Below are 57,671 nucleotides of genomic sequence, written 5' to 3' on the forward strand. Positions count from 1 at the left end.
CTCCGACCGCTCGGTTCGTAGCCGAGTACTCTATCCAGCTGAGCTATGGATGCATTGAGGGGTATAACTTTTATGGACTGACAGAAACCAACCTGAGGATGTTACGAAGAATGGTGCATCAAGAAGGATTAATCAGCTTGCGCTTCGCCCTGCGGGCCGTTGCTAACGCAACGTTATCCTCCTTAGTGAGACCTGAACGCTATTCACGTCATGAAACACTGAGGCACTAACCATATTGGAGAATATGGTGCATCCAGGAGGATTCGAACCTCCGACCGCTCGGTTCGTAGCCGAGTACTCTATCCAGCTGAGCTATGGATGCATCGAAAATGGCGGTGAGGGAGGGATTCGAACCCTCGATACAGCTTTTGACCGTATACTCCCTTAGCAGGGGAGCGCCTTCAGCCTCTCGGCCACCTCACCTTACGCTTTCTTTCGAACCGTGCTTCTGAACTTGTTTCTGCTCATCGGCACTGCGTGGCGCACATATTACTTTCCCGGACTTTTAAGTCAAACAATTTTTCCAAAACTTTTTTCAATTGCACAAATCGCACGCAATTGGAGCAAAATGACGGCAAAAAGGGTGAATTATCAACAATGAAAGAGGAGAGTGTCAGTAAAAATGCGAAGCAGGAAAGCAAAGGAAAGAAAGGTTTTTTTGCAGAAAGCGGTAGCGCCTCGCAGGAATGCGAGACGCTGAATCCGTTAAACGCTGGTTTGTTGCGTTTTTTCAGCCTGGATGCGCTGATAGATCTCTTCACGATGTACAGAGACCTCTTTTGGGGCGTTAACCCCTATACGAACCTGGTTACCCTTCACACCCAGTACCGTTACAGTTACCTCATCACCGATCATGAGGGTTTCACCAACTCGACGAGTTAGAATAAGCATTCTTTGCTCCTTGAAAGATTAAAAGAGTCGGGCTTGTACAGGCACCCGGCATTATCCATCATTTAACGCTGCACATTGGCTGTGAGAATGACACCAACGCGCATCGATGCGCCAATACATTCTGCTGATAGTTAGTTTAGCCGAAATACACTACATCAACCTGACTTTGTCATTTGCTGCTCTGGCACTGTATTAAAAAGCGCCGGAACCAGGGTTCTGACGCTTCAGACAATGCTTTATTCTATTTCATTACAGGCGGCTGTTAACCCAGCTCTCTACCCCTGCCAGCGCGCCTTTAAGCGCCTCAGCATCGTTACCACCCGCTTGCGCCATGTCAGGACGACCACCGCCCTTCCCGCCAACCTGCTGAGCCAGACCGGCAATCAGTTCACCCGCCTTAACACGGTCAGTCAGATCTTTGGTCACACCCGCAATCAGCGACACCTTACCGTCTGTTACGGTTGCCAGCACGATAATCGCAGACCCAAGCTGGTTTTTGAGATCATCAACCATGGTACGCAACATTTTGGGCTCGACATTGCTAAGCTCACTGACCAGCAGTTTCGCACCTTTAACATCGACAGCACTACTGCTCAGTGAAGCGCTCTCCTGCGCGGCCTGTTGATCGCGTAATTGCTGCAACTCTTTCTCCAATACGCGAACATGGTCGACCAGGCCACGTACCTTCTCGTTCAGGTTGCTGCTGTTCGCTTTAACCAGCTGCGCCAGATCGTGCAGCTGGCTGCTTTGCGCATTAACCTGAGCCAGCGCAGCTTCACCGGTAATCGCTTCAATACGACGAATACCCGCCGCTGTACCTGACTCAGCCTGAATGCGGAACAGACCGATATCACCGGTCCGTGCAGCGTGGGTTCCGCCGCACAGCTCAACAGAGAAATCGCCCATGGTCAGAACGCGTACGCGCTGATCATATTTCTCGCCAAACAAAGCCATCGCACCTTTAGACTTCGCCGCGTCGAGATCCATCACTTCCGTTTCCACCGGCAGGTTGCGGCGGATCTGTGCATTGACGATATCTTCGACCTGACGAATTTCCTGAGGTTTCATCGCTTCGAAATGCGAGAAATCGAAACGCAGATATTTGTCGTTAACCAGCGAGCCTTTCTGAGCCACATGCTCGCCCAGAACCTGACGCAATGCGGCATGCAATAAGTGGGTCGCAGAGTGGTTAAGGCGGATGCGCGCACGACGTGCTGCATCGACCTGCGCCTCAAGGCGATCACCAATACGTAACTGCCCTGCGGTCAGCTTACCGACATGACCGATTGCCTGACCATATTTTTGTGTGTCCTGAACGCTAAATTCAGCATTCTTCCCTTTCAGCAGACCGGTATCGCCAACCTGACCACCCGATTCGCCATAGAATGGGGTTTCATCCAGCACGATGACGGCATCCTGACCGGCGTTCACTTCATCCACCGCCTCGCCAGCAACGTAGAGTGCTTTGACTGTGGCCGCCAGATCGAGCTGGTCATAACCTTTGAACGAGGAAGCTGCGTCAATGCGAATCACATTGCTGTAGTCCGCGCCGAAGCCGCTCGCGTCACGTGCACGCTGGCGCTGCTGTTCCATCGCCTGCTCAAAGCCGGCTTCGTCGATTTTCAGATTACGTTCGCGGCAGACATCTGCCGTCAAATCAGCCGGGAAGCCAAAGGTATCATAGAGACGGAAGACGATTTCGCCGTCCAACGTATCGCCCTGCAGTTTTTCCAGCTCGTCATCCAGCAGCGCCAGGCCGCGTTCCAGCGTACGGGCAAACTGATCTTCTTCGCTTTTCAGTACCTGCTCAACCTGAGCCTGCTGACGCTGCAGGTCTTCACCTGCGGCACCCATGACCTCGATCAGCGGCGCAACCAGCTTGTAGAAGAACGCCTCTTTAGCGCCCAGCATGTTGCCATGACGTACGGCGCGACGAATGATGCGACGCAGCACATAGCCGCGGTTCTCATTCGATGGGATCACGCCATCTGCAATCAGGAATGCGCAGGAGCGAATATGATCAGCAATCACGCGCAGTGATTTGTTGCTGAGATCGGTCGCACCGGTCACTTTCGCAACGGCCTGAATCAGTTTCTGGAACAGGTCGATTTCATAGTTAGAGTTGACGTGCTGCAGAACGGCCGAGATACGCTCAAGACCCATTCCGGTATCAACCGACGGTTTTGGCAGCGGCAGCATGGTGCCATCTGCCTGACGGTTGAACTGCATGAAGACGATGTTCCAGATTTCGATGTAGCGATCGCCATCCTCTTCCGGGCTGCCCGGCGGGCCACCCCAGATGTGGTCGCCATGATCGTAGAAAATCTCGCTGCAGGGGCCACATGGACCGGTGTCGCCCATCTGCCAGAAGTTATCGGACGCGTAAGCGCTGCCTTTGTTATCGCCAATGCGAATGATGCGCTCACGCGGCACACCGATTTCATTTGCCCAGATATCGAAGGCTTCATCATCGGTTTCATAAACCGTCACCCACAGGCGCTCTTTTGGCAGGCTGAACCACTGTTCGCTCGTCAGCAGTTCCCAGGCAAAACCAATCGCCTCTCTCTTGAAGTAATCACCAAAGCTGAAGTTACCCAGCATTTCGAAGAAGGTGTGGTGACGGGCGGTGTAGCCGACGTTTTCAAGATCGTTGTGTTTACCCCCTGCGCGAACGCAGCGTTGCGAGGTGGTCGCACGGGTGTAGTCACGTTTGTCCTGACCGAGGAACACATCTTTAAACTGGTTCATCCCGGCGTTAGTAAACAACAACGTTGGATCGTTATTCGGTACGAGGGAGCTGCTGGTTACAACCTCATGTCCCTTGCTATGAAAAAAGTCGAGAAACGCCTGACGGATCTCAGCAGTGCTCTTGCTCATATATGTCCTGGAATCACGCTAACGAACGTCCCCTCTGATCGGCGCAGCCACTTTTTTGTGGTGCCTGACCAGAGGAACAAAAAGTGGGAATAAGATAAAATTTCTTCAGTGGGAAGTAAAATTACATCGGCCCTTAGTCATCAAAATTTCTGAAAACAGACTGGATATCCTCGCTTTTAAAGCCTTTAGATTGCAGATAACGCAGCACTTTCGCTTTCTCTTTCCATTCAGTGGGCAGTGGATGACCAAATTTTCTCTCCGCCATCTGTGCCGCTCTCGCCGCCCAGTCAACCTCCGTTTCCTCCATCGCAATGTCGATAGCCTCTCGGTCGATGCCTTTCTGAGCCAGCTCAAGGCGCACGCGCTGCGATCCCAGACCTTTGCGGCTTCGGCTCTGAATAAAGCGTTCGGTAAAACGCTCGTCGTTCAGCCAGCCACTTTCCTGACACCAGTCCAGTACCTGCTCCAGCAGCTCTTCGGGGATGATTTCGGGCTCTTTTTTCTGCGCCCAGGCGGCACGCTGAGCAGACTGCTGCAGCTTACGCGCCAGTTCGGCACGGCTATGATCGCGCTGACCCAGAATACGCATCGCCCGGTCAAGCAGGCGAGAGTAAGAGACGACGTTAGGTTGAGCCTTAGGCTGTGAGGATTCAGTCATACTGCGCACCTTGTACAAACAGAGAGGAGATTATGGCGACAGAACGGGACAGAGGAAAGGCGGGAAAGGAAACTGAGGGGGCAAAAACAGCGGGAGAGGCTTTTGCCTCTCCCGCAATCGTGATTAGAAATCTTCGTTCGCTTCGCTTTCGGCGTTTTCGTTGTCAGCGGATTTGTCCGCTGCCACACTTTCATCCGCGCCGTTAAGCAGCATCTCACGCAGCTTCATATCAATCTCGTTTGCCACGGCAGCATTCTCTTTCAGGAAGTTGCCCGCATTCGATTTACCCTGGCCAATCTTGTCGCCGTTGTAGCTGTACCACGCACCCGCTTTTTCGATCAGCTTGTGCTTGACGCCCAGGTCAACCAGCTCGCCGTAGGTGTTGATCCCTTCGCCATACATGATCTGGAACTCGGCCTGCTTGAATGGCGCAGCGATTTTGTTTTTCACCACTTTCACGCGGGTTTCACTGCCGACCACATTATCGCCCTCTTTAATCGCACCGATACGGCGGATATCAAGACGGACAGAGGCGTAGAACTTCAGCGCGTTACCACCGGTCGTGGTTTCCGGGTTACCGAACATCACACCAATTTTCATACGGATCTGGTTGATGAAGATCAGCAGGGTGTTTGACTGCTTCAGGTTACCCGCCAGCTTACGCATCGCCTGGCTCATCATACGTGCCGCAAGGCCCATGTGTGAGTCACCGATTTCACCTTCGATTTCCGCTTTCGGCGTCAGCGCGGCAACGGAGTCGACGATGATGACGTCAACGGCACCGGAACGCGCCAGAGCATCACAGATTTCCAGCGCCTGTTCACCGGTATCGGGCTGTGAGCAGAGCAGATTTTCGATATCCACGCCCAGCTTCTTGGCGTAGACCGGATCCAGCGCATGTTCCGCATCGATAAAGGCACAGGTTTTGCCCTTACGCTGTGCCGCCGCGATAACCTGCAGGGTCAGCGTGGTTTTACCGGAAGACTCGGGTCCGTAGATCTCAACGATACGCCCCATTGGCAGACCGCCTGCACCTAAAGCAATGTCCAGCGACAGCGAACCGGTCGAGATGGTTTCCACATCCATTGAGCGGTCTTCACCCAAGCGCATGATGGAACCTTTACCAAATTGTTTCTCAATCTGGCCCAGCGCGGCAGCTAAAGCCTTCTGTTTGTTTTCATCAATCGCCATTTCAACTCCTAATCAAGCCGGGTAAACACGCACTCAGGGTGCCTGCACTCTTTCTGTTGCCGACAATTATACTGTATAGTCATACAGTATCAAGTTTAATTTGTCAGAAATTCGCCATACAGTGTCTGCAGGGCCCATGCCACCGACTGGCGGCGGACGGCGTCACGATCGCCGCTAAAATGCTGCTGAAAAGTCAATACGTTATCCTGTGGCCCGGCAAAGCCAAACCACACCGTACCAACCGGTTTTTCTGCGCTGCCGCCATCCGGGCCGGCAATGCCGCTGACCGAGATAGCGTAGTCGGCCCGGGCGGCCTCGCGTGCTCCCAGCGCCATCTCGCGCACCACCACTTCACTGACCGCACCAGCCTGTTCCAGCGACGTCGCCTGAACGTTTACCAGCTGCTGTTTCGCCTCATTACTGTAGGTCACAAACCCGCGTTCGAACCAGGCAGAACTGCCGCTGATATCGGTAAATACCTTGGCAATCCATCCGCCCGTGCAGGATTCCGCACAGGTGACGGTGGCATTGCGCTGCTTCAGCTGCTCCCCTATCCGGGCGCTGAGCGCCTGCAATTGCTGATCGTCCATTGCATCTCTCCGTTTGGCTGTGGTTTGAAGGTGGTGCAGAAAGCGCGCTTTTTCAAGGTCATCCGCCACGATTGCGCTGATTTTGCGGCGAACTTTCCACCGCGCTTAGGTTTTTTTCACTGCAACCATGAAAAGACGCGGAAAGGCGAGCAGAACCTGCCCCGCCGCCTGAGCAGGATAGGCGGTGACGAGACGCTGATGATATTCAGCCAGAAAGGCGTTCTGCCCGGCCTCATCCAGGTTCGCCAGAAACGGCCTGAGACCAGTCGCCTGCAGCCAGCTGATAATCGCCTGCGCGTCGGCCATGATGTGATAATAGGTGGTGCGCCAGATATCGACCTCACAACCCGCCTGTGTCAGCAGATCGTAATACTCTCCGGTGGAAAGCAGCTGCGTGCGTTCAACGGCCTCGGCGTGAATCTGTGAGCGCCAGCGCGCTGATGCCGCCACCTCGCGCATCAGCCGATGCGACGGCTCCTGCAGATTATCCGGCATCTGCACGGCCAGCACGCCGCCGGGCGCCAGCTGAGCGACCAGATGAGGAAACAGCGTGGTGTGATTATCCAGCCATTGCAGCGAAGCGTTGGCGTAAATCACCTGCTGCGGGGCATCCGCCTGCCAGCTGCGGATGTCGGCCTGAACAAAGCGACACTGCGGCAGCCGCTCTCTGGCCTGCGCCAGCATCGTCGCTGAACTGTCGAGTCCGGTGATCTGTGCCAGCGGCCAGGCGTCAGTGAGCAGCTCCGTGCTGTTACCCGGCCCGCATCCCAGATCGGTCACCTGCTCAACCTGCTCCATGGTGATACGTGCCAGCAGCTCACGGGCCGGACGGGTTCGTTCCGCTTCAAATTTACGATACAGCACGGGATCCCACTCTTTCATCATCACCTCTCGCCAGGTTATCAGAGACATCTGCATAGTCAGACGGATGAAAAATGAAAAAGTGCAGACCTTTACCGAATATCGTGGTGTAACGGCACGGGACAGAGAGATGGGCGTCGCGCCGCAGGCGGGCTTTTAGCGGAGCGGGATAGCAGGCGTCAAAACGGAACTGAAAATAGCGGGCGCTTCCCTGCGCCCCCGATCTCAGTTCTTTTTCACAAACTCAGACTTGAGTTTCATCGGGCCAAAGCCGTCGATTTTGCAATCGATGTTGTGATCACCTTCAACCAGACGAATACTTTTCACTTTGGTGCCAATCTTCAGCGAAGAGGAGCTGCCCTTCACCTTGAGATCTTTAATCACCGTCACACTGTCGCCGTCTGCCAGCAGGTTGCCGTTGGCATCACGCACTTCCGGTATGGCGTTGCTGCTGTCGCCTTCTCCCTCAGTCCAGATATGGCCGCAGGAGGGGCAGTTAAAGTTATCGCCATCTTGCCAGGTGTAATCGGCGTGACAGGCTGGGCAGGCAGGTAAAGACATAACGACTCCGGAAATATCAGCGGCGCGGGGGCCTGAAAAAAGGACGTCATCATATAACCTTACAGTTAATAAGGACAGCCTTTATAACAGACCGCCCTGCCGTGCCTTGCTCACCGCCTCACCCAGTTGCCACACCGCCATCGCATAATGGGTGCTGTGGTTGTAGCGGGTGATCACGTAAAAGTTGGGTAAGCCGTACCAGTACTGATAGCTGGTGCCCAGATCGAGGCGCAGCAGGCTGACCTGATCGTTTCCATTCAGCGAACCCTGCGGCGACAGACCGGAGGCCGACAGCATGCTCACGCTGTAACGGGTTTTGAAGCCATCTTCCAGCATTGGCGCCTGGCCGCTGGCCGGAACCGCCACATTTTCGCCGCTGCGCCAGCCATGCTTCTGGAAGTAGTGCGCCACGCTGCCGATGGCGTCCACCGGATCCCACAGATTAGCATGGCCGTCACCGTTGAAATCAACCGCATAGTCATTGTAGGAAGACGGCATAAACTGACCGTAGCCCATCGCCCCGGCGAACGAACCTTTCAGCGCCAGCGGATCATCCTGCTCTTTACGCGACATCAGCAGGAAAGTTTCCAGTTCACTGCTGAAGTAGGCGGCGCGGCGCGGATAGTTAAACGATAAGGTCGCCAGCGCATCCAGAATGCGGGTTTTGCCCATTACGCGCCCCCAGCGGGTTTCCACGCCGATAATGCCGACAATAATTTCCGGCGGCACGCCGTAGACCTGCTGCGCACGCTGTAGTGCATCCTGATACTGATTCCAGAACGCCACGCCATTCTGCACGTTATCCGGCGTGATGAACTTGTTGCGATAGCGGATCCAGGCACCGTTAGGACCCGGCGCAGGCGTGTAGCTCGGCGCCTGACGATCCATCAGCCGCAGCACGTAGTCCAGCCGTTTTGCCTGACCGATGATGTTGTGCAACTGCTGACGATCAAAGTCATGCTTCTCCACCATCTTATCGATGAACTGTTCGGCTGCCGGATTACCGGCGAAGTCACCAAACATCGCCTGTCCGCTGTGCGCTGGCTGCAGTAAAAAACCGCCCTGCGGTGCAGGCAGCATTTTCTGCTGTGAAGGAACGTCAGGTTTGCTGCTGCAGGACGCCAGAAGCGGAATAAACGCAAGAAGGGCTAACTTGAAACGCATCGGTTATCCATAAACGAGGGGTGAATTCAGATGCGCTAATAGTAGACGTTCAGGGCCATGACATACAGGTCAGAATCTTAAAAAAACGTCAATGAAGCGGCCGGTTGCGATGGCCGCAGGGCACAATTTACCCCGCGGCCATGTTGCGTTCAGCGGCGGTTTCGCACCAGCTGATAGCGGCGGGTCAGATACTCAACCGGCGCGCTCCAGATGTGCACCAGCCGGCAGAACGGAAAGAGCAGGAACAGCGTCATTCCCAGCACCATGTGGATGCGATAGATCAGCGCCACCCCATCCAGATGCTGCGAAGCGCCAGCGTGAAACGTCACTACCGCCTGCGCCCAGCCCACCAGCTTCATCATTTCACTGCCGTCCGGATGCTGAGCGGAAAAAGGAATGGTCAGCAGGCCCAGCGTGGCCTGCGCGACCAGCAGCGTGATGATCAGAATGTCACCGACGCTGCTGGTGGCGCGCACCCGGGGATGAGTCAGCCGGCGCTTCAGCAGCAGCGCCCCCCCCGTCAGCGTCATCGCACCGAACAGGCCACCGGCGATCATCGCCAGCTTCTGCTTCACGTCGATCGGCAGAAAGGATTGATACATCCAGTGCGGCGTCAGCATCCCGACCACGTGACCAAAGAAAATACCGATGATGCCGATATGGAACAGATTGGAGGCGAGGCGCATCCCTTTCTTATCCAGCATCTGACTGGAACCGGCACGCCAGCTGTACTGCCCATAGTCATAGCGCAGCCAGCTTCCGACCAGGAAGACTGTTCCGGCGAGATAGGGGTAAATATCGAAGAAGAAGGTGTTGATAAAATTCATTCTGATTCTCCAGTGATACGCGCTGTAGCCGTGGCGATATCCAGATACTGCGGCGTGACTGCATCGGCAAAGCGACGCTGATGCATCGCCTGCTGCGCCGGGACGCAGCCCTGTTCGCCGAGAAATTTAATCTGCTCCTCTTCCCAGACGGCATCCAGCGCCGCCGGGGTATCGTCCCGAGCCTCCTGTGCCACCTGCGGTTTCAGCGCCACAGCATCAATCGCGCTACCGGAGAGCGCCAGCAACACCGCAAAAAGGTCGGCGTAAGGGCTCTGCCGCGCCTCCAGGCGGGCGGCCAGCAGCGCCAGGATCGGCACGATGTCATTCAGCCCCTGACACGCGGCCTCATCACTCTTACAGGCGAGATACTCAAGGTAGAGCGGCAGATAGTCGGGCAGCTCTTTGCTGTCCAGTTCCAGACCGTCGGCGCGATACTGCGCCAGCAGATCGACCATCGCCTGACCGCGATCGCGTGACTCTCCGTGCACATGTTCAAACAGCAGCAGCGAAGTGGCGCGGCCGCGATCGAACAGTTCGCCATAGTCCGCCTGCACATCAAGCAGAGGTCGGGCGCAGAGCTGCTGAATAAAGCCCGCCAGCCGTGCGCGCTGCGGCTCACTGAGTTCACAGGCGCTGTCCAGCGCCGCCGTCAGGTCGCGAGCGTGGGTGAAGAGCGCCTCGTCCGGGTAGTCGAGCAGGCGCGACACAATGCGCAGTGTGATCATGAGGCATCCTCCGGGCGCGTCGTTTTCTTACCGATGTCGATGGCATCGATACGGTGGCTGTTGAACAGGTTGAATTTCGTGTCGCTGCCGTGACAGCCATCACCAAAGCTGAAGCCGCAGCCCTTGCTTTCCGGGAAGGCTTCACCCGCCAGTTCGCGATGGCTGGAGGGCACCACAAAGCGATCTTCATAGTTTGCGATCGCCAGATAGCGGTACATCTCCTGCGCCTGCGCTTCGGTCAGGCCGACCTGCTCCAGTGCCCGGATATCCCGCTCGCCGTCCACGCTCTCTGCGCGCTTGTAGTGACGCATCGCCAGCATCCGCCTCAGCGCCATCAGCACCGGTGCAGTGTCACCGGCGGTCAGCAGATTCGCCAGATACTCAACCGGAATCCGCAGGCTCTCCACATCCGGCAGCACACCGGTATGCGCCAGTGCGCCGCCATCCGCCGCTGACTGAATCGGCGATAACGGCGGTACATACCAGACCATCGGCAGCGTGCGATATTCAGGATGAAGCGGCAGCGCCAGCTTCCACTCCATCGCCATTTTGTAGACCGGCGATCGCTGCGCCGCGTCGATGACGCTCTGTGCGATGCCCTCTTTCAGCGCCTGGGCGATCACCGCCGGATCGTTGGGATCAAGGAAAATATCCAGCTGGCTCTGATAAAGATCCTTTTCGTTTTCGACTGCCGCCGCGCGTTCAATCTGGTCAGCATCATAGAGCAGCACACCGAGATAACGGATCCGGCCGACACAGGTTTCCGAGCAGACAGTGGGCTGACCCGACTCAATACGCGGATAACAGAAAATACATTTTTCTGATTTGCCGCTTTTCCAGTTGAAGTAGATCTTCTTGTAAGGACAGCCGGTCAGACACATCCGCCAGCCGCGACATTTATCCTGGTCGATCAGCACAATGCCATCTTCACCGCGCTTGTAGATCGCACCGCTCGGGCAGGTCGCTACGCACGCCGGATTGAGGCAGTGCTCACACAGGCGCGGCAGGTACATCATGAAGGTGTGCTCAAACTGGCCGTAGATCTCCTTCTGGATATTGTCGAAGTTCCTGTCCTGAGAGCGCCTGGCAAACTCGCCACCGAGGATCTCTTCCCAGTTCGGGCCGTTTTCGATCTTTTTCATCCGCTGACCGGTGATCAGCGAGCGCGGGCGGGCGATCGGCTGCTGTTTACCGGCGGGCGCCGTGTGCAGATGCTGGTAGTCAAAATCAAAGGGTTCGTAGTAGTCATCCAGCGCAGGCACGTCAGGGTTAGCAAAGATCTTCGACAGCAGGCCGACGCGGCTGCCCATGCGCGGCTCCAGCCTGCCATTGATCTTACGGATCCAGCCGCCCTTCCACTTCTGCTGATCTTCCCAGGCGTGCGGATAGCCGACGCCCGGCTTGCTTTCGACGTTGTTAAACCAGGCATACTCCATGCCTTCGCGGCTGGTCCAGACGTTTTTACAGGTCACCGAGCAGGTATGGCAGCCGATACATTTGTCGAGGTTCAGCACCATGCCGACCTGTGAACGAATTTTCATGGTTTTACCTCCTGCAGGCTGCCCTGGCAGGCATCGTTGCCCTCGCCATCTAACCAGTTAACGTTGTTCATTTTGCGGACCACCACGAACTCATCACGGTTAGAACCGACGGTGCCGTAGTAGTTAAAGCCCCAGGAGAGCTGCGCATAGCCGCCGATCATGTGTGTCGGTTTCGGGCAGGTGCGTGTCACCGAGTTATGGATCCCGCCGCGCTGGCGGGTGATCTCCGAGCCGGGGATATTCACGATGCGCTCCTGCGCGTGGTACATCATGGTCATCCCGGCCGGAATACGCTGGCTCACGACCGCTCGTGCAGTCAGCGCGCCGTTAGCGTTGAACGCCTCGATCCAGTCGTTGTCCATAATGCCCAGCTCGCGGGCGTCATCTTCACTCATCCAGACGATCGGTCCGCCACGCGACAGCGTCAGCATCAGCAGATTGTCGCTGTAGGTCGAGTGAATGCCCCACTTCTGGTGTGGCGTCAGGAAGTTCAGCGCCTTCTCCGGATTACCGTTGGGCTTGCTGTTCAGCAACGGCTTCGCTGCGCGGGTATCGATGGGCGGACGATAGACCATCAGACTCTCGCCAAAGGCGCGCATCCACTCATGATCCTGATAGAGCTGCTGACGGCCGCTCAGCGTACGCCACGGGATCAGCTCATGGACGTTGGTGTAGCAGGCGTTATAGGAGACATGCTCATCTTCCAGACCTGACCAGGTCGGGCTGGAGATAATTTTGCGTGGCTGCGCCTGGATATCGCGGAAGCGGATTTTCTCATCTTCCTTGTTCAGCGCCAGATGGGTGTGATCGCGGCCGGTAATCTCGCCCAGCGCCTGCCACGCTTTAACCGCTACCTGACCATTGGTCTCCGGGGCCAGCGCCAGGATCACTTCTGCCGCATCGATCGCCGTGTCGATATTCGGTCGCCCGGCTGCCGGGCCATGCGCTTTGACATAGTTCAGCTGTTTGAGGAAATCGATCTCTTTACAGGTGTTCCAGCTGATGCCTTTGCCACCGTTACCCTGGGTTTCCAGCAACGGTCCCAGCGAGGTAAAACGTTCCCAGGTCGCTGGATAGTCGCGTTCCACCACCATAATGTGCGGTGCCGTTTTGCCCGGGATCAGGTCGCATTCGCCCTTTTTCCACTCTTTCGCGTCAAATGGCTGCGCCAGCTCCGCAGGCGAGTCATGCAGGACCGGCAGCGTGACCACATCGGTTTCCACACCCAGATGGCCAGGACAGAGATCGGAGAAGGCTCTGGCGATGCCCTTATAGATCTCCCAGTCACTTTTCGACTCCCACGCCGGATCAACGGCGGCCGACAGCGGATGAATAAATGGATGCATGTCCGACGTATTCATGTCGTCCTTTTCATACCAGGTCGCGGTCGGCAGCACGACATCGGAGTAGAGGCAGGTGCTCGACATACGGAAGTCGAGCGTGACCACCAGATCGAGTTTGCCTTCGGCGCCCTGATCCTGCCATTCCACTTCTTCCGGCTTCTCGCGGCCCTGCTGGCCCAGGTCTTTACCCTGAATGCCATTTTCGGTGCCCAGCAGATACTTCAGCATGTACTCATGCCCTTTACCTGACGAGCCAAGCAGGTTGGAGCGCCAGACAAACAGATTACGCGGAAAGTTCTGCGGATCGTCCGGCTGTTCGGCCGCAAAACGCACGGTGCCCTGCTTCAGGCTCTCCACGGTGTATGCCAGCGGTGACTGTCCGGCCGCTTTCGCCCGCGCCGCGAGGTGCAGCGGGTTAACGTTAAGCTGCGGCGCGGAAGGCAGCCAGCCCATCCGTTCGGAACGCACGTTGAAGTCGATCAGGCTGCCGGTGTAGCGGCTTTTATCCGCCAGCGGTGACAGCAGCTCCTGAATATTCAGGGTTTCATAGCGCCACTGACTGGAGTGGTTATAGAAGAAGGAGGTGCTGTTCATCTGGCGCGGCGGACGCTGCCAGTCGAGGCCAAAGGCCAGTGGGGTCCAGCCGGTCTGCGGACGCAGTTTCTCCTGGCCGACATAGTGCGCCCAGCCACCGCCGCTCTGACCGACACAACCGCAGAAGATCAGCATGTTCATCAGGCCACGATAGTTCATGTCCATGTGATACCAGTGGTTCATACCGGCACCGACGATGATCATCGAACGACCGCGGGTCTTCTCTGCGTTTTCGGCAAACTCGCGGGCAATGCGGATAATATTCTGACGGGAAACGCCGGTGATCTGCTCGGCCCAGGCCGGGGTGTAGGCTTTGATCTCATCGTAATTCTGCGCGCAGCTGGCATCATCCAGCCCGCGATCCAGACCGTAGTTGGCCAGGGTCAGGTCGTAGACGCTGGTGACCAGCGCCTCACTGCCATCCGCCAGCTGCAACCGTTTCACCGGCAGCTTATGCCGCAGAATCTCATCCAGCGCGACGCTGTTGAAATGCTCGTGTGTGAGGCCGCCAAAGTAGGGGAAACCGACCTCAACCACCTCATCGTGGCTGCCGAGCAGGCTGAGCTGCAGCTCAGCCTCCTGCTGTGTCAGGCCGTCGCGCTGCTCCAGATTCCATTTGCCCTTCTCCCCCCAGCGGAAGCCGATAGCGCCCTGCGGCACAATCAGTTCACCGGTCGCCTGATTCAGCGCCACGGTTTTCCATTCCGGGTTATTTTCCTGGCCGAGTCCATCCACCAGATCGCTGGCGCGCAGCTGACGACCTGCGGCGTAGTAGCCACCCTCACGCGGCTCCAGCAGCACCAGCATCGGCATGTCAGTGTAGCGGCGCACGTAGTCGTGGAAATAGGGGACTTCGCGGTCAAGATGAAACTCTTTCAGCATGACGTGGCCCATTGCCAGCGCCATCGCGCTGTCGGTGCCCTGCTTCGGACTCAGCCACTGGTCGCACAGCTTGGCGACTTCGGCATAGTCCGGCGTGACCGCCACGGTTTTGGTGCCTTTGTAGCGCACTTCAGTAAAGAAGTGCGCATCCGGCGTACGGGTCTGCGGAACGTTTGAGCCCCAGGCAATGATGTAGGCGGCGTTATACCAGTCCGCCGACTCCGGCACGTCGGTCTGCTCACCCCAGGTCATGGGTGATGCAGGCGGCAGATCGCAATACCAGTCATAGAAACTCAGGCAGGTGCCGCCAATCAGAGAAAGGTAACGCGCGCCCGCGGCGTAAGAGACCATCGACATCGCCGGAATTGGCGAAAAGCCCATGATGCGATCCGGGCCGAAGGTTTTCGCGGTGCAGATGTTGGCGGCGGCGATCATCTCGTTGACCTCCTGCCAGCTGGAGCGAACAAAGCCTCCGCGTCCCCGCGCCTGTTTGTAGCTGCGGGCTTTCTCCGGGTTACTAATGATGGACGCCCAGGCCTCTACCGGATCGCTGTGCTGCGCTTTTGCTTCCCGCCACAGCTGGATCAGCGTCCTGCGCATCAGCGGATATTTCAGGCGGTTCGCGCTGTAGAGATACCAGGAGTAGCTGGCCCCGCGTGGACAGCCCCGCGGTTCATGATTGGGCAGATCGGGACGGGTGCGCGGATAATCGGTCTGCTGGGTCTCCCAGGTCACCAGTCCGTTTTTCACATAGATTTTCCAGCTGCATGAGCCGGTACAGTTAACGCCGTGGGTCGAGCGCACGATTTTATCGTGCTGCCAGCGGCTACGGTAACCCTCTTCCCAGTCGCGGTTACTGTTGAGCGTCTGCCCGTGCTGGCCGGAAAAGGGCTCGGCCAGCTGTTTAAAATAGCGAAATCGATCTAGAAACTTGCTCATCCGGAATACTCCTGAAGGCCTGGTATGACATTGCTGACTCTGCATCTGTCGCGACACAGAAAGGAAAATGTTGCCGGTGCGCCATACCGGCATTGTTGTTATCAGGCGCGCGCTTTTCGCCCGTAAACCAGCCAGGTCACCGCGATGCAGCAGAGATAGAAGACCAGGAAGATTTTCATTGCCCCGGCGGGCGAGCCGGTCATGGCGAGCGACAGGCCAAAGGTCTGCGGGATAAAGAAGCCGCCCAGCGCACCGATCGCAGAGATAAAGCCCAGCGCCGCCGAGGTCTCGGTTGCCGCTTCACGCTGCGCCAGTGCATCGTCACCGCCTCTGGCTTTGAAGCGTTCCAGCGTCAGTTTGCGGAAGATCACCGCAATCATCTGATAGGTCGAGCCGCTACCCAGACCGGATGTCAGGAACAGCCCCATGAAAATGGCGAAAAAGGCAGTGAAAGAGCCTTCATGTCCGGCACCCGGCAGCGTCAGGAACAGCAGCGCGGTAAACAGCGCCATCAGCACGTAGTTGATCTGGGTGACGCGCGTGCCACCGAAACGATCAGAGATGATGCCGCCTGCGGAACGGGCCAGCGCGCCGATAAACGGCCCGAAAAAGGCGTAATGCATGATCACGACGCCAGAGAACTGGGTCTTCGCCAGCATGGCAAAACCGGCAGAGAAACCGATAAACGACCCGAACGTTGCCAGATAGAGCAGCGCCATCACCCACAGATGCGGACGTTTCAGCACCGGCAGCTGTTCACGCAGCGAAGATTTCGCCGCCGCCAGATCGTTCATACCAAACCAGGCCGCAAGTGTGCCGACCGCCAGGAACGGCACCCAGATCCAGGCGGCGTTTTCCAGCCAGATAGTCTCACCGGCGATGCTGGTGTGGCCTTTATCCGCAAAGGCAAAAATCGCGCAGGAGATCGCCAGCGGTGCAACAAACTGCATCACGCTGACGCCGAGGTTGCCCAGCCCGCCGTTGATGCCCAGCGCGCCGCCCTGACGGGCTTTGGGGAAGAAGAAACTGATATTGCCCATGCTGGAGGCGAAGTTGGCACCACCGAAACCGCACAGCAGCGAGATCGCCATAAAGGTCGTGAAGGCGGTCTGACTGTCCTGGACGGCGAAGCCGAGCCACAGGCAGGGAACGATCAGGATGCCGGTACTGAAGGCGGTCCAGCGGCGTCCACCGAAGATGGGAATAACGAAAGAGTAAGGCACCCGCAGCAGCGCCCCGGAGACGGAAGGCAGTGCGGTCAGCAAAAAGAGCTGTTCTGTGCTGAAATTAAAGCCAACCTTATTCAGGTTAACCGCGACGGTGCTGAACAGCATCCAGACGCAGAAGCTTAGCAGCAGGCAGAACACAGAAATCCACAGGTTACGGCGGGCGATACGCTTACCCTGCGCCTGCCAGAACGCTTCATTTTCCGGCTGCCAGTCCTGAATCAAGGCACCGCGCGTCGGGGTTTGCAAAGGAGCGGATTGGGTCATAGATCTCTCATCAGCAGAATAATAATTGTGCCTATCCTGCGTATCCGGCCTGCCCGCTTGCTTGATACAAATCAACGGCAAGGCAGGTTGCCCGCATGCCGCCGCCCCGGCTCGTCCCGGTTAAGTAGCGGGTCAAAAATCGATAATCCTTATAAATCATAAGGTTTAAACGCACCCGCCTATTCCCCCCGCCAGAGGAGGGTCAGATGGAAATAAAGGAGTAGTCCTTTAGGGGTATGTGGCCGCCCGGCTTCCCCGTTAAGATAGGTTTCTTCGTCTGCACAACGCTGGCGATTTGACAGAAGCGGGAGGGATGGTGACGGCAGAGAAACACACGCTCATATTGATTGACGATCATCCCATGCTGCGTAGCGGGCTGAAGCAGCTGATGGCACTGGATCCGCGACTGCAGGTGGTGGCCGAAGCCGGTAACGGCATCGAGGGGCTGGCGCTGGCTCAGCAGCACGATCCTGACCTGATCCTGCTTGATCTCAACATGCCCGGTCTGAACGGACTGGATACCCTGACTCAGCTGCGCGAAATGGCCCTTTCCGGCCGGGTGGTGGTGTTCAGCGTGTCAGATAACGAAGAGGATGTTGTCAGCGCACTGAAGCGCGGCGCGGATGGGTATCTGCTGAAAGATATGGAGCCGGAAGCTCTGCTGAAAGCGCTGTATCAGGCAGCGGCTGGTCAGATTGTCCTGAGCGAGGCGCTGACGCCGGTGCTGGTCTCCCGGCTGCGGGCAGCGCAGCCTGCACGGTCGCGCGACATCAGTCAGCTCACCCGGCGTGAACGGGAGATCCTGCTGCTGATCAGTGACGGGATGACGAACAAGGCGATTGCCCGCAAACTGGCCATCAGCGAAAGCACCGTCAAGGTGCACGTCAAATACCTGCTGAAGAAGATGAACCTCAAATCCCGGCTCGAAGCCGCCGTCTGGGCGCTGCAGAACGGGCTGCGCTGACCGGCAGCACGGCCCGATGTGGTGCTGTGCCTGACTCCACCTGTATAACCCTGTAAACCGCGAGCCGCCTCGCAGCAATCGATCAGCACGCTGAAAACCGCAACTTTTCTGTCGCCAGCCGCCGCCACGTTTGCCAGGATGCCTGTCAGCTTTATAGGGTGAGGCGCGCGGCGATGCATCAGGCTGGCATAAGTCCTGCCCTATTCGTTATCATCTGTTTATCCTGCGCGCCGACGCTAATCCCTTTCGGTTTCATGGGCGTTGACCGCCAGAAATTTACCGCAGCAAAGATGAGTTAAAACCTTATGCAAGAGCCAACCGAAAAGGACTTTCCTTCTCATACGCCAATGATGCAGCAATACCTGCGCCTCAAGGCAGAGCATCCTGACATTCTGCTGTTTTACCGGATGGGTGACTTCTACGAGCTGTTTTATGATGACGCTAAGCGCGCCTCGCAACTGCTGGAAATCTCACTGACTAAACGCGGCGCATCTGCGGGTGAACCGATTCCGATGGCCGGTGTACCTCATCATGCGGTGGAAGGGTATCTGGCTAAGCTGGTGCAGCTGGGTGAATCGGTTGCTATCTGCGAACAGATCGGCGATCCGGCGCTGAGCAAAGGGCCGGTAGAGCGCAAAGTGGTGCGCATCGTCACCCCCGGCACCATCAGTGATGAGGCGCTGCTGCAGGAGCGGCATGACAATCTGCTGGCAGCGATTGTGCAGAGCCCGCGCGGTTTTGGCTACGCCACGCTCGATATCAGTTCAGGCCGTTTTCGCCTGAGCGAACCTGGCGATGCCGAAACGATGGCGGCCGAGCTGCAGCGCACCAATCCAGCCGAGCTGCTCTATCCCGAAGATTTTCAGGCGATGTCGCTGATCGACCAGCGACGCGGCCTGCGTCGCCGTCCGTTGTGGGAGTTTGAGATCGACACCGCACGTCAGCAGCTCAATCTGCAGTTTGGCACCCGCGATCTCAACGGCTTTGGCGTGGAAAATGCGCATCTGGGACTGAGCGCGGCTGGCTGTCTGCTGCAATATGCCAAAGATACCCAGCGCACCACGTTGCCTCACATCCGTTCACTGAGCATGGAGCGGCAGCAGGACAGCATTATCATGGATGCCGCCACCCGCCGTAATCTGGAAATCACCCAGAACATGGCAGGCGGCACCGACAATACGCTGGCGGCCGTGCTGGATAAAACGGTCACGCCGATGGGAAGCCGGATGCTGAAGCGCTGGCTGCACATGCCACTGCGTGATGCGGAGACGATTACCCAGCGTCAGGCGTCGATTGCCGAGCTGCAAAACCTTAGCGAAGCACTGCAACCGGTGCTGCGTCAGGTTGGCGATCTGGAACGTATTCTGGCGCGGCTGGCCCTGCGCACCGCGCGTCCGCGCGATCTGGCTCGTATGCGTCACGCGTTCCAGCAACTGCCGGAACTCAACCGACTGCTGGCCGATGTGCAGGCGCCTCAGTTGCAGAAGCTGCGTACCCGAATGGGCGAGTTCACCGCGCTGCGCGAGCTGCTGGAGCAGGCTGTTATCGAGTCACCGCCAGTGCTAATCCGCGACGGCGGTGTCATTGCGCCCGGCTACAATGCGGAGCTGGACGAATGGCGCGCGCTGGCCGATGGCGCCACCGACTACCTCGACAGGCTGGAGATTCGCGAGCGCGAGAAGCTGGGACTGGATACCCTGAAGGTCGGATTTAATGGCGTACACGGCTATTACATCCAGGTCAGCCGTGGACAGAGCCATCAGGTTCCCATGCACTATGTGCGTCGTCAGACGCTGAAAAATGCCGAACGCTATATCATTCCGGAGCTCAAGGAGTATGAAGACAAAGTCCTCACCTCCAAAGGCAAAGCCCTGTCGCTGGAAAAAAGTCTCTATGAGGCACTGTTCGACCAGCTGCTACCCCATCTTGAAGATCTGCAGCTGAGCGCGGCGGCGCTGGCTGAGCTGGATGTGTTAAGCAACCTGGCGGAACGTGCCTGGACCCTTAACTATTGCCGACCGGTCTTACAGGATAAAGCCGGAATTAAAATCAGCGGCGGTCGACACCCTGTGGTTGAACAGGTATTGAAAGAGCCGTTTATTGCCAATCCGCTGTCACTGGCGCCTCAGCGCAGAATGCTGATCATTACCGGTCCGAATATGGGTGGTAAAAGTACCTATATGCGGCAGGCGGCGCTGATTGCACTGATGGCCTGGATGGGAAGTTTTGTGCCTGCTGATGAGGCGCTGATTGGCCCGCTGGATCGCATCTTTACCCGCGTCGGGGCCGCTGATGACCTGGCCTCCGGCCGCTCAACGTTTATGGTGGAGATGACTGAAACCGCCAATATCCTGCACAATGCCACCGAAAATAGCCTTGTGCTGATGGATGAGATTGGTCGCGGCACCTCAACTTACGACGGTCTGTCGCTGGCCTGGGCTTGTGCCGAGAATCTGGCCAATCGCATCAAAGCCATGACGCTGTTTGCCACGCACTACTTCGAGCTGACCACCCTGCCGGAAAAAATGGAAGGTGTGGTCAATGTCCATCTGGATGCCGTTGAGCATGGGGAGACCATCGCTTTTATGCACAGTGTTCAGGAAGGCGCAGCAAGTAAGAGTTATGGACTGGCGGTGGCCGCGCTGGCTGGTGTGCCCAAAGAGGTGATTAAGCGGGCGCGAAACAAACTGAAGGAGCTGGAAACGGTGTCCGGTCACGCTGCGTCCTCGACCGTAGATGGGTCTCAGCTGCCGCTGCTGGTTGAGGAGACGTCGCCTGCCGTGGAGGCGCTGGAAGCGCTGGATCCGGATACACTGACACCGCGTCAGGCACTTGACTGGATTTATCGTCTTAAATCACTGGTCTGACGCCGCACCGCGCCGTGTTCCCACGCGGTGCGGTTCTGCCGTGCGTTCTGCCTCCGCACCACGCCCTACTTTTCCGCAGGCATAAAAAAAGCGGTGGTTTTCACCACCGCTTTTTGCGTAAGTCAGCCCGCAGGCTTAATTACGATTATTCGCGAAAAAGTGCTTCAATGTTGAGACCCTGCGCCTGCAGGATTTCGCGCAGACGGCGCAAACCTTCAACCTGAATCTGACGTACACGCTCACGGGTTAAGCCGATTTCACGACCGACATCCTCAAGCGTTGCAGCTTCATAGCCTAACAGACCGAAGCGACGTGCCAGCACTTCACGCTGCTTAGCGTTCAGTTCAAACAGCCATTTGACGATGCTTTGTTTCATGTCATCGTCCTGCGTGGTGTCTTCCGGGCCGTTGTCTTTTTCATCGGCCAGAATATCCAGCAGCGCTTTCTCAGAATCTCCGCCTAATGGCGTATCGACTGAGGTGATGCGCTCGTTAAGACGCAACATGCGGCTGACATCATCAACCGGTTTATCCAGTTGCTCAGCGATCTCTTCCGCACTTGGCTCATGATCGAGCTTGTGGGAAAGTTCACGCGCAGTACGCAGATAAACATTCAGTTCTTTCACAATGTGAATCGGCAGACGAATGGTACGGGTTTGATTCATGATCGCCCGTTCAATAGTCTGACGAATCCACCAGGTGGCATAGGTTGAGAAACGGAACCCGCGCTCCGGGTCAAATTTCTCAACGGCACGAATCAGGCCGAGGTTACCTTCTTCAATCAGGTCTAACAGAGCTAAACCACGATTGCTGTAACGACGGGCGATTTTTACCACCAGGCGTAAGTTACTTTCAATCATACGGCGACGGGAAGGGATATCACCCCGCAATGCACGGCGAGCGAAGAACACTTCTTCCTCTGCCGTTAACAACGGAGAATAGCCAATCTCCCCAAGATAGAGCTGCGTCGCATCTAAGACACGCTGCGTCGCACCCTGTGATAGCAACTCTTCTTCCGCTACGTCGCTATCACTGGCTTCGTTTTCAACGAGTGCTTTCTCGTCAAAAATTTCAGCTCCGTTCTCATCGAATTCCGCGTTCTCATGTAACTCGTTTACTTTCAGCGTATTCTGGCTCATAAGCGGCTCCTACCCGTGATTCCAGGGCAGAACATAAAGCTGTTGTGTTCTGCCGGATTATCGCTGCGGTAAATAACGCAACGGGTTTACGGATTTCCCCTTGTAACGAATTTCAAAATGTAATCTGACTGAACTGGTTCCGGTGCTACCCATGGTAGCGATCTTTTGCCCCGCCTTAACTTCCTGTTGTTCCCGGACCAGCATTGTATCGTTGTGGGCGTAGGCGCTCAGGTAATCATCATTGTGTTTGATGATGATTAAATTACCGTAACCCCGGAGTGCGTTACCTGCGTAAACCACTCGTCCTGAAGCAGTGGCCACCACAGATTGTCCGCGTGTCCCGGCGATATCGATACCTTTATTGCCACCTTCGGCGGCAGAGAAGTTATCGATAATCTTCCCATCAGTCGGCCAGCGCCAGCTTCCGACCGGCGTTGAACTGTTGGTTGTGCTGCTAACCGTAGGGGGTGCGGTAATCACTGGAGCTGTTGTCATTGCAACATTTGCTCCTTTCGAAGGCAACAATTTGCTGCCACCCGAATTTCCCGAATCATCAGAATACGTAATAACAGGTTGCTGTGCAACAGCAGGAGATTTAATTTGTGGCGCTGCCGCAACCCCGCCCTGCGTTGCATCAGCCGCAGTAATGGAATTTCCACCGGTAATTGGCTGGCCCGACCCATTTCCAATCTGTAATGTCTGTCCGACATTCAGGCTGTATGGCGCCGGAACGTTGTTGCGCTGGGCTAAATCGCGGAAATCGTTGCCGGTGATCCAGGCAATATAGAACAATGTGTCTCCGCGCTTAACGGTATACGTTTCACCTGAGTAGCTACCCTTAGGAATATTCTGGTAACTGCGGTTGTACACTATACGGCCATTCTGCGTTTCAACATTATTGCTGGTACTAATCATTCCACCGCTGACTGGGGCAGATGCTGAATTTCTGCTTAACATTTGTCCCTGAGAGGGTGCGGCAGGAATACCGCCTGAAACCTGGCCTCCGCCCGCCGGGCTGTTCATCATGCCGCCACCATCGCCGACGCGGCTGATCGGGGCCTGAGAATTGTCGCCAGAGCTGCAGCCAGCCAGCCAGAAACCTACCAGTGAAAGAGCCGCCAGACGGCGTAACTGAAAAAGTGTGCTTCCCGTGCTCATTAATCCCCCGTGATGGCAGCGCTGTTCTGTGTATTTCACTGTACCTGCCAGCAGAATGCTCTGCATGGCGCGGTAAAATCTGCTTTTTTATTGAATAAACTGGATAGTAACAACATCAGCTACGTGGTGCCATGAAACAGTTGTGAAGAAATACGTAGAAGGTCAGGCCAGGTCGCCCTGCACCAGTGGCACAAAACGCACCGGCTCAATGATCTCTTCAACCACCTCTTCGCCCTGACGACGCAGGCGTTTCAGCACCTGCTGCTCTTCACCAACCGGCAGCACCATAATGCCGCCTTCTGCCAGCTGTGCTATCAGCGCAATCGGAATTTCCGGCGGTGCCGCCGTGACGATAATCGCATCGAAAGGGCCACGCGAAGGCCAGCCCTGCCAGCCATCGCCATGGCGCGTGGAGACGTTATGCAGATCCAGCTGCTTGAGGCGACGCTTTGCCTGCCACTGCAGCCCTTTAATCCGCTCCACGGAATAAACATGATCGACCAGATGGGCCAGAATCGCCGTCTGATAACCCGAGCCGGTACCGATTTCCAGCACCCGGGAGTGCGGATTCAGCGCCAGTAGCGCAGTCATTCTCGCCACCATATAGGGCTGAGAGATCGTCTGTCCGGAACCGATAGGCAGGGCAACATTGTCCCAGGCTTTATGCTCGAAGGCCTCGTCGATAAAACGCTCGCGCGGCACGTCACTCAGGGCTTTCAGCAGATTTTCATCGTCGATGCCCTGCTGACGCAACTGCGTCAGCAATGTCTCAATACGCCGGTTTACCATGCCAGGTTTACCTCAGCCTGGACCAGCCAGTCGCTGAGCACATCCTGCGCACTGTGTGCCGTTAAATCGACATGCAGCGCGGTGACAGAGACATAGCCCTGATCCACGGCGGCGAAGTCCGTATCCGGTCCCGCATCCAGCTGTTCGCCGGGCGGGCCAATCCAGTAGAGAGTGTTGCCACGCGGATCCTGCTGGGCAATCACCTGGTCGGCAGGATGGCGGCTGCCGCAGCGCGTTACGCGAATACCTTTTAGCTCTGCCAGGGGCAAATCGGGAACGTTGATATTGAGTATGCGGCCCGTACGCAGCGGTTCATGCGTCAGCGCCTTCAGAATGGCGCAGACGACCGCCGCCGCCGTCGCGTAGTGCTGATGGCCATTCAGAGACACCGCGATGGCCGGCAGGCCGAGATGCCGCCCTTCCATCGCGGCCGCTACCGTGCCGGAGTAAATCACATCATCACCCAGATTGGGGCCGGCATTGATCCCTGATACCACGATATCGGGACGCGGCTGCATCAGTGCGTTTACCCCCAGATAAACACAATCGGTCGGCGTGCCCATCTGAACGGCAATATCGCCGTTTTCATGGGTGAAGGTGCGCAGGGGCGTTTCCAGGGTTAATGAGTTCGAGGCACCGCTTCGGTTACGATCGGGGGCAACTACCTGAACGTCAGCAATCTGCCGAAGGGCTTTTGCCAGAGTCTGAATCCCTGGCGCATGAATGCCGTCATCGTTACTGAGCAATATCCGCATTTCGTTCTGACCTTTTTTTATTCGACTGGTCGCTGTGGCTGAACCTGTCTGAACGGCATGGCAACAGGTGGGACATGGACAGCGATTTTTGCATTCTAGCGAGGCACGCGAGGAAGTGGTAGGCGTAAATCACAGGACAACAGAGGTTTGCCGCAACATTACCCACACTGTGGGTCAGGTTGCGGCGGCGATTACTCATCAGGCTGGTCGGAACCATCCGCGTGGGTCAGCAGTTCCCGGACAACGCTGGTGGCAAAGCTGCCTGCGGGCAGCCAGAACGCCAGCGCCAGCGTCGCCGCATCCTGCCAGTGCCATTGCATATCGCGCGGCACCACCAGCATAGCGCGGCGTGCGGCGTCGACTTTCTCGCGTTCAGTCAGGCCGATCAGCAGCGCAGCATCGGCCAGCGCCTGCTGTTCAAAGGCCAGCGCCTCCGCCTGTGGACCTGGCTCGCCGCGCCCCGGCAGCGGCGCGGTAATGCGCAGCTCATGCTGATCGACCCGACGCTGCGACTCAGCCAGCTCATCAGGCTGCACGACAAACCAGCTGCCACGGCCGGTCAGCTGCAGCGCATCGCCGTTAAGCACCTGAGTCAGCCCACCCTGCTGCTGCAGACGCGCACTGGTTACCTGGTTAAACAGCGCACTGCGCGCGGCAGAGAGCATCAGGCTGCGCTTGTTGCGGTCGCGCAGGGTAATCTCGTTGCGCGCCCACTTCTCCGCCATCACAAGGTTGTTCCCGCCGCGACCAAAGCGTTGTTCACCGAAATAGTTCGGCACGCCCGCCGCGCAAATCTGCGCCAGCCGGGTTTCAACGGCGTCACGGTCGCTGATCTGACGAATCACCAGTCGGAATGCGTTGCCTGCCAGCGCGCCGATGCGCAGCTTACGCTTGTGGCGCACCGCCTGCAGAATGTCGACCCCTTCCAGCGCAAAACCGCGCAGATCGGGCATCGCATTGCCCGGCAGACGAAAACAGAGCGTCTGCTCCGTCACCGCATGGCGGTCTTTCATCCCGGCATAGCTCAGGTCGCGCGCAGGCACCCCGAGATACTTCGCCAGTGCTTCCGCCACAAAGCGGGTATTCGCGCCCACTTTCCGGATGCGCACCAGCAGATGCTCACCTTCCCCGTCCGGGCCGTAACCCAGGTCTTCCACGACCACAAAATCGTCCGGATTCGCCTTGATAACGCCGGAGGCGGCGGGCGTGCCGTGCAGGTAGTTCAGCTTCATTGGCTGTCTGCTTTCAGCAGTAAGGCTACCGCCTCGCAGGCAATCCCTTCACCGCGCCCGGTAAAGCCCAGTTTTTCTGTCGTGGTGGCTTTGACGTTGACTGCATCCATGTGGCAACCCAGATCTTCCGCGATGTTAATTCGCATCTGCGGCACGTGCGGCAGCATCTTAGGCGCCTGCGCGATAATGGTGACGTCCACATTGCCGATGCGATAGCCTTTGGCTTCGATACGACGCCAGGCTTCGCGCAGCAGGCCGCGGCTGTCCGCGCCTTTGAAGGCGGGATCGGTGTCCGGGAACAGTTTGCCGATATCGCCCATCGCGACGGCACCCAGCAGGGCGTCAGTAAGCGCATGCAGCGCCACATCGCCATCCGAATGGGCGATGAAACCCTGCTCAAACGGAATCCGCACACCGCCAATCACTAACGGACCCTCTCCGCCAAAGGCGTGAACGTCAAAACCGTGACCGATACGCATCATGCGCTCTCCTTTAATTGAATCTGACTCAGATAAAAAGCCGCCAGCGCCAGATCTTCCGGCCGGGTGACTTTGATGTTATCACTGCGTCCGCTGACCAGTAGCGGATGGTAGCCGCAATACTCCAGCGCCGACGCTTCATCGGTGATGGTGGCACCTTCGTCCAGCGCCCGCGTCAGGCAGGCGGTAAGCAGCGCATGCGGGAAGAATTGCGGTGTTAAGGCATGCCAGAGGTCGTCGCGTTCCACCGTGTGAGCGACCGCCGCTTTACCCGGCTCACCCCGTTTCATGGTGTCGCGCACCGGCGCGGCCAGAATCCCGCCGACGTGACTCTGCTGACGCACATTCAGCAGTTGCTGAAGGTCGTCGGGATGCAGACAGGGTCGCGCCGCGTCATGGACCAGCACCCACGCGGAACCCTGCGCGGCCTGTAAGCCAGCGAGCACCGATTCGGCGCGCGTCTCGCCGCCGGTGACCCGTACGACGCGCGGATCCTGGGCCAGTGGCAGTGAGCTGAAGTAGCGATCGTCAGGGCTGAGGGCGACAACAACCTGTCGGATAGCGGGATGGGAAAACAGACGGGCGATGCTGTGTTCCAGAAGGGTGTGCTGACCAATCGTCAGATACTGCTTCGGACAGGTTGCCTGCATACGGCTGCCAATCCCGGCAGCGGGCACTACGGCAATCACATCCGCAAGGGAGGCCAGAGTGTTCATGTTTTATCGTTGTTGGTTTTGCGCAGAAAGTTGCGCGTTGCGTTTGTTCTGGTCAGGCACCAGACGATAGAAGGTCTCACCGGGCTTAATCATGCCCAGTTCATTGCGTGCACGCTCCTCAATCGCTTCTGAGCCGCCATTGAGGTCGTCAATTTCGGCAAACAGCTGATCGTTTCGCGATTTCAGTTTGGCATTGTTTGCCTGTTGCACCGCGACATCATCATTGACGCGCGTATAGTCATGGATGCCATTTTTCCCCAGCCACAACGAATATTGCAGCCAGCCAAGCAGCACCAGTAACAGTAACGTCAGTTTTCCCATCCCGCCCCCTAAAAACGGCCCAATCATCCCATAACTTTGCACAGGACTCCACACCAGCGGCGAAAATGGCGCGCTTTGCTGCGCGTCCGGGCAAAATATGCATCCGTACCGATTCTGACGGGAAAAGATTTGTAACCTGCCGATGCGTTTGAACATCAGTACAGGCGGCGTGAGGCGTTACCAGCCGGAGAGAAAAGAGAACATCAGCCAGAAGAGCGTGACCACAATAATCACCGTGGCGAGCGCAGCCCAGAGCCACTGGCCGCTGAGCAGTGTATTCAGTGCGATACCCGTGACCACGGCAACCGGCAGCAGTGCCAGAAAGAATGGCCAGGTATAAAGAAAGAAAAACAGCGTGTTAGAGCCGAACAGCAGAAAGGGAATTGCCAGCGCGCACCAGTAAGCGAGAAAGCCGATCACGCCACCCGGCAGCAATGAGCGCGGCTCATCACGGGAAGCGTCATCTTTACGGGCGAGCATTGGGGTAATGTTCTGCATAGGCATCCTGTTGGCGCGAGGGCGGCAAATCAGAAGTGATCTGCCGCTGTCTCTTCAGGATCTGATGATATCGCGGTCACGCAGCAGGTCTAACAATTGGGCTGCCAGTTTTGTAACCAATTGTTCGCCATCCAGCTGGATTTCCGGGCGGTCAGGGGCCTCATAAACGCTGTCGATACCGGTGAAATTACGCAGTTCACCCGCACGGGCTTTACGGTATAACCCTTTGGGATCGCGCGCTTCGCACACGGCCAGCGGCGTATCGACAAACACCTCGATAAACTGCCCGGGTTCAAGCAGATCGCGCACCATCTGCCGCTCGGCGCGATGCGGCGAGATAAAGGCTGTCAGCACCACCAGCCCGGCATCCACCATCAGTTTCGCCACTTCGCCGACCCGACGGATATTCTCTTTGCGGTCGTCATCGCTGAAACCGAGGTCACGGCAGAGACCGTGACGCACGTTGTCACCGTCCAGCAGATAGGTGCTGACGCCGATGCGATGCAGCGCCTGCTCCAGCGCGCCCGCGACGGTCGATTTACCCGAGCCCGAAAGCCCGGTAAACCAGAGCACCACGCCCTGATGGCCGTGCTGCTGCTCACGAGCGACGCGTGTCACCGGATGGTCATGCCACACCACGTTCTCATCATGCACGGCCATTACTGACCGCCCAGCAGGTCACGCGCATTCCAGTGCGGGAAGTGACGGCGCACCAGCGCATTCAGTTCCAGCTCAAAGGCGCTGAATTCACCGCGGTTAACCGGTGCGTCCAGATTCGGCTGATGGATCATGCCAGCGCCGACGGTAACGTTACTCAGGCGATCAATAAAGATCATGCCGCCGGTCACCGGGTTCTGCTGATAGCTGTCGAGCACCATCGGTTCGTCAAAGGTGATCTCAATGCGACCAATACCGTTCAGCGGCAGCGCATCAACCTGATGCGTCTCCAGCGAGTTGATCTCGACCTGATGCAGCACCTTTTCAACCCGACCACGCGTTTTCTTACCGGCGATTTTCAGGTCATAGCTCTGACCGGCCTGCAGCGGCTGTTCCGCCATCCAGACCACATCAACGCTGGCGGACTGAACCGCCGTCAGCGTTTCGCTGGCATCCACCAGCAGATCGCCACGGCTGATATCAATCTCATCCTGTAGCACCAGCGTGATCGCCTCGCCTGCACCCGCTTCCTGCAGATCGCCATCAAAGGTGACGATGCGCGCAACGGTGGACTCAACGCCGGAAGGCAGCACTTTGACACGCTGTCCCACCTGCACGCTGCCCGACGCCAGTGTGCCAGCATAGCCACGGAAATCCAGGTTCGGACGGTTGACGTACTGCACCGGGAAACGCATCGGCTGATGATCGACGACGCGCTTCAGCTCCACCGTTTCCAGCACATCCAGCAGCGTCGGGCCGCTGTACCACGGCATGGTCTGACTGGCAGAGGCGACGTTGTCTCCTTCCAGCGCCGACATCGGCACAAAGCGGATATCAAGGTCGTCCGGCAGCTGAGCCGCAAAATCCAGGTAATCCTGTTTAATCTGCTCGAAGCGTTCCTGGCTGTACTCCACCAGATCCATCTTGTTGATCGCTACCACCAGATGTTTGATCCCCAGCAGCGTCGAGATAAAACTGTGACGGCGGGTCTGATCCAGCACGCCTTTACGTGCATCGATCAGCAGGATTGCCAGGTCGCAGGTTGAGGCGCCGGTCGCCATATTGCGGGTGTACTGCTCGTGGCCCGGGGTATCGGCGATAATAAATTTACGCTTTTCGGTCGAGAAGTAGCGGTAGGCCACGTCGATGGTAATACCCTGCTCGCGTTCCGCCTGCAGACCATCCACCAGCAGCGCCAGGTCCAGTTTTTCGCCCTGGGTGCCGTGACGCTTGCTGTCGTTGTGCAGGGATGAGAGCTGATCTTCATAAATCTGACGGGTATCATGCAGCAGACGACCGATCAGGGTACTCTTGCCATCGTCTACGCTGCCGCAGGTCAGAAAACGCAGCAGGCTTTTGTGCTGTTGTGCAGTCAGCCAGGCTTCAACGCCACCCTGCTCGGCAATCTGTTGTGCAATTACGGTATTCATCTGGCGTCTCCTTAGAAATAACCCTGACGTTTTTTCAGTTCCATCGAACCGGACTGATCGCGATCGATCACGCGGCCCTGACGCTCGCTGGTGGTGGAAACCAGCATCTCTTCGATGATCTCCGGCAGCGTCTGCGCCTCTGACTCTACGGCGCCGGTCAGCGGCCAGCAGCCCAGCGTGCGGAAACGCACCATCCGCTCGGTGATCTCTTCGCCCGGCTGCAGATTAATGCGATTGTCATCGATCATCATCAGCATGCCATCGCGCTCCAGCACCGGGCGCGGCGCGGCGAGATAGAGCGGCACGATCTCGATGTTTTCCAGGAAGATGTACTGCCAGATATCCAGTTCAGTCCAGTTCGACAGCGGGAAGACGCGGATGCTTTCGCCTTTGTTAATCTGACCGTTGTAGTTGTGCCACAGCTCAGGACGCTGGTTTTTCGGGTCCCAGCGATGGAAGCGATCGCGGAACGAGTAGATACGCTCTTTCGCCCGGGACTTCTCTTCGTCACGACGTGCGCCGCCAAAGGCCGCATCGAACCCATATTTGTTGAGCGCCTGCTTCAGCCCTTCAGTCTTCATGATGTCCGTATGTTTGGCACTGCCGTGAACAAAGGGGTTGATCCCCATCGCCACGCCTTCCGGGTTGCGGTGAACCAGCAACTCTGCACCCATCGCCTTCACGGTGCGGTCACGGAATTCGTACATTTCACGAAATTTCCAGCCGGTATCCACATGCAGCAGCGGGAACGGCAGCGTGCCCGGATAGAAGGCTTTGCGCGCCAGATGCAGCATGACGGACGAGTCTTTACCGATGGAGTACATCATCACCGGATTGCTGAACTCCGCCGCCACTTCGCGGATGATATGGATACTCTCCGCCTCCAGCTGACGCAGATGAGTGAGTCGTTTTTGGTCCATGATTTTCCCTCAAGCCAGATTGACAACGGCGGACTCGCGAGCCCCCTGCTGTGCCGAATGTTTAAACCAGGCGAGTTGCCCGTGCAGATTTACCACCTCTCCAATCACCAGCAGCGCCGGAGTGGGTGCTGAGGCGGCCAGCGCCTCAAGTTGTTCTAAGGTGCCGGTCAGCACCTGCTGATCCTGGCGGGTGCCGCGACTGATCACCGCCACCGGCGTGGAGGGCGCGCGGCCATGCGTAATTAACGCTTCGCTGATCGCGGCCGCTTTCACGGTGCCCATATAGATCGCCAGCGTCTGACGGGCACGCGCCAGCGATGGCCAGTCAATGTCATGCCCATCCGGACGGCAGTGACCAGTAATAAACATCACGCTCTGTGCGTAATCGCGATGGGTCAGCGGAATGCCGGCATAGGCCGTTGCGCCTGCGGCGGCCGTGACGCCCGGCACTACCTGGAAGGGAACGCCCGCCTGCTGTGCCGCCTGCAGCTCTTCGCCGCCGCGGCCAAAGATAAAGGGATCGCCGCCCTTCAGCCGCACGACCCGCTTCCCCTTAAGCGCCAGTGAAACCATCAGCTGATTGATCTCATCCTGCGGTAACGTATGGGCGCTGGCGCGTTTGCCAACGCAGATGCGGTCGGCATCGCGGCGCACCAGATCCAGCACCTCTTCGCTGACCAGATGGTCATAAAGCACCACGTCGGCCAGCTGCATCACCTGCAGGCCGCGCAGCGTCAGCAGGCCGCTGTCGCCAGGGCCCGCGCCCACCAGGAAGATCTCCCCCTGACGGGTCGGCTCGGCCTGGAGTTCACGGTCCAGCGTCTGTTTCGCCTCTTCAACATTGCCGGCAGACATCTGGCTGGCAAACTGCCCCTCAAAGGCGCGTTCCCAAAAGCGGCGGCGATCCGACATGCGGCTGAATCGCTGTTTGACCTTATCGCGCCAGAGTCCGGCCACCTCCGCCATCTGTCCCAGCGAGGCGGGCAGCAGCGTTTCAATTTTTTCACGCAGCATACGGGCCAGCACCGGGGCGGTGCCGCTGGAGGAGATCGCCACCACCAGCGGTGAGCGGTCAACAATCGAGGGGAAGATAAAGGTGCATTTCGGCTGGTCATCGACCACGTTAACCAGCTTATGCCGCGCGTTGGCGGCTTCAAAAACCTGGGTATTGAGTGCGTTGTCGTCAGTGGCGGCAATGACCAGAAAAACGTTGTCCAGCTGGGCCGGATCGAACGCGGTCGCCACCCACTCCAGCGCCTGCTCATCCCGCAGTGCCTGCAGTTCAGGGCAGAGCTCACGGGAAGCGATCTGAATACGCGCACGCGCGCGACGCAGCAGTTCAATTTTACGCGCCGCAATATCTCCACCGCCGACAACCAGAACCGGGCGGCCAGAGAGATCGGCAAAAAGAGGCAGATAGTTCACGTTAACCCTGATGTTTTAACTTTGTATTAACGCGACTATACGTCGCAGGGTTCAGGCAGATGAAATTACGAATTGGAATGAGTAGTTACCGAATGGAATAACGCCCCGGTAAAGCACAGAACAAATTGATCTTAACAGATGAAATTTAATGACTTTTTCGTGAAGTGATTCACAGATTTGCGCATTCCTGCCCGGCGCCATAAGCAGATAAGTGCCAGTAATCCTGACACGATGCGCTTATGAGCGGGTTCAGCGCCCAAATCCCCTCACCGGATGGCAGGACAAAAGGGGTATAATGCGCGCGGAATGACGGGCCCCGGCCCGCATGCAGAACGGCTCCCGGATAACGAAAAAAAGGATGCACTATGTTTTGTTCCCTCCGTCTGAGGGTCGCAATAGTTTTATCTGGCGCACTCATCTCCCCACTGGCGCTGGCCATGCCGGCCGGTCAGTTTGCCGAGCAGCAGGTCCGGCACATCGCCACCCTGTTTCCCGGCCGGATGAGCGGCAGCCCGGTGGAGCTGATGGCAGCGGACTATCTGCAGCAGCAATTCACCGCGCTGGGTTATCAGACCAATACCCGGCAGTTCAACACCCGTTACAGGTGGCAGGAAGATGATGGCGCGCAGCGCTGGCATAAGCTCACCGCCACCTCGGTCATTGCCGCACGCGCGGGCAGCGTGCCGCAGGAAATCCTGATCGTGGCCCATCTCGATACCTGGACGCCGAAGAACAGCAGCCAGGCGCGCCGCAACCTGGGCGGCCTGCGCCTGCAGGGCGTCGACGATAATGCCTCGGGCCTGGGCGTGATGCTGGAGCTGGCCCAGCAGCTGAGCCATAAACCGCTGCACTACGGCATACGTTTTGTGGCACTGAGCGCCGGAGAAGCGGAGCTGCACGGCATGGACGATTATGTTGAGCGGATGAGCGCGCGTGAAAAGAAAAACACGCTGCTGGTGATCGATCTGAACAGCCTGATTACAGGCGATCATCTCTATTTCAACAGCGGCATGAACACGCCCCGCGTCGTGCGCAAGCAGACCAGTGAACGCGCGCTGGTACTGGCGCGTCAGCAGGGGATCCCGGCAGCCAGTAACCCCATCAGTCCTAAAGATTTTAAAGGTCCGAATGCCTTTGACCGGGCGGGCTTCCCGCTGCTGGATGTCACCGCCAGTAACTGGGCGCTGGGTAATAAAGATGGCGGCACTCAGCGTCATCGCAGCCGCCACTTTCCGGATGGCGTCACCCGTCATCAGACCGATCTGGATAACCTGACCTATCTCGACCGCTGGCTGCCGGGTCAGATAGCCCTGCGAACCCGCGACAGCGTACGCGTGCTGCTGCCGCTGATTAGCGAACTGACCAACCCTAAAGTGTAAGGATCTGATATGTACGTGGTCTTTCTGAACTATGTTCGTCCGGTAGAGGAGGTGGACGCCCTGCTGGCTCCCCATCTCGACTGGCTTGATCGCTATTTTGCAGCGGATATATTTATCGCGGCGGGCCGCAAAGATCCGCGTACCGGCGGTATGCTGCTGGTCAGGGATATCGAACGGGAACGGCTGGATGCGATTCTAGCGGAAGATCCTTTTGTCGCCGTAGCGCAGTATGAGGTGACGAAGGTCAATGTGACCCGGGCGGCAGAAGCCTTTGCTGCGCTAAAAGGGATATAGTCGCGGGCGGCCGTGCGTCAGACGCACGGCCTCAGGGCTTCTCTCCCGCTGCGGGAAAGAAGCTCAGCATCAGCCTTCGTGCAGGCCGCACTCGCGTTTCAGCCCGAAGAAGCGCGTCTCCTCTTCTGCCATACCCGGTTCCCACTTGCGGGTGGTATGGGTATCGCCCACGGAGAGATAGCCCTCATCCCACAGCGGATGGTACTTCAGCTTATGCTTTTCCAGATACTGATGAATCTGACGGTTGTCCCAGTCGATGATCGGCAGCAGCTTGAAGACGCCACGCTGCACGCCCAGCACTGGCAGGTTGGCCCGGCTGCCGGACTGATCGCGGCGTAAGCCGGCAAACCAGGTCTGCGCGCCCAGCGTTTCCAGCGCGCGGTTCATCGGTTCAACCTTGTTGATCTCGTTATATTTCTCAATCCCCTCGACGCCCTGCTCCCAGAGTTTGCCGTAGCGCGCTTCCTGCCAGGCCGGTGAGGTATCGGCGCGGAAGACTTTGAGGTTGAGATTGAGCTGGTCGGCCAGCTCATCAATAAAACGATAGGTTTCCGGGAAGAGATAACCGGTATCCGTCAGGATCACCGGGATATCGGGCTGCTGACGCGTCACCAGATGCAGCGACACGGCTGCCTGAATGCCGAAGCTGGATGAAAGCACATAGGCGCCCGGCAGATGCTCCAGCGCCCAGCTGACCCGCTCTTCCGCTGACGCCTTTTCCAGCTGCGCATTGGTAGCGGCCAGCGCCATTGCGCGCTGGACCTTAGACATCGCATTCAGTGCGGCGAGGTCGGGCTGACTCATTTTGCTTCCTCCCAGAAATCGCGTGCCGGGTCCAGCACCGGCGCAACAATGCCTGCGCGGATGGTGAAGTCACCAAAGCCTTCGGCGGCCTGGCGTTCGGTGGCCCAGCGTCCCACCAGCTCATCGAGGGTGGCGAGAATTTCGCTTTCGTTAATGTTTTCCCGGTACATACGGGGGATGCGCGTCCCGGTGCGGTTGCCGCCCAGGTGCAGGTTATAGCGACCCGGCGCTTTACCCACCAGGCCCAGCTCTGCCAGCATGGCACGGCCACAGCCGTTAGGACAACCGGTGACGCGTAACACAATGTGCTCATCGCCCACGCCATGCGCATGCATAATCCCTTCGACTTTGGTGACGAACGCAGGCAGGAATCGCTCGGCTTCGGCCATCGCCAGCGGGCAGGTCGGGAATGCGACGCAGGCCATGGAGTTTTCACGCTGCGGCGTGACCTGCTCCATCAGACCATGTTCACGGGCGATCGCTTCAATCTTCGCTTTTTCACTTTCCGGCACGCCCGCCACAATCAGGTTCTGGTTGGCAGTCAGGCGGAAATCGCCCTGATGGATCTTCGCAATTTCCGCAATCCCGCTTTTCAGCGGACGGCCCGGATAGTCGAGCAGACGGCCGTTTTCGATAAACAGTGTCAGGTGCCATTTATTGTCGATGCCTTTGATCCAGCCGATCCGATCGCCACGGGTGGTGAATTCATACGGGCGGATCGGATCAAAGGTCACGCCTGCGCGCTTCTCGACTTCCGCTTTGAAGGTGTCGACGCCCACGCGCTCCAGGGTGTACTTAGTCTTGGCGTTCTTACGATCGGTACGGTTGCCCCAGTCGCGCTGCGTCGTAACCACCGCAGCGGCCACATCCAGGATCTTCTCTGCCGGGAAATAGCCGAATTCGCTGGCGGTGCGGGCGTAAGTGGCTTTGTTGCCATGCTCGATCGACAGACCGCCACCGACCAGCAGGTTAAAGCCAACCAGCCTGCCCTGCTCGGCAACGGCGACAAAGTTCAGATCGTTGGCGTGCAGATCCACGTCGTTATGCGGCGGGATCACCACGGTCGTTTTAAATTTACGCGGCAGATAGGTTTCGCCGAGGATCGGCTCCTCATCGGTGGTCGCGACTTTTTCCTGATCCCACCAGATCTCCGCATAGGCGCGGGTGCGCGGCAGCAGATGCTCAGAGAGCTTCTTCGCCCACTCGTACGCTTCCTGATGCAGTTCTGACTCCACCGGGTTTGAGGTACAGAGCACGTTGCGGTTGACATCGTTGGCGGTGGCCAGCGCATCCAGCCCCACTTCATGCAGCATCTGGTGCGTCGGCTTCACGTTCTTCTTCAGAATGCCGTGAAACTGAAAGGTCTGGCGGTTCGTCAGACGGATGCTGCCATAAATCGTTTTATCAGTGGCAAATTTGTCGATAGCCAGCCACTGCGTCGGCGTAATGATGCCGCCCGGCAGACGGCAGCGCAGCATCATGGCGTGACGCGGTTCCAGCTTCTGCTCAGCACGCTCGGCACGGATATCGCGGTCATCCTGCTGGTACATGCCGTGGAAACGGATCAGCAGGAAGTTATCGCCGGTAAACCCGCCGGTCAGACCCTCTTCCAGATCTTCTTTGATGGTGCCACGCAGATAGTTGCTCTGCTTCTTCAGACGCTCGGCATCTGAAAGTTTGCCTTCTACAACCAGCGGTCCAGGGTGTTTATCGCTCATTAGTAAACGTCTCGCTGATAACGGCGCTCAATGCGCAGCTCACTTAAAAATTCGTCGGCCGCTTCACGATCCATTCCGCCGTGTTCGACCACTACATCCAGCAGTGCCTGCTCGACGTCTTTTGCCATACGATTTGCATCACCACAGACATAAAGGTGTGCGCCCTCTTCGATCCAGCGCCACACTTCCGCCCCTTTCGCGCGGATCTTATCCTGAACGTAAATCTTTTCGGCCTGATCGCGTGACCAGGCGAGGTCGATGTGGGTCAGCAGGCCATCCTTCACATATTTCTGCCACTCCACCTGGTAGAGGAAGTCCTCGGTGAAGTGCGGATTACCAAAGAATAGCCAGTTTTTACCGCTGGCACCGTCGTTGTCGCGCTGCTGCATAAAGGCGCGGAACGGGGCGATGCCGGTGCCCGGGCCGATCATAATTACCGGCGCATCCGGATTGGCCGGCAGGCGGAAGTTATCGTTGTGTTCGATGAAGACGCGGACTTCGCCCTCTTCTTCGATGCGATCGGCCAGCCAGGTCGAGGCACCGCCGCCGCGCTGGCGACCTTCGATATCAAAGCGAACAGCACCAACCGTAATGTGCACTTCGCTGTCGGTTTCCGCCTGAGAAGAGGCGATGGAGTAGAGCCGCGGCGTCAGCGGACGCAGCAGTGCGGTCAGCTGCTCAGCCGTGAGTTCAGCCGGGGCCAGACGCACCATGTCCACAATCGGATAACGCTGCGCATACTGCTGCAGGCGCGCTTTATCATCCACCAGCGACAGCAGTTCCGCATCTTTCGACAGCTGAGCATACTGCGCCACGATCTGCGCGGTGTTCACCGTCAGTTCGAAATGTTTCTGCAGCGCCTCTGCCAGCGGCAGCGTGGCCCCATCAACCGCGACCGGCTCATCGCCTTTCAGCCAGACCAGCTCCAGCAGCTCGCTGACCAGCGCAGCATCGTTCTCATACCAGACGCCCAGCGCATCGCCGGGCTGGTAGCGCAGACCCGAGTCGCCCAGATCGATTTCGATATGGCGCACATCTTTATCGGAGTCACGGCCGGTGATCTTCTGGTTCACCGCCAGGCTTGCGCTGAGCGGTGACTCTTTGCTGTAGGGACTGGTGGTGACTTCGTTGACGCTGCCTGCCGCGGTCGCCGCCGCCTGAGCAGGCGATTCGCTGGGCACGCGCTGTTTCAGGATCTCAGTCAGCGCGCTGCGCCAGGCGGTGGCCTGATCCGCGTACTCGACATCGGCATCGACCCGGTCCAGCAGACGCTCGGCACCCAGCTCGGCCAGGCGACTGTCGAAATCTTTGCCCGCCTGACTGAAGAATTCATAAGAGGTATCGCCCAGGCCAAAGACGGCAAAGGCGGCACCCTCCATTTTCGGTGCTTTTTTCGACATCAGGAATTTGTGCAGCGCGACCGCCTCTTCCGGCGGCTCGCCTTCACCCTGAGTGGAGGTTACAACGACCAGCAGCTTCTCCTGGCCAATCTGTTTGAACTTGTAATCCCCGGCATTCACCAGGCTGACGTTCAGCTTCGCGGCCAGCAGGTCATCGCGCAGCTGTTCAGCCAGTCGGCGGGCGTTGCCCGTCTGCGAGGCGGAGAGCAGCGTAATCGCAGGCGCTTCAGCCGGTGCAGGCGGCGGGCTGGCGACGGCGGTGCCCGGGGTCTGTTCCACCCGGCCCCAGAAATAGCCTGACAGCCACGCCAGTTGAGTCGGGGAATAATCTGTCGTCGCCGCCTGTAAGCGGGCGAGTTGTTCCGGGGAGAGCGGAAGCATTGAACCAGGTGCCTGAGTCGTCATCGCGTAAAAAATTCCAGTATCAGAAGTCCGGACCGTAAATGGCGGAAGAGTACGTAGGTTACCGGGCTGTATATTAACGATTAAATACACCTTCGACATATCAAATAACCAAAATGACTAAGTGGTTTTCCAGATAGGCTTAATCGCTAAAAGTGGTATTCAAAGCGGTGATATATCAGTTAATTAGCTGGATAACAGCAGGCGGTCTGGTGGGTAAAGAGACGCTTTGTGCTATGCGGGTGCGAAAAAAGCGCTAATCAGGTAGAATCCAGCGGTTTTTAAATGTCTGAGAACCACTATGTCTACCACCCTGTTTAAAGAGTTCCAGTTCGAAGCCGCGCACCACTTACCCAATGTGCCGGCCGGACACAAATGTGGCCGTCTGCACGGTCACTCGTTTCTGGTTCGTCTGGAGATCACCGGCGAAGTGGATGCGCATACCGGCTGGGTTATGGATTTTGCTGAATTAAAAGCGGCGTTCAAGCCGGTCTATAATCGGCTGGATCACTACTACCTGAATGATATTCCTGGCCTGGAGAATCCCACCAGCGAAGTGCTGGCCAGATGGATCTGGGATCAGATGAAGCCACAGCTGCCATTGTTAACTGCGGTCATGATCAAAGAAACCTGCACTGCAGGCTGCGTTTACCGCGGCTGACCCTGTCGGATCGAAATTTTCGATCCGACACGCCTTACTCTCTCTTCCCGCTTATATCACGGCCAGATTTACGGCGCGCCGCCGCGCGGTCAGGCAATATTGAGATATTTGTGAGTCTGCATCGACAGACGCCAGTTGCGGGCAATGCAGGTTTCAATGCAGAGCCGGGTGGCATCCTCTTTACGGCTGATCGGCTGTAACGCGATGATGCGCGCTTTGGCATCGTTGACCCCAGCCAGCAGCTGATCCAGCGCGTCCACGTCCCGCTCACGGGCGACCGGATGCTTGATCTCATCGGCCCGGCTCAGCGCCTGATCCAGCACGTCGTAGCCGCCGCGCATGTTGACCTTTGGCGAGACGGTGACCCAGGTCTGTTCGGAACAGTGGATCTCATGCGTGCCGCTGGTTTCGATCTGGCACTGGAAACCCTGCTCCTCCAGGGCTGCGGTCAACGGACGCAGGTCGTAGATCGCCGGTTCACCGCCGGTAATGACCACGTGTCGGGCCGTCCAGCCCTGCTCTGCGATGGCGCGCAGCAGTGTCGCCGCGTCGGCGTCGCCCCAGGCATCACTTTCCACCGTTTTAATCAGAATATCGCCCAGCGAAGTTTCCCTGTCTGCCCGCTTTTCCCAGGTATGTTTGGTATCGCACCAGCTGCAGCCTACCGGACATCCCTGCAGGCGAATGAAGATAGCAGGTACGCCGGTGTAATAGCCTTCGCCCTGCAGCGTCTGGAACATTTCGTTAATCGGGTAGAACATTATTTACTCACCTGGAGAAATCGGGGCGCTGATTATGGCAGATTTGCCGCGCAGCTCAACCACGCGTCGTGCTTTTTCTCCGCGCCGGACAGAATAGTGAAAGGCGCGTTTAGACGGCGGACAGGTGCGGAACGCAAAGCGTTCCGCGCAGGGAAGTGTGCGGGCCGGACCGGCAGACAAGCCGCGTCTGACCGTTTGCGATCGGGCGTTCTGTTCCACATTGATACACCGCCACCAACAAAAAGCCCCGCACAAGGCGGGGCTTTCAGCATCTGTGATGTCGCGTTAAGCGACATCAGCAGGGGTCATTACTGACCTTTCACTTCTTTCAGACCGTTGAATGGCGCTTTAGAACCCAGCGCTTCTTCGATACGGATCAGCTGGTTGTACTTAGCCACACGGTCAGAACGGCTCATTGAACCGGTTTTGATCTGGCCTGCAGCCGTACCGACCGCCAGGTCAGCGATGGTCGCGTCTTCAGTTTCGCCTGAACGGTGAGAGATCACAGCGGTGTAGCCTGCATCTTTCGCCATTTTGATCGCAGCCAGGGTTTCGGTCAGAGAACCGATCTGGTTAAACTTGATCAGGATGGAGTTAGCGATACCTTTTTCGATACCTTCTTTCAGGATTTTGGTGTTGGTAACGAACAGGTCGTCACCCACCAGCTGGATTTTGTCGCCCAGCACTTTGGTCTGGTAAGCGAAGCCGTTCCAGTCAGATTCGTCCAGGCCATCTTCGATAGAGACGATCGGATACTGTTTAGTCAGATCTTCCAGGAAGTGGGTGAACTCTTCAGAGGTGTACGCTTTACCGCCTTCACCGGCCAGAACGTATTTGCCATCTTTGTAGAACTCAGAGGCCGCACAGTCCATCGCCAGGGTGATATCTTTGCCCAGCTCGTAGCCTGCTGCTTTTACCGCTTCTGCGATAACGGCCAGCGCTTCGGCGTTGGAACCCAGGTTTGGTGCGTAGCCGCCTTCGTCACCGACAGCGGTGCTCATCCCTTTGCTTTTCAGCACTTTTGCCAGGTTGTGGAACACTTCAGAACCCATGCGGATGGCTTCTTTAATGTTTGCCGCGCCAACCGGCTGGATCATGAATTCCTGGATGTCGACGTTGTTGTCGGCATGCTCACCACCGTTGATGATGTTCATCATTGGCAGAGGCATAGAGTATTTGCCTGGGGTGCCGTTCAGTTCAGCGATGTGCTCATACAGCGCCTGACCTTTAGAGGCTGCAGCCGCTTTCGCTGCGGCCAGTGAAACAGCCAGAATGGCGTTTGCACCGAAGTTAGATTTGTTCTCAGTACCGTCCAGGTCGATCATGATCTTGTCGATGTTCGCCTGATCTTTCGCGTCTTTGCCTTTTACCGCTTCAGCAATCGGACCGTTTACTGCCGCAACGGCTTTGGTTACGCCTTTGCCCAGGAAACGTGATTTGTCACCGTCACGCAGTTCCAGCGCTTCGCGCGAGCCGGTAGAGGCACCTGATGGTGCAGCCGCCAGGCCGACAAAACCGCCTTCCAGATGCACTTCAGCTTCAACAGTCGGGTTACCACGTGAGTCGATAATTTCGCGACCGATGACTTTTACGATTTTGGACATTACGATTTTCCTCAGTACAAGTTAGTCAATCCTAAGACAAACAACGCGCGAAAAGTTCGCGCGCTGTCTGTGAAACTTACTTCGCTAAACGCTTCTGATGCTCATGCGCGGCTTTAACAAAACCGGCAAACAGCGGATGGCCATCGCGCGGGGTCGAGGTAAACTCCGGGTGGAACTGGCAGGCGACATACCAGGGGTGGTTCGGGATCTCAATGATCTCGACCAGCTGATCGTCACCAGAACGCCCCGCCACACGCAGACCGGCTGCTTCAATCTGCTTTAACAGCATATTGTTAACTTCGTAGCGGTGGCGATGACGCTCAACGATGGTGTCAGAGCCGTAGAGCTGGCGAACCTGGCTGCCCGGCGTTAACTGACACTGCTGGCTGCCCAGACGCATCGTGCCGCCCAGATCGCTCTGCTCGCTGCGGACTTCGACGTTGCCATCTTCGTCACGCCATTCGGTGATTAACGCCACCACCGGGTATTTACAGTCTGGCACAAATTCCGTGGAGTTGGCACCCGGCATCCCGGCGACGTTGCGGGCAAACTCCATCAGCGCGACCTGCATACCCAGACAGATGCCAAGGTAAGGCACGTTGTTTTCACGTGCGTACTGTGCGGTCATCAACTTGCCTTCCACGCCACGGTAACCAAAGCCACCCGGGATCAGAATCGCATCCAGATCTTTCAGTAATTCGACACCGCGTGACTCAACATCCTGCGAGTCAATCAGCTTGATGTTGACGGTGACACGGTTTTTCAGACCGCCGTGCTTCAGCGCTTCAATCACAGATTTATAGGCGTCGGGCAGTTCAACATATTTGCCCACCATACCGATGGTGACTTCACCCCCCGGATTGGCCTCTTCGTAAATCACCTGCTCCCACTCGGCCAGGTTGGCTTCCGGTGCGTTCAGGTTGAAACGCTTGCAGATATAGTCATCCAGGCCCTGCGATTTCAGCATGCCGGGGATCTTATAGATGGAATCCACGTCTTTCAGCGAGATAACCGCTTTTTCAGGGACGTTACAGAACAGCGCGATTTTGGCGCGTTCGTTGGCCGGTACGGCCCGGTCGGAACGGCAAATCAGCACGTCAGGCTGGATACCAATCGACAGCAGCTCTTTTACCGAGTGCTGGGTCGGTTTGGTTTTCACCTCGCCTGCCGCGGCCATATAAGGCACCAGCGTCAGGTGCATATACATGGTATGTTCGCGACCCACGTCAACGGCCATCTGGCGAATCGCTTCCAGGAACGGCAGTGACTCGATATCCCCTACCGTGCCGCCGATTTCGACCAGCACGACGTCATGCCCTTCACCGCCTTCAATGATGCGCTCTTTAATGGCGTTGGTGATGTGCGGGATAACCTGAATGGTCGCGCCCAGATAGTCACCACGGCGCTCTTTACGCAGAACTTCTGAGTAGATACGCCCGGTGGTGAAGTTGTTACGGCGCGACATTTTGGTACGGATGAAGCGCTCATAGTGACCCAAATCCAGATCGGTTTCGGCGCCGTCGTCGGTGACGAACACTTCACCGTGCTGTGTCGGGCTCATGGTGCCTGGATCCACGTTGATATACGGGTCCAGCTTCATGATGGTCACGTTCAGACCACGGGCTTCGAGAATGGCTGCGAGGGAGGCTGCGGCAATGCCTTTACCCAGAGAGGAAACGACCCCGCCGGTCACAAAAATATAATTCGTTGTCATGCTGAACCTGAGAGTTTAGGTTTAAAGACGGTGGAATAACCAGGACGGGAAAACAGTATACTGGAAACCGCTATCAGCCACAATTGATGAATCACAGCCATCCTCCAACGCATTGCTGCGGCTAACATAGCGGATAGCTGTCCTTGAAATGTTGATGTGCGTCACAAAGTTGCAGCCGCGCTGAATCGAGTAAGCGCGAACGGCGACTTTATGCACAGTGCTGGAATAATCAGCGCTTCTCCTCTTTTTTTACCTGCTGCCATGCTGCTTCCATCTGCTCCAGCGTCGCCCCCGGCATCGCTAACCCCTGCGCCGTGATAATCGCCTCAACCTGACGGAAACGGCGCTCGAATTTGTCATTGGCTTTCTGCAGCGCGGTTTCCGCTTTGCTGCCCAGATGCCGTGAGAGATTAACGGTCGCAAATAGCAGGTCGCCAATCTCCTCCTCCAGCTTCTCACTATCCACCACGCTCTGCTGCGCCTCGTGCATCACCTCATCGATCTCTTCATGCACCTTCGCCACCACCGGCCCCAGCGTGCTCCAGTCGAAGCCGACGTTGTGGCAACGCTTCTGAATTTTGTGGGCGCGCATTAACGCCGGCAGCGCTTTCGGGATATCGTCCAGCGCCGAGTGCTGGGCTTTGTCCGCCCGCTCAGCGGTTTTAATCGCTTCCCAGTTTTTTAGCACCTCATGGCTGGCTTCAGCCGTGGCATCGCCGAAAATGTGCGGATGACGGCGCTCCAGCTTGTCGCTGATGGCGTGACAGATATCTTCAAAGTTAAAGCGATCCTGTTCACTCGCCATCTGCGCATAAAACACCACCTGAAACAGCAGATCGCCCAGCTCACCGCGCAGATCGTCAAAATCTTCGCGCTGAATGGCGTCCAGCACTTCGTAGGTCTCTTCCAGCGTGTAAGGAGCAATAGAGGCGAAAGTCTGTTCGCGATCCCACGGACAGCCCTGCTGCGGGTCGCGCAGGGTTTTCATAATGCCAAGCAGGCGCTCAACAGCGTTCATTTCAGGTGGGTCCTTACTATGTCAGATCAGAGGTAAAGAGCGAGGCGCGAGAGCCGGGTGCTGAATTGCATCCGGCTCTCTCAGGTGGTGCAGAGGACACCCGCGCAACCTCGTCCGGTTGCTCCGCGGCTGCCACTCAGTGCAGGCGACGGGCGTCAATGATATCAGAGACCTGATTCAGGCGCGCAAGCACCCGTCCCAGCACCTGATGGTTGTAGATCTCGATATCCATGTCGATGGTCGCCAGCTGCTTGCGGGTGTCGCTGCGGCTGGAGACGCCCAGAACATTAACCTTCTCGTTGGCGAGAATCGTCGTGATATCGCGCAGTAAACCGCTGCGATCGTTGGCAGTGACGCGCACCACCAGCGAGTAGCCGCTGGAGTAGCTTTCGCCCCACACCGCATCGACGATACGTTCAGGCGCATGTGAGATCAGTTCAGCAAGCTGGTCACAGTCGGCGCGGTGAATCGAGATACCGCGCCCCTGGGTGATAAAGCCGACGATGTCATCGCCAGGAATTGGCTGGCAGCAGCGGGCGATGTGGTGCATCAGATTGCCCACGCCCTCTACTACGACACGCCCACTCTCTTTGCGGGCTGGCGCGGTATGCGCTTTCTGGGTCAGCTGACGCAGCGCTTCACGATCTTCCTCTTCGGCGCTTGGCTTATTCAGCTTGGCCTGCAGGAAGTTGACCATCTGGTTAAGGCGAATATCACCGCCGCCAATCGCCGCCAGCAGCTCCTCCAGCGAGGTCACGTTGTAGCGCGGCAGAAGCAGTTTTTCCGCTTCACGCAGGCTGATATCCAGCTGATTCAGTTCGTTGTCCAGAATCTGGCGTCCGGCGACAATGTTTTTATCGCGATCCTGTTTGCGGAACCAGTTATGAATTTTCGACCGTCCACGGCTGGTGGTGATATAGCCCAGATTCGGATTGAGCCAGTCGCGGCTCGGGTTCGGCTGCTTCTGCGTGATAACTTCGACCTGGTCGCCCATCTGCAACTGATAGGTGAACGGCACGATGCGGCCACCGATTTTTGCGCCGATGCAGCGGTGACCGATGTCGCTATGAATATGGTAGGCAAAGTCGAGCGGAGTCGATCCCGCGGGCAGATCCACCACGTCGCCTTTAGGGGTAAAGACGTAGACCCGGTCATCAAAGACCTGACTGCGAACCTCTTCCAGCAGCTCGCCAGAGTCGGCCATCTCCTCCTGCCAGCTGATGAGCTTACGCAGCCAGGCAATACGCTCTTCGTGACCGGCCGCGCCGCGCGCGCTGCTGGAGGTCGGCCCCTCTTTATATTTCCAGTGCGCCGCCACGCCCAGTTCGGCATCTTCGTGCATCTGACGGGTGCGGATCTGGATCTCCACCGTTTTGCCCTGCGGCCCTAAAACCACGGTGTGAATCGACTGGTAGCCGTTGGGTTTGGGGTTTGCGACGTAGTCATCAAACTCACTGGGCAGATGGCGATAGAGCGTATGCACCGTTCCCAGCGCGCCATAGCAATCCTGCAGGCGGTCGGCCACGATGCGCACCGCCCGCACGTCAAACAACTCATCAAAGGCCAGCGACTTTTTCTGCATCTTGCGCCAGATGCTGTAGATATGTTTCGGACGGCCATAGACTTCGGCGCGGACGCCCTCTTTCGCCATCTCTTTACGCAAGTTATTGACGAAATTCTCGATGTACTGCTCGCGGTCAATCCGCCGCTCATGCAGTAACTTCGCAATGCGCTTGTACTCATCGGGATGGAGGTAACGGAAGCAGTAATCTTCCAGCTCCCATTTGAGCTGGCCGATCCCCAGCCGGTTGGCCAGGGGCGCATAGATATTGGTGCTCTCTTTGGCGGCCAGCACCCGCTCATCTTCCGGCGCATCTTTCATTTCGCGCAGGTTCATGATGCGTTCAGCCAGTTTCAGCACCACGCAGCGGAAATCCTCCACCATAGCCAGCAGCATACGGCGGACATTATCCACCTGTTCAGAAGCCATGGAGTCGTTATGAATGGCTTTCAGCTGCCGGATGGCGTCCATGTCGCGCACACCGTGGACCAGCGAGACAATGCCTTTACCGACCGCGGTTTCCAGCTCCTCTTCGCTGACCACTTCATCATTAGCCAGCGGAAAGATCAGCGCCGCACACAGGCTTTCGATATCCATGCTGAGCATTGAGAGGATTTCCACCATCTCGATGCCACGCCACAGCAGCAGCGACTGATCGGGATGGCCCTGCGTCTGCGCTTCGCAGTAGCGCCAGGTTTCGGCAACGCGTTGACATGATTGCGGGTTGGCAATACCGAGACTGGCGATCCACTGGTCGAGGGCGAAATCCCCCTCAGTATTTAAATGCGCACTTCTGACCGCAACCATAACCTCTCCTGCACAACGACATACATCGCTTATGTTTTTCTGAACAGCACCATGGATTCGAGATGACGGGTATGAGGGAACATATCCAGCATCGCGACCCTTTCCAATTGGTAGCCAGCCGACAGCAATGTCTGACTGTCGCGGGCAAGTGTTGTGGGATTACACGAAACATAGACCACGCGTTCCGGGGCAAGTTTAACCACATGCGCCATAACGCCCGCAGCCCCGGCACGTGCCGGATCGAGTAATACCTTGTTAAATCCCTGTGCCGCCCACGGCTGGCGCGACACCTCTTCTTCCAGATTGTGCTGAAAGAAACTGACATTTTTAAGATTATTCAATTCGGCATTATACGCTGCCTGCCGCACTAATGCTGCAATCCCCTCCACACCTACAACATTTTGTACGAAGATTCCTATAGGAAGTGTGAAGTTTCCCATGCCGCAAAACAGATCCAGTACCCGGTCTTCAGGCTGCAGATCGAGCCAGCTTATCGCCGTTGCCACCATCTGCTGATTAACGCCATCGTTAACCTGAATAAAATCCTGTGGGCTAAAGGTTAGCTTAAGCTGATGAGTCTGATAAAACGGTGTCGACGCCTGTAACGCGGTCAGCGCATCATCGCCCGCATCCAGAAACAGCATCAGCTGATGCTTATGCGAAAACTGTTCCAGTTTTTCACGGTCGTCCGCATGCAGCGCATCAAGATGACGCAGAATCATCAGCGGACCATTGTCCGCCAGCACCAGTTCCACGTGACCCAGCCGCCTTACCGCGCGCAGTCCGCTGAGACAGTGGTGCAGCGGAACCAGTAATGCCTCAAGTTCGGGCACCAGAATGGGGCAGTGCTGCACATCAACCAGATCGTTGCTAGCCGCCTGACGAAATCCCATCTGCAAGCGCTGCGCCTTGTTGTGCCACTGCAGGCCCAGCCGGGCGCGACGACGGTAGCCCCAGGGCGCCCCGGCAATCACCTCGTCGACCGGCACATCCCGGGCAGCGGACTGGCTCAGCATCCGGCTCAGCGCCTGCGCTTTACTCTGCTGCTGAAGCGCCACGTCCGCATGCTGCTGCTGGCAACCTCCGCAGCGTTCATAGTGCGGACAGCGTGGCGTCACGCGTGCCGGACTGCGGCTGAGCAGTCGTGTCACTTTCGCCCGGGCAAATTGACGTTTATCCTCTGTCAGCGTGACCTCCGCCTGTTCACCCGGCAGAGCGCCCGTGACAAACAGGGCTTTACCCTTGTGGCGCGCCACGCCCTGTCCGAACGGGTCGAGTTCATCGATGGTGACGGTGATACGCTGTTGCGTCGTCACGCGCTGTTTTGCAACGTAAAATTGCGCCATAGTGTTCTTCTTTCTCTTTATCGATACGGCCTGCAGCGTGTCACCGACAGCCTGCACAGGAACGTTAATGCCGGAGTAGCCAGGCGACTATTATGACCAAATACAGCCTGCGGGCGCGAATGATGATTTTAATTCTGGCACCTGTGCTGATGGTTGGCCTGCTGCTCAGCTCATTTTTTGTGGTGCACCGCTACAATGAGCTGCAGCGTCAGGTCATCGAGGCCGGAGCTAACATCATCGAACCGCTGGCGATCTCCAGCGAATACAGCATGACCTGGCACGATCGTGATGCCATGCGTAAACTGGTCAGCCTGCTGCACCGCCGTCATTCAGGCATCGTCAGAGCAATCTCGGTGTTTGATAACCAGAACCAGCTCTACGTCACCTCTAATCACAAGCAGAATCTTAGCCTGCACCAGCAGGCGGATATCCGCGCCCTGCCCGATGATGTCTCAATGGAGCGTCACGGCAGCCTGCTGATTCTGCGCACCCCGATCACCAGCGAGCGCTACGACGCGGATGAGCTACCTGATGTGGGCGCCAAACCCTCAGGCAATCCGCTGGGCTATGTGGCAATTGAGCTGGATCTGCAGTCAGTACGCCTCCAGCAGTATAAAGAAGTGTTTGTGGCGACCCTGATGCTGCTCTTCTGCCTCTGTCTCGCCATGCTGTTTGCCTATCGTCTGATGCGCGACGTCACCGGGCCGATCCGCAATATGGTCACCACCGTTGACCGCATCCGGCGCGGCCAGCTCGACAGCCGCGTGGAAGGCTACATGCTGGGCGAGCTCAGCATTCTGAAGAACGGTATCAACGCCATGGCGATGTCGCTGACCGCCTATCACGAAGAGATGCAGCACAATATCGATCAGGCGACTTACGATCTGCGGGAAACGCTGGAACAGCTGGAGATTCAGAATGTGGAGCTGGATCTGGCCAAGAAGCGCGCCCAGGAAGCGGCACGCATCAAGTCGGAGTTTCTGGCCAATATGTCGCATGAGCTGCGTACGCCGCTGAATGGGGTGCTGGGCTTTACCCGGCAGATGCTGAAAACCCAGCTGCGCACGACCCAGCGCGACTACATGCAGACCATTGAACGCTCGGCCAACAACCTGCTCAGCATTATCAATGACGTGCTCGACTTTTCGAAACTGGAGGCGGGCAAGCTGATGCTGGAGGCGATCCCCTTCCCGCTGCGCGCCACGCTGGATGAGACGCTGGTACTGCTCGCCCCTTCGGCGCATGAGAAGGGGCTGGAGCTGACGGTAGTGTGTGACAGTAGCGTGCCGGACAACGTGATTGGCGATGCGCTGCGTCTGCAGCAGATCCTGACTAACCTGATCGGCAATGCGATTAAATTTACTGAACAGGGGTATGTAGGCCTGCGCGTCGGGCAGCGCGCCATCACCCAGTCACGGGTCGAGCTGGAAATTCAGGTAGAGGACAGCGGCATCGGCATCTCTGAGCAGCAGCAGACCCAGCTCTTCCAGGCCTTTCGTCAGGCTGATGCCAGTATTTCGCGCCGGCACGGCGGAACCGGGCTGGGGCTGGTCATCACTCAGAAACTGGTGCGGGAGATGGGCGGCGATATCACTTTCAGCAGCCAGCCGGATCAGGGTTCAACCTTTGTCATACGTGTGCAGCTCGATCTTAACCCGAATGCGCCAGGCATGCCTCGCGTACTGGATGCGCTATCGCAGACGCGCATCGCCTATGTGGAGGCCGATACCATCGTGGCCAGCGCGGCACTGGAGATGCTGAGCGCCACGCCGTTGCAGATCGACTACAGTGAAACGCTGGAGGGATTAAAAGAGGCTCATTACCCGCTGCTGCTGATGGCGATGCCGGTCGATGTCAGCCAGCCTGAACTGCTCAGTGAAAGAAGGATCAATACGCTGCTGGAGCGGGCAGATAACGTGCTGATGGCACTACCGAGTCCGATGATGCTGCTGGCCGATGAGCTGAAAGGGCGCGGCATTGATGGCTGCATCGCGAAGCCGATTTCCCTGACGCGCCTGCTGCCCATGATGCTGGACTTGCACACCCGCCAGATGAGCAAACTGCCACCGTCTCCCCGTCTGCCACTGACGGTCATGGCGGTGGACGATAACCCCGCTAACCTCAAGCTGATTGGCGCGCTGCTGGAGGAGCAGGTGCAGAATATCCTGCTGTGCAGCAACGCCGGACACGCCATACGGGAGGCCCGTCAGCACGCGCTGGATGTGATTCTGATGGATATTCAGATGCCTGACATTGATGGGATTCGCGCCAGCGAAATCATCCGCACCCTGCCGCATCACGCCAGTACCCCCATCGTGGCGGTTACCGCCCATGCGATTGATGGCGAACGCGAGCAGTTAATTAAGGCGGGCATGAATGACTATCTTGCCAAACCTATTGATGAGAGCAAGTTAAGACAGCTGCTGGCGCGCTACACGCCACCGCCGGTGGTGTCTGTGCCGGAGCTGCCTGCGATATTGCCGACGCTGGACTGGCAACTGGCGCTGCGACAGGCAGCCAATAAGCCCGATCTGGCGCGCGATTTACTGCGCATGTTGCTGGAATTTTTGCCGGAAGTGCACGCGAAGATCGCGCAGTTCATGGCGGACAACGACGTCAGCGCCCTGCGCGAAATCATTCACAAGCTGCATGGCAGTGCCAGTTACAGCGGCGTGCCGCGCATGAAGCAGCTCTGTCACCAGCTGGAAAGAGAGTTGCCTGAAGTCAGCGATATCGCCGCGCTGGAGCCGGAACTGCTGGAGTTACAGGATGAGATGGAGAACGTCGCCAGAGAAGCCCGGCAGCTGCTGGGCATGACGTAAAGGTAACGTGCGACCGGACTTCAGGGCCGCAGGCGCGGCCCCACTAACGTTGCGAGAAAGCACTTATGGCCTGTCAGATTGCGCTTAAACCCGTGCTGGCCGGCTGGTCGGGCGCCGCCAGGAGGGCATCAAATCCGGCCAGCTTCAGCGTGGCCGCCACATTACGCGCCGTCATCTCAACGTTTTTTCCGGCGCTGGCAAGGGCCTCATCCAGGGTACAGATGCTGTAGAGCACGCTGAAGACCGCATCAATGCCGTGCTGATGCACAACCCCCACATCCGCTGTCAGACTTCCCGCGATGCCAATGACCGGCTTGTTAAACCGCTTTGCGACGCGGGCGACGCCGATCGGCACCTTGCCATTGATACTCTGGCTGTCGATACGCCCCTCTCCGGTGATCACCAGGTCAGCATCTTTCACCTGTTCTGCCAGCCCCAGCGCTTCCGTGACAATCTCAATGCCACGCCGCAGCTCCGCGTGGCAGAAGGCGTGCAGCGCGGCCCCCATCCCGCCCGCTGCGCCACCGCCCGGAAGAGTCAGTACATCAATATCGAGATCGCGCTGAATGATCGCGGCATAGTGCGCCAGCGCCTGATCGAGCTGCTGCACCAGTGCCGGTGTCGCCCCTTTCTGCGGGCCGAATATTGCCGAGGCGCCCTCTTTGCCGGTCAGCGGATTGGATACGTCGCAGGCCACCTCAATGCGGCAGTGCTGAAGACGGGCGTCCAGCGCGTCGATATTGATGCTGGCAAGCCGGGCAAGCGCCCCACCGCCGTGGCCGATCTGCTGACCCCTGGCGTCCAGCAACTGTGCGCCCAGTGCCTGCATCATCCCGGCACCGCCATCATTGGTGGCGCTGCCGCCGATGCCGATGATGATGTGATCAACGCCTTTATCCAGCGCATGCCTGATGAGTTCACCCGTGCCAAACGACGTGGTGATCAGCGGATCGCGCTGAGAGGCAGGCACCCGCTCCAGCCCGCTGGCCGCGGCCATTTCGATATAGGCCGTTGACTCGTCGCCGGACAGGCCATAAAAGGCATCAACCTCCGTGCCCAGCGGCCCGGTCACCTTCAGCCTGACGATCTTTCCCTTCGTCGCCGCCACCATCGCTTCTACCGTGCCTTCGCCACCGTCGGCGACCGGTATTTTCACGTAATGCGCATCGGGAAAGATGTCACGGAAACCCGCTTCAATCGCCGATGCCACATCCAGGGCGGATAAACTCTCTTTATATGAATCCGGTGCGATTACGATTTTCATAGGCAATCCGAGCACTGTTGAGTAACTGAAACGGATCTGAACCCGTCCGGTTTCGGAGGACCGGCATCGGGTTTAGCGGGCGATTTCAACCTTCGCTAACTTCTCATAATAGCAGGCCAGCGCGCTGTGGTCGGCGTTACCCTGCCCGTCGTTGCGCAGCGCCTGCATCATCTCCATGACCGCCGCCGTCAGCGGCAGATGCGCGCCGATACTGTGCGAGGTATCCAGGGCGTTCGCCAGATCCTTGATATGCAGATCGATGCGGAAGCCGGGTTTGAAGTTACGATCCATCACCATCGGTGCTTTGGCATCCAGCACCGTGCTGCCTGCCAGCCCGCCACGAATCGCCTGGTAAACCAGATCCGGATTGACGCCCGCTTTGATCGCCAGTGACAGGGCCTCGGACATCGCCGCAATATTCAGCGCCACGATCACCTGGTTAGCCAGTTTTGTGACGTTGCCTGCACCGATATCGCCGGTATGGACGACCGAACCTGCCATCGCTTTCATGATGTCGTAACACTGATCAAACACCGCCTTATCGCCACCGACCATGACCGAGAGCGTGCCCTCAATCGCTTTGGGTTCACCGCCACTGACAGGTGCATCCAGCATTTTTATCTGCTTTTCTGCCAGTGCATCATGCACTTCCCGGCTCGCCAGCGGCGCGATTGAACTCATGTCGATTACGACCAGACCCGGCTTCGCGCCCTCGATAATGCCCTCTTTCCCCAGGCAGGCCTCTGTTACCTGCGGTGAGTTAGGCACCATGGTAATCACGACATCGCACTGCTCAGCCACCTCTTTTGGCGATTTCGCCACGGTCGCCCCTAGCTCAGCCAGCTCCGCTTCGTTGCTGGCATTGTGGTCGCGTACCACCAGCGAATAGCCAGCTTTCAGCAGATTTTTACTCATGGGTTTGCCCATAATGCCCAGACCAATAAAGCCAATTTTCATTGCGTTTCTCCTTGATGAATTAGCGCTTGAATTTATCGCACAGCGCCTGCGAGGCGTTGCGGAACAGCCCGACGTCGCTGCCGACCGCCACAAAGGTGGCTCCCCACTCCAGATAGCGACGCGCGTCCGCCTCCACCGGTGCCAGAATGCCGCTCGGCTTACCGGCCGCCCGGGCACGCTCAAAAATGTGTTTAATCACTTTCAGCACCTCCGGATGCGCGGGCTGACCGAGGTAGCCCAGTGCAGCCGAGAGATCGCCCGGTCCGACAAAAATCCCGTCGACCCCGTCGACCGCCGCGATGGCGTCAATGTTGTCGACCGCCTGCTGGGTTTCGATCTGCACCAGCACCGTGATGTTGTCATTGATCTGCTGGTTATAGTCGGGCAGCGTGCCGTACATATTGCTGCGATGAGAGACCGAGACACCGCGAATACCGGCAGGCGGATAGCGGGTTGACGCCACAGCCTGCAGCGCCTCTTCTCTGGTTTCGACAAAGGGCACCAGAAGGTTGCTGAAACCGATATCCAGCAGACGCTTGATGATCACCGGCTCATTACAGGGTGGACGCACCACGGCGGCGCTCTGGCTGCCTTTCAGCGCCATCAGCTGGGGGACAAATGTCGTAATATCGTTAGGCGCATGTTCACCATCGAGTACCAGCCAGTCAAAACCGGCCAGCCCCAGGATTTCCGTTGAGATCGGACTGGCCAGGGCGCACCAGCTGCCGATCAGGGTGTCGCCCGCTAGCAGGCGGCGACGAAATCCATTGGCCCAGGCTGCATTACTCATGTTTCAACTCCTGTGAAGAGGGCTCCGCGGGGAAGCCCGAAAGGTTAACGAACCAGGCACGGGCGCTTGTTATCGAAAGTCCATCCCGGCACTAAAAACTGCATCGCCTCGGCATCGTCGCGCGCGCCCAGTCCCTGCTTCTGATAGAGCGCGTTGGCCTGCATCACCCGGTCTATATCCAGCTCAACGCCGAGACCCGGTTTCTGCGGCACCTGCACCATGCCGCCTTTAATCTGGAACGGCTCTTTAGTCAGGCGCTGATTACCCTCCTGCCAGATCCAGTGGGTATCGATGGCGGTAATCGCGCCCGGCGCGGCCGCGGCTACATGGGTGAACATCGCCAGCGAAATATCGAAGTGGTTGTTTGAATGGGAGCCCCAGGTCAGGCCAAAGTCGTGACACATCTGCGCCACCCGCACCGAACCCTGCATGGTCCAGAAGTGCGGATCGGCCAGCGGAATGTCTACCGACTGCAGCGACAGGGTGTGGCCCATCTGCCGCCAGTCTGTTGCGATCATATTGGTCGCGGTCGGCAGGCCGGTCGCGCGGCGGAACTCTGCCATGACTTCACGGCCTGAATAGCCCTGCTCAGCGCCACAGGGATCTTCCGCGTAGGCCAGCACATTTCTGAGCTGCTTGCCGAGGATGATCGCCTCGTTGAGTGACCAGGCGCCATTCGGGTCGAGCGTAATCCGCGCGTCAGGGAAACGCTTCGCCAGCGCCGTCACCGCTTCAGCCTCTTCGCCGCCGCGCAGTACGCCGCCTTTCAGCTTGAAATCGTTGAAGCCATATTTTTCGTAAGCCGCTTCCGCCAAACGCACGACGGCATCCGGGGTAAGTGCCTCTTCGTGGCGCAGCCGGTACCAGTCGCATGGGTCGTCCGGCTGGCTCTGATAAGCGAGCGACGTCTTCGTGCGGTCGCCGATATAGAACAGATAGCCGAGCATCTCCACGCGGTCGCGCTGCTGCCCGTCACCCAGCAGCGAGGCGACGTTAACCCCCAGATGCTGGCCCAGCAGGTCAAGCAGCGCCGCCTCAATGCCGGTCACCACATGGATCGTGGTGCGCAGATCAAACGTCTGGTTGCCGCGCCCGCTGGCATCGCGGTCGGCAAAGGTACTGCGCACCAGATTGAGGGTATTTTTGTACTCGCCCAGCGTTTTGCCGATCACCAGCGCCGCAGCATCCTCCAGCGTCTGACGAATTTTTTCGCCGCCCGGGATTTCGCCGACGCCGGTGTGGCCAGCGTTATCCTTAATGATCACAATGTTGCGGGTAAAGAATGGTGAGTGCGCACCGCTAAGGTTCAGCAGCATGCTGTCGTAGCCTGCCACCGGAATTACCTGCATGGCGGTCACTTTTGGTGTTGAACTCATCTCCTGCTCCTTATGCTGTTTTGCGGCCAAATGCCGGGCGCTTGCGATCAAACGTCCAGCCCGGGATCAGATACTGCATCGCCGTCGCGTCGTTTCGCGCCCCGGCGGGCAAAGCGTGATAAAGCTGGCTGGCTTTATTCACCCGATCCCAGTCAAGTTCGACACCGAGACCTGGTACCTCCGGCACGGCGATCTTACCGTTGCGAATCTGCAGCGGATTTTTGGTCAGGCGCTGGTCGCCCTCCTGCCAGATCCAGTGCGTATCAATCGCGGTCGGATGACCCGGTGCGGCGGCACCAACGTGGGTAAACATCGCCAGCGAAATATCGAAGTGATTGTTGGAGTGGCAACCCCAGGTCAGTCCCCACTCATCGCACAGCTGGGCGACCCGGACCGCCCCGCTGAGCGTCCAGAAATGGGGGTCAGCCAGCGGAATATCGACCGCATTGAGCATCACCGCGTGGTTCATCTCACGCCAGTTGGTGGCAATCATATTGGTGGCGACCGGCAGGCCGGTGGCGCGCCGGAACTCGGCCATGACTTCACGTCCCGAATACCCCTGCTCTGCGCCACAGGGATCTTCGGCGTAGCTCAGCACATCCTGCATCCCTTTACAGAAGGTTATCGCCTCATCCAGCCGCCATGCCCCGTTTGGATCGACCGTGATACGCGCGTCAGGGAAGCGCTGCTTCAGCGCCGCCGCCGTCGCGATCTCCTGCTCGCCCGGCAGTACGCCGCCCTTGAGCTTGAAATCTTTGAAGCCATACTTATCCTGTGCCGCCTCGGCCAGCCTGACGACGGCCTCGCTGGTCAGCGCCTCCTGATGACGCAGGTGATACCAGTCATGCGTGGCCTGCTCGCCCGATTGATAGGGCAGATCGGTTTTGCGGCGATCGCCGAGATAGAACAGATAGCCCAGCACCGTGACCTCGTCCCGCTGTTTGCCGGGTCCGAGCAGTTCGGCCACCGGCACGCCCAGGCACTGTCCCAGCAGGTCAAGCAGCGCCGCTTCCAGCGCAGCGACTGCATTGACCCGTAGCTCAAAGGTCCAGGCGCCGTTGCCAAAGGTGGTGAAATCGGCTGACTGATTCCCCTGATGGACCTGCTGCACCAGACGATTCATCCGGGCGATCTGCTGACCTTTTACCTGCGGAATGGCCGCCACCAGCGTCTGATAGATGGTGTCGCCGCCCGGCGCTTCACCGACGCCGGTATGCCCGGCGCTGTCGGTGAGCACCACCAGGTTACGGGTAAAGCAGGCGTTGTGTGCGCCGCCAATATTGAGCAGCATGCTGTCGTAACCCGCGACCGGGATAACCTGCATGTCGGTAATAATCGGTGAGCTTTGTGTATTCATGAGGCGTCCTTACCGGTCCAGGTTTTCAGTTCGACACGTCTGATATTTCCGGCAATTACCAGGAAACTGAAGGCGGCGACAAAGGCATGGATACCGACGTAGACCAGTGCCCCTTCAAACGATCCGCTGGTGGCGATGATGTAGCCGATGGCGATAGGCGTCACGATGCCGGATAAGTTACCAAACATATTGAACAGGCCACCGCTCAGGCCGCTGATCTCTTTCGGTGCCGTATCCGCCATTACCGCCCAGCCCAGCGCGCCAATGCCTTTGCCAAAGAACGCCAGCGCCATAAAGAACACCACCATCCATTCGGTGTCGGTGTAGTTACACATCACCATCGAAATGGAGAGCAGCATGCCCAGCACAATGGGGGTTTTGCGGGCAATATTCAGCGAGCCGGTTTTACGCATCAGCCAGTCGGAGATCACCCCGCCCAGCACGCCGCCGAGGAAGCCGCACACCGCCGGAACAGAGGCAACAAAACCCGCTTTCAGAATCGACATGCCGCGTGCCTGTACCAGATAGACCGGGAACCAGGTGATAAAAAAGTAGGTTAAGGCGTTAACACAGTACTGACCGAGGTAGATCCCCAGCATCATGCGGGAAGTGAGCAGCTGCCGGATCTGGAACCACTTTTCGCTCCAGCTTACTTTGCGGCTCTCTTTTCTGGCATCCATATTGATCAGCGCGCCACCCTGCTCCATGTACGCCAGTTCCGCCTTGTTGACGCCCGGATGATCGTTGGGATCATGGATCACCTTCAGCCAGATAAAGCTGAGGATGATGCCCAGCCCCCCCATAAACCAGAACACATGCGACCAGCCCACGGCGGAAACCAGCCAGCCCATAATGGGTGCGAAGATCACGGTGGCGAAGTACTGTGCCGAGTTGAAGATCGCCACCGCCGTGCCGCGCTCCTGTGCCGGGAACCAGGCCGCCACGATGCGGCTGTTACCGGGGAAAGAGGGTGCTTCGGCCAGACCGACCAGGAAGCGCAGAATAAACAGCGACATGATGACGCCGAAGCCGCTGAAAATATCGACGAAGCCCTGCAGCAGGGTAAACAGCGACCAGGTGAAGATGCTCCAGAAATAGACCCGTTTTGAGCCGAAGCGATCGAGCAGCCAGCCGCCGGGGATCTGGCCGA

General features: G+C 57.7%; 47 protein-coding genes and 2 tRNA genes (1 of these 49 cut by a window edge). 6 read left to right on the forward strand and 43 right to left on the reverse strand.

Features of this window, described 5'->3' with window-relative positions:
- Positions 1-245: 245 nt before the first annotated feature.
- From RT657_RS11765 to RT657_RS11835, 15 genes are all read right to left on the reverse strand, one after another.
- A tRNA-Arg gene (locus RT657_RS11765) sits at positions 246-322 on the reverse strand.
- An 8-nt stretch (positions 323-330) separates the two neighbouring features.
- Positions 331-423 (reverse strand) — tRNA-Ser (locus tag RT657_RS11770).
- A 282-nt stretch (positions 424-705) separates the two neighbouring features.
- Positions 706-891: a carbon storage regulator CsrA gene (gene csrA / locus RT657_RS11775; protein WP_008927091.1), complete on the reverse strand. Its 186-nt coding sequence runs from the start codon at positions 889-891 to the stop codon at positions 706-708.
- A 249-nt stretch (positions 892-1,140) separates the two neighbouring features.
- Positions 1,141-3,768, reverse strand: coding sequence for an alanine--tRNA ligase (gene alaS / locus RT657_RS11780; RefSeq protein ID WP_313654674.1), 2,628 nt, complete (start codon positions 3,766-3,768; stop codon positions 1,141-1,143).
- Between the two features lie 133 nt (positions 3,769-3,901).
- Positions 3,902-4,426, reverse strand: coding sequence for a regulatory protein RecX (locus RT657_RS11785; RefSeq protein ID WP_313654675.1), 525 nt, complete (start codon positions 4,424-4,426; stop codon positions 3,902-3,904).
- 123 nt (positions 4,427-4,549) lie between these two features.
- The gene (gene recA, locus RT657_RS11790; RefSeq protein ID WP_313654676.1) at positions 4,550-5,617 is read right to left on the reverse strand and encodes a recombinase RecA; all 1,068 of its coding nucleotides are present in this window, start codon (positions 5,615-5,617) and stop codon (positions 4,550-4,552) included.
- Between the two features lie 95 nt (positions 5,618-5,712).
- Positions 5,713-6,207 (reverse strand): nicotinamide-nucleotide amidase, encoded by a 495-nt coding sequence (pncC, locus tag RT657_RS11795; protein ID WP_313654677.1) that lies wholly within the window; start codon positions 6,205-6,207, stop codon positions 5,713-5,715.
- A gap of 105 nt (positions 6,208-6,312) precedes the next feature.
- Positions 6,313-7,089 (reverse strand): trans-aconitate 2-methyltransferase, encoded by a 777-nt coding sequence (gene tam / locus RT657_RS11800; protein ID WP_313654894.1) that lies wholly within the window; start codon positions 7,087-7,089, stop codon positions 6,313-6,315.
- A 204-nt stretch (positions 7,090-7,293) separates the two neighbouring features.
- Positions 7,294-7,629: a zinc ribbon domain-containing protein YjdM gene (locus tag RT657_RS11805; protein WP_313654679.1), complete on the reverse strand. Its 336-nt coding sequence runs from the start codon at positions 7,627-7,629 to the stop codon at positions 7,294-7,296.
- Between the two features lie 81 nt (positions 7,630-7,710).
- The gene (gene mltB, locus RT657_RS11810) at positions 7,711-8,793 is read right to left on the reverse strand and encodes a lytic murein transglycosylase B (RefSeq protein WP_313654681.1); all 1,083 of its coding nucleotides are present in this window, start codon (positions 8,791-8,793) and stop codon (positions 7,711-7,713) included.
- 149 nt (positions 8,794-8,942) lie between these two features.
- The gene (gene narI / locus RT657_RS11815; protein ID WP_313654682.1) at positions 8,943-9,620 is read right to left on the reverse strand and encodes a respiratory nitrate reductase subunit gamma; all 678 of its coding nucleotides are present in this window, start codon (positions 9,618-9,620) and stop codon (positions 8,943-8,945) included.
- Positions 9,617-10,345, reverse strand: a complete 729-nt coding sequence (gene narJ, locus RT657_RS11820) for a nitrate reductase molybdenum cofactor assembly chaperone (RefSeq protein WP_313654683.1) — start codon at positions 10,343-10,345, stop codon at positions 9,617-9,619. Before narJ ends, narI begins: the two co-directional genes overlap by 4 nt.
- Complete coding sequence (gene narH / locus RT657_RS11825) at positions 10,342-11,886, reverse strand: nitrate reductase subunit beta (protein ID WP_313654684.1); 1,545 nt, start codon at positions 11,884-11,886, stop codon at positions 10,342-10,344. The genes narJ and narH overlap by 4 nt, the downstream gene beginning before the upstream one ends.
- Positions 11,883-15,644, reverse strand: a complete 3,762-nt coding sequence (locus RT657_RS11830) for a nitrate reductase subunit alpha (protein ID WP_313654685.1) — start codon at positions 15,642-15,644, stop codon at positions 11,883-11,885. Before RT657_RS11830 ends, narH begins: the two co-directional genes overlap by 4 nt.
- Positions 15,645-15,745: 101 nt before the next feature.
- Positions 15,746-17,137: a NarK family nitrate/nitrite MFS transporter gene (locus RT657_RS11835; RefSeq protein WP_313654686.1), complete on the reverse strand. Its 1,392-nt coding sequence runs from the start codon at positions 17,135-17,137 to the stop codon at positions 15,746-15,748.
- A 313-nt stretch (positions 17,138-17,450) separates the two neighbouring features.
- On the opposite strand from RT657_RS11835, the gene narL reads away from it, so the two are divergent.
- Together narL and mutS are read left to right on the forward strand one after the other, a co-directional pair.
- On the forward strand, positions 17,451-18,101 hold the full coding sequence (narL, locus tag RT657_RS11840; RefSeq protein ID WP_313654687.1) for a two-component system response regulator NarL: 651 nt from the start codon (positions 17,451-17,453) through the stop codon (positions 18,099-18,101).
- Positions 18,102-18,406: 305 nt separating this feature from the next.
- Positions 18,407-20,968 (forward strand): DNA mismatch repair protein MutS, encoded by a 2,562-nt coding sequence (mutS, locus tag RT657_RS11845; RefSeq protein WP_313654689.1) that lies wholly within the window; start codon positions 18,407-18,409, stop codon positions 20,966-20,968.
- A 145-nt stretch (positions 20,969-21,113) separates the two neighbouring features.
- Here the strand turns inward: mutS and rpoS are convergent, their stop codons facing one another.
- The 13 genes from rpoS to cysG form a co-directional block, all read right to left on the reverse strand.
- Positions 21,114-22,106: an RNA polymerase sigma factor RpoS gene (gene rpoS / locus RT657_RS11850; protein ID WP_009086923.1), complete on the reverse strand. Its 993-nt coding sequence runs from the start codon at positions 22,104-22,106 to the stop codon at positions 21,114-21,116.
- Positions 22,107-22,163: 57 nt separating this feature from the next.
- Positions 22,164-23,264: a murein hydrolase activator NlpD gene (gene nlpD / locus RT657_RS11855; protein WP_313654895.1), complete on the reverse strand. Its 1,101-nt coding sequence runs from the start codon at positions 23,262-23,264 to the stop codon at positions 22,164-22,166.
- Positions 23,265-23,426: 162 nt separating this feature from the next.
- A complete protein-coding gene (locus RT657_RS11860; RefSeq protein ID WP_313654690.1) occupies positions 23,427-24,053 on the reverse strand; it encodes a protein-L-isoaspartate(D-aspartate) O-methyltransferase in 627 nt (208 codons plus the stop codon).
- Complete coding sequence (gene surE, locus RT657_RS11865; protein ID WP_313654691.1) at positions 24,047-24,808, reverse strand: 5'/3'-nucleotidase SurE; 762 nt, start codon at positions 24,806-24,808, stop codon at positions 24,047-24,049. Before surE ends, RT657_RS11860 begins: the two co-directional genes overlap by 7 nt.
- A 191-nt stretch (positions 24,809-24,999) precedes the next feature.
- Positions 25,000-26,040 carry a tRNA pseudouridine(13) synthase TruD gene (truD, locus tag RT657_RS11870; RefSeq protein ID WP_313654692.1) on the reverse strand — a complete coding sequence of 347 codons (1,041 nt, stop codon included), beginning with the start codon at positions 26,038-26,040 and terminating at the stop codon, positions 25,000-25,002.
- Positions 26,037-26,519 carry a 2-C-methyl-D-erythritol 2,4-cyclodiphosphate synthase gene (gene ispF / locus RT657_RS11875; protein WP_086906370.1) on the reverse strand — a complete coding sequence of 161 codons (483 nt, stop codon included), beginning with the start codon at positions 26,517-26,519 and terminating at the stop codon, positions 26,037-26,039. The genes truD and ispF overlap by 4 nt, the downstream gene beginning before the upstream one ends.
- Positions 26,519-27,235 (reverse strand): 2-C-methyl-D-erythritol 4-phosphate cytidylyltransferase, encoded by a 717-nt coding sequence (gene ispD / locus RT657_RS11880; RefSeq protein WP_313654693.1) that lies wholly within the window; start codon positions 27,233-27,235, stop codon positions 26,519-26,521. The genes ispF and ispD overlap by 1 nt, the downstream gene beginning before the upstream one ends.
- Before the next feature lie 3 nt (positions 27,236-27,238).
- Positions 27,239-27,556, reverse strand: a complete 318-nt coding sequence (ftsB, locus tag RT657_RS11885; protein ID WP_111141653.1) for a cell division protein FtsB — start codon at positions 27,554-27,556, stop codon at positions 27,239-27,241.
- Positions 27,557-27,733: 177 nt separating this feature from the next.
- Complete coding sequence (locus RT657_RS11890; protein ID WP_111141643.1) at positions 27,734-28,054, reverse strand: DUF3561 family protein; 321 nt, start codon at positions 28,052-28,054, stop codon at positions 27,734-27,736.
- Between the two features lie 54 nt (positions 28,055-28,108).
- Positions 28,109-28,714, reverse strand: a complete 606-nt coding sequence (gene cysC / locus RT657_RS11895) for an adenylyl-sulfate kinase (RefSeq protein WP_313654694.1) — start codon at positions 28,712-28,714, stop codon at positions 28,109-28,111.
- Positions 28,714-30,141: a sulfate adenylyltransferase subunit CysN gene (gene cysN / locus RT657_RS11900; RefSeq protein WP_313654695.1), complete on the reverse strand. Its 1,428-nt coding sequence runs from the start codon at positions 30,139-30,141 to the stop codon at positions 28,714-28,716. Before cysN ends, cysC begins: the two co-directional genes overlap by 1 nt.
- A gap of 11 nt (positions 30,142-30,152) precedes the next feature.
- Positions 30,153-31,061, reverse strand: a complete 909-nt coding sequence (gene cysD, locus RT657_RS11905) for a sulfate adenylyltransferase subunit CysD (RefSeq protein ID WP_313654696.1) — start codon at positions 31,059-31,061, stop codon at positions 30,153-30,155.
- A gap of 9 nt (positions 31,062-31,070) precedes the next feature.
- On the reverse strand, positions 31,071-32,486 hold the full coding sequence (gene cysG / locus RT657_RS11910; protein ID WP_313654697.1) for a siroheme synthase CysG: 1,416 nt from the start codon (positions 32,484-32,486) through the stop codon (positions 31,071-31,073).
- 365 nt (positions 32,487-32,851) lie between these two features.
- On the opposite strand from cysG, the gene RT657_RS11915 reads away from it, so the two are divergent.
- Together RT657_RS11915 and RT657_RS11920 are read left to right on the forward strand one after the other, a co-directional pair.
- Positions 32,852-33,865 (forward strand): aminopeptidase, encoded by a 1,014-nt coding sequence (locus tag RT657_RS11915; RefSeq protein ID WP_313654699.1) that lies wholly within the window; start codon positions 32,852-32,854, stop codon positions 33,863-33,865.
- A gap of 9 nt (positions 33,866-33,874) precedes the next feature.
- On the forward strand, positions 33,875-34,159 hold the full coding sequence (locus RT657_RS11920) for a YciI family protein (RefSeq protein ID WP_313654700.1): 285 nt from the start codon (positions 33,875-33,877) through the stop codon (positions 34,157-34,159).
- Positions 34,160-34,228: 69 nt separating this feature from the next.
- Here RT657_RS11920 and RT657_RS11925 read toward each other — a convergent pair whose 3' ends face one another.
- Genes RT657_RS11925 through cysJ form a run of 3 tightly spaced genes read right to left on the reverse strand, consistent with a single transcriptional unit; the run spans position 34,229 to position 38,486 of the window.
- Positions 34,229-34,963 (reverse strand): phosphoadenylyl-sulfate reductase, encoded by a 735-nt coding sequence (locus RT657_RS11925; RefSeq protein WP_313654701.1) that lies wholly within the window; start codon positions 34,961-34,963, stop codon positions 34,229-34,231.
- A complete protein-coding gene (gene cysI / locus RT657_RS11930; protein WP_313654702.1) occupies positions 34,960-36,681 on the reverse strand; it encodes an assimilatory sulfite reductase (NADPH) hemoprotein subunit in 1,722 nt (573 codons plus the stop codon). The genes RT657_RS11925 and cysI overlap by 4 nt, the downstream gene beginning before the upstream one ends.
- Positions 36,681-38,486, reverse strand: a complete 1,806-nt coding sequence (gene cysJ, locus RT657_RS11935) for an NADPH-dependent assimilatory sulfite reductase flavoprotein subunit (protein ID WP_313654703.1) — start codon at positions 38,484-38,486, stop codon at positions 36,681-36,683. The genes cysI and cysJ overlap by 1 nt, the downstream gene beginning before the upstream one ends.
- A gap of 298 nt (positions 38,487-38,784) precedes the next feature.
- Here cysJ and queD point away from each other — a divergent pair, with 298 nt between their 5' ends.
- The gene (gene queD, locus RT657_RS11940) at positions 38,785-39,144 is read left to right on the forward strand and encodes a 6-carboxytetrahydropterin synthase QueD (protein WP_313654704.1); all 360 of its coding nucleotides are present in this window, start codon (positions 38,785-38,787) and stop codon (positions 39,142-39,144) included.
- An 89-nt stretch (positions 39,145-39,233) separates the two neighbouring features.
- Here queD and queE read toward each other — a convergent pair whose 3' ends face one another.
- The 6 genes from queE to rlmD form a co-directional block, all read right to left on the reverse strand.
- Positions 39,234-39,905: a 7-carboxy-7-deazaguanine synthase QueE gene (queE, locus tag RT657_RS11945; RefSeq protein ID WP_313654706.1), complete on the reverse strand. Its 672-nt coding sequence runs from the start codon at positions 39,903-39,905 to the stop codon at positions 39,234-39,236.
- 308 nt (positions 39,906-40,213) lie between these two features.
- Positions 40,214-41,509, reverse strand: a complete 1,296-nt coding sequence (gene eno, locus RT657_RS11950; RefSeq protein ID WP_313654707.1) for a phosphopyruvate hydratase — start codon at positions 41,507-41,509, stop codon at positions 40,214-40,216.
- 76 nt (positions 41,510-41,585) lie between these two features.
- Entirely contained in the window at positions 41,586-43,223 is a 1,638-nt protein-coding gene (gene pyrG, locus RT657_RS11955) for a glutamine hydrolyzing CTP synthase (RefSeq protein WP_313654708.1), read from the reverse strand.
- Positions 43,224-43,452: 229 nt separating this feature from the next.
- The gene (mazG, locus tag RT657_RS11960; protein ID WP_313654709.1) at positions 43,453-44,241 is read right to left on the reverse strand and encodes a nucleoside triphosphate pyrophosphohydrolase; all 789 of its coding nucleotides are present in this window, start codon (positions 44,239-44,241) and stop codon (positions 43,453-43,455) included.
- 136 nt (positions 44,242-44,377) lie between these two features.
- Positions 44,378-46,609, reverse strand: coding sequence for a GTP diphosphokinase (gene relA, locus RT657_RS11965; RefSeq protein WP_313654710.1), 2,232 nt, complete (start codon positions 46,607-46,609; stop codon positions 44,378-44,380).
- Between the two features lie 29 nt (positions 46,610-46,638).
- Positions 46,639-47,955 (reverse strand): 23S rRNA (uracil(1939)-C(5))-methyltransferase RlmD, encoded by a 1,317-nt coding sequence (gene rlmD, locus RT657_RS11970; RefSeq protein ID WP_313654712.1) that lies wholly within the window; start codon positions 47,953-47,955, stop codon positions 46,639-46,641.
- Between the two features lie 92 nt (positions 47,956-48,047).
- On the opposite strand from rlmD, the gene barA reads away from it, so the two are divergent.
- The gene (gene barA, locus RT657_RS11975; RefSeq protein ID WP_313654713.1) at positions 48,048-50,777 is read left to right on the forward strand and encodes a two-component sensor histidine kinase BarA; all 2,730 of its coding nucleotides are present in this window, start codon (positions 48,048-48,050) and stop codon (positions 50,775-50,777) included.
- A gap of 73 nt (positions 50,778-50,850) precedes the next feature.
- Here the strand turns inward: barA and RT657_RS11980 are convergent, their stop codons facing one another.
- The 6 genes from RT657_RS11980 to RT657_RS12005 form a co-directional block, all read right to left on the reverse strand.
- Entirely contained in the window at positions 50,851-52,041 is a 1,191-nt protein-coding gene (locus RT657_RS11980; protein ID WP_313654714.1) for a glycerate kinase, read from the reverse strand.
- Positions 52,042-52,113: 72 nt separating this feature from the next.
- Complete coding sequence (garR, locus tag RT657_RS11985; protein ID WP_313654896.1) at positions 52,114-53,034, reverse strand: 2-hydroxy-3-oxopropionate reductase; 921 nt, start codon at positions 53,032-53,034, stop codon at positions 52,114-52,116.
- Positions 53,018-53,788, reverse strand: coding sequence for a 2-dehydro-3-deoxyglucarate aldolase (garL, locus tag RT657_RS11990; protein WP_313654715.1), 771 nt, complete (start codon positions 53,786-53,788; stop codon positions 53,018-53,020). Before garL ends, garR begins: the two co-directional genes overlap by 17 nt.
- Before the next feature lie 44 nt (positions 53,789-53,832).
- Positions 53,833-55,164: a glucarate dehydratase gene (gene gudD / locus RT657_RS11995; protein ID WP_313654717.1), complete on the reverse strand. Its 1,332-nt coding sequence runs from the start codon at positions 55,162-55,164 to the stop codon at positions 53,833-53,835.
- 10 nt (positions 55,165-55,174) lie between these two features.
- Positions 55,175-56,521, reverse strand: a complete 1,347-nt coding sequence (locus RT657_RS12000) for an enolase C-terminal domain-like protein (protein WP_313654718.1) — start codon at positions 56,519-56,521, stop codon at positions 55,175-55,177.
- Positions 56,518-57,671: the 3' portion of an MFS transporter gene (locus tag RT657_RS12005; RefSeq protein ID WP_313654720.1), read on the reverse strand. The gene runs 208 nt beyond the window's last position; the window shows 1,154 of its 1,362 coding nt (coding positions 209-1,362); the start codon falls outside the window, past its right edge; its stop codon occupies positions 56,518-56,520. The genes RT657_RS12000 and RT657_RS12005 overlap by 4 nt, the downstream gene beginning before the upstream one ends.

This window comes from Pantoea sp. (genome assembly GCF_032114055.1).
Classification (GTDB): domain Bacteria; phylum Pseudomonadota; class Gammaproteobacteria; order Enterobacterales; family Enterobacteriaceae; genus Pantoea.

Excerpts from the sequence above, each read along its gene's own strand:
- garL (WP_313654715.1), bottom strand. The coding sequence starts at position 53,788 with ATGAGTAATGCAGCCTGGGCCAATGGATTTCGTCGCCGCCTGCTAGCG.
- cysC (WP_313654694.1), bottom strand. The coding sequence starts at position 28,714 with ATGGCCGTGCATGATGAGAACGTGGTGTGGCATGACCATCCGGTGACA.
- csrA (WP_008927091.1), bottom strand. The coding sequence starts at position 891 with ATGCTTATTCTAACTCGTCGAGTTGGTGAAACCCTCATGATCGGTGAT.
- RT657_RS11835 (WP_313654686.1), bottom strand. The coding sequence starts at position 17,137 with ATGACCCAATCCGCTCCTTTGCAAACCCCGACGCGCGGTGCCTTGATT.
- recA (WP_313654676.1), bottom strand. The coding sequence starts at position 5,617 with ATGGCGATTGATGAAAACAAACAGAAGGCTTTAGCTGCCGCGCTGGGC.
- mazG (WP_313654709.1), bottom strand. The coding sequence starts at position 44,241 with ATGAACGCTGTTGAGCGCCTGCTTGGCATTATGAAAACCCTGCGCGAC.
- cysN (WP_313654695.1), bottom strand. The coding sequence starts at position 30,141 with ATGAATACCGTAATTGCACAACAGATTGCCGAGCAGGGTGGCGTTGAA.
- cysD (WP_313654696.1), bottom strand. The coding sequence starts at position 31,061 with ATGGACCAAAAACGACTCACTCATCTGCGTCAGCTGGAGGCGGAGAGT.
- RT657_RS11980 (WP_313654714.1), bottom strand. The coding sequence starts at position 52,041 with ATGAAAATCGTAATCGCACCGGATTCATATAAAGAGAGTTTATCCGCC.
- pyrG (WP_313654708.1), bottom strand. The coding sequence starts at position 43,223 with ATGACAACGAATTATATTTTTGTGACCGGCGGGGTCGTTTCCTCTCTG.
- ispF (WP_086906370.1), bottom strand. The coding sequence starts at position 26,519 with ATGCGTATCGGTCACGGTTTTGACGTTCACGCCTTTGGCGGAGAGGGT.
- narL (WP_313654687.1), top strand. The coding sequence starts at position 17,451 with ATGGTGACGGCAGAGAAACACACGCTCATATTGATTGACGATCATCCC.
- ispD (WP_313654693.1), bottom strand. The coding sequence starts at position 27,235 with ATGAACACTCTGGCCTCCCTTGCGGATGTGATTGCCGTAGTGCCCGCT.
- mltB (WP_313654681.1), bottom strand. The coding sequence starts at position 8,793 with ATGCGTTTCAAGTTAGCCCTTCTTGCGTTTATTCCGCTTCTGGCGTCC.
- RT657_RS11785 (WP_313654675.1), bottom strand. The coding sequence starts at position 4,426 with ATGACTGAATCCTCACAGCCTAAGGCTCAACCTAACGTCGTCTCTTAC.
- RT657_RS11830 (WP_313654685.1), bottom strand. The coding sequence starts at position 15,644 with ATGAGCAAGTTTCTAGATCGATTTCGCTATTTTAAACAGCTGGCCGAG.
- rpoS (WP_009086923.1), bottom strand. The coding sequence starts at position 22,106 with ATGAGCCAGAATACGCTGAAAGTAAACGAGTTACATGAGAACGCGGAA.
- RT657_RS11860 (WP_313654690.1), bottom strand. The coding sequence starts at position 24,053 with ATGGTAAACCGGCGTATTGAGACATTGCTGACGCAGTTGCGTCAGCAG.
- truD (WP_313654692.1), bottom strand. The coding sequence starts at position 26,040 with ATGAAGCTGAACTACCTGCACGGCACGCCCGCCGCCTCCGGCGTTATC.
- mutS (WP_313654689.1), top strand. The coding sequence starts at position 18,407 with ATGCAAGAGCCAACCGAAAAGGACTTTCCTTCTCATACGCCAATGATG.
- queE (WP_313654706.1), bottom strand. The coding sequence starts at position 39,905 with ATGTTCTACCCGATTAACGAAATGTTCCAGACGCTGCAGGGCGAAGGC.
- nlpD (WP_313654895.1), bottom strand. The coding sequence starts at position 23,264 with ATGAGCACGGGAAGCACACTTTTTCAGTTACGCCGTCTGGCGGCTCTT.
- RT657_RS11890 (WP_111141643.1), bottom strand. The coding sequence starts at position 28,054 with ATGCAGAACATTACCCCAATGCTCGCCCGTAAAGATGACGCTTCCCGT.
- queD (WP_313654704.1), top strand. The coding sequence starts at position 38,785 with ATGTCTACCACCCTGTTTAAAGAGTTCCAGTTCGAAGCCGCGCACCAC.
- alaS (WP_313654674.1), bottom strand. The coding sequence starts at position 3,768 with ATGAGCAAGAGCACTGCTGAGATCCGTCAGGCGTTTCTCGACTTTTTT.
- rlmD (WP_313654712.1), bottom strand. The coding sequence starts at position 47,955 with ATGGCGCAATTTTACGTTGCAAAACAGCGCGTGACGACGCAACAGCGT.
- tam (WP_313654894.1), bottom strand. The coding sequence starts at position 7,089 with ATGAAAGAGTGGGATCCCGTGCTGTATCGTAAATTTGAAGCGGAACGA.
- narI (WP_313654682.1), bottom strand. The coding sequence starts at position 9,620 with ATGAATTTTATCAACACCTTCTTCTTCGATATTTACCCCTATCTCGCC.
- eno (WP_313654707.1), bottom strand. The coding sequence starts at position 41,509 with ATGTCCAAAATCGTAAAAGTCATCGGTCGCGAAATTATCGACTCACGT.
- narJ (WP_313654683.1), bottom strand. The coding sequence starts at position 10,345 with ATGATCACACTGCGCATTGTGTCGCGCCTGCTCGACTACCCGGACGAG.
- pncC (WP_313654677.1), bottom strand. The coding sequence starts at position 6,207 with ATGGACGATCAGCAATTGCAGGCGCTCAGCGCCCGGATAGGGGAGCAG.
- relA (WP_313654710.1), bottom strand. The coding sequence starts at position 46,609 with ATGGTTGCGGTCAGAAGTGCGCATTTAAATACTGAGGGGGATTTCGCC.
- cysJ (WP_313654703.1), bottom strand. The coding sequence starts at position 38,486 with ATGACGACTCAGGCACCTGGTTCAATGCTTCCGCTCTCCCCGGAACAA.
- RT657_RS11805 (WP_313654679.1), bottom strand. The coding sequence starts at position 7,629 with ATGTCTTTACCTGCCTGCCCAGCCTGTCACGCCGATTACACCTGGCAA.
- RT657_RS12000 (WP_313654718.1), bottom strand. The coding sequence starts at position 56,521 with ATGAATACACAAAGCTCACCGATTATTACCGACATGCAGGTTATCCCG.
- RT657_RS11915 (WP_313654699.1), top strand. The coding sequence starts at position 32,852 with ATGTTTTGTTCCCTCCGTCTGAGGGTCGCAATAGTTTTATCTGGCGCA.
- ftsB (WP_111141653.1), bottom strand. The coding sequence starts at position 27,556 with ATGGGAAAACTGACGTTACTGTTACTGGTGCTGCTTGGCTGGCTGCAA.
- surE (WP_313654691.1), bottom strand. The coding sequence starts at position 24,808 with ATGCGGATATTGCTCAGTAACGATGACGGCATTCATGCGCCAGGGATT.
- narH (WP_313654684.1), bottom strand. The coding sequence starts at position 11,886 with ATGAAAATTCGTTCACAGGTCGGCATGGTGCTGAACCTCGACAAATGT.
- gudD (WP_313654717.1), bottom strand. The coding sequence starts at position 55,164 with ATGAGTTCAACACCAAAAGTGACCGCCATGCAGGTAATTCCGGTGGCA.
- cysI (WP_313654702.1), bottom strand. The coding sequence starts at position 36,681 with ATGAGCGATAAACACCCTGGACCGCTGGTTGTAGAAGGCAAACTTTCA.
- barA (WP_313654713.1), top strand. The coding sequence starts at position 48,048 with ATGACCAAATACAGCCTGCGGGCGCGAATGATGATTTTAATTCTGGCA.
- RT657_RS11920 (WP_313654700.1), top strand. The coding sequence starts at position 33,875 with ATGTACGTGGTCTTTCTGAACTATGTTCGTCCGGTAGAGGAGGTGGAC.
- RT657_RS11925 (WP_313654701.1), bottom strand. The coding sequence starts at position 34,963 with ATGAGTCAGCCCGACCTCGCCGCACTGAATGCGATGTCTAAGGTCCAG.